Here is a 53,078-nt window from a genome sequence, read left to right as displayed (position 1 = left end):
CCGAACACGGCAGTTAAGCTCTTTTGCGTCGATGGTAGTTGGGGGTTTCCCCCTGTGAGAGTAGAACGTCGCCTGGTAACGAAAAACATCAGCTAATAGGCTGGTGTTTTTTTTGTATTTACAAACATAAATAAATTTAATGAATCAAAGTGAAATGATGTGAAACTTGATCAATGTATTTAAGCAAAGCTAATTTCACGGATACTTCACTTAAAGGTATTTGTTTAAGTAGCAGTTCTTTCGTGGCACGGAGTTTACCTTATATGGTAATGGGCACCGCATAGGAAGGCTGGCGAAGTAACGAAGAAAATAAGCGTTTGGTGACTAGTCTAAGACTACAAACGAATTGTAGTTCTTTTATAGTAGTTGAAAGGAACAAAAATTAGGTCAAAGTAGGAAAGTGGTATCATGTTAGAAAAAAATATTTAAAGCATAGAGCACAAAATTAGAACTATTTTCATATATTACAAAAAAAAAGGCCCTAATTTGTATAAAAAGTTTTTAATTTGCAAAACTATATAATAAACAAAATTGTTTAATCAATCGTAAATTGCACTCAGAAAAACACTTAGAGGAGGAATAAAGGTGAATGGTTTATCAAAATGTATAGTTTGTGAAGAGAAAAAGGAACATGGCATTCATATTATTGAAGCATTCGTTTGTGAAGAGTGTGAAAAGAAAATCGTAAAAACTGAAACAGACGCACCTCTATACAATTCCTTTGTAGAGAAGTTAAGATGTATTAGTACGGTGAAAGAAGAAATTGCGAATTAGAGATTAGCACGAGCGTAATAGACTAATAGTAGTAGTCTAATAAGTTTTTGTAAGTTAAAATAAGATATAAAGTGAAGGACCGATTCTATATACAGGTACCTCTGCCATAATTTATTACTGTTTGGTCACCCCTTTAGTGACTAGGCCTTTAAGTAATGGAGAGAACTTGTAAATATAATCGGTTTTTATATTGTCTATAAAATATTGGTTTTCGAATTAGGTAGTTGTATTAAAATGTCGAAAAGTATGTTTGGAATGTTTAAATTAAAACCCAATAAAAATATTCTAATATAACAATACATACAAATAAATTGCATAAATTAAAGGAAGCGTTATTGATGAATAAAATACCATTACTGAATGCACTGAAACAGTTTGTAAATAAAGAAACAATATCTCTACATGTTCCAGGTCATAAAAATGGAAAGCACACTTTTATAAATGAATTAGGATTACCCAATATATTAAATTATGATGCTACGGAATTAAATGGCTTAGATGATTTACATTACCCTTCAGAAGTAATCAGTGAGGCTCAAAAAATGTTAGCGAAAGCATACAATGCAGAAGAAAGTTTCTTTTTAGTAAATGGATCAACTGTGGGTAACCTAGCTGCAATTTTAGCGTTATGTGGCGAAAATGACGAAGTATTGGTACAACGCAATTGTCATAAGTCAATTTTTCATGGTCTTTTACTTGCTGGAGCTAAGCCTATATTCTTGCCATTAGATATTGATGAAGAGTTAGGACAGCCACTTGGGGTAAACAGTGAGCAATCGATGAATGTAATAAAAAATTATCCAAAAGCAAAAGCAATCATTTTAACCAATCCTAATTACTATGGAATGTCTCAAAATTTAAAAAATATAATTGAGTTGGCTCATAGTATGGAGATCCCAACGATCGTGGATGAGGCGCATGGAACACATTTTATAATTGGGGAACCTTTTCCAAATGATGCGCTCTCTATGGGTGCCGATATTGTCATACAATCAGCGCATAAAACTTTGCCTGCAATGACAATGGGTTCCTATTTACATATAAAATCAAAACTTGTTTGCAAAGATAAAGTAAGAGAAATGCTGAGAATGCTACAAAGTAGCAGTCCTTCTTATCCAATCATGGCTTCCTTAGATTACGCAAGGAGTTTTGTCGAAACATTTTCTCGTGATAAGGTGAAAATACTTCAAAAGAAAATTGCCGAATTTATAAAAGAAGTTAATGATTTATCTAGTATCCAAATTGTTACATCAAGTCGTATAAACTATACACAAGATTTACTAAAAGTAATCGTAAAAAGTAAAAAAGGACAGACGGGTAAGCAATTACAGGAAATATTTGAGAATGAGGGAATCTATTCTGAGCTATCAGATTGGGGACATGTTCTGTTCATCCTTCCGCTAGATGAAAGAATGGATTTTAATGACCTTATTAATCGAATAAAAAAAGCAATTGAATCGATGGCTTATATTGAAAATAAACAACCTAAGCTTAATATACCTAATTTTGTGAGTACAGTTTTACATAGTTACGCTGATTTAAAGAAAAAAAGGAAGTTGGTAAAAGATTTGGCAGATTCGGTAGGAGAAATCTCTGCAGAAAATATTGTTCCTTATCCACCAGGAATTCCAATTTTACTAAAAGGTGAACTAGTTACTACTAAGCATGTTGATTATATTCATGATGTATATCAATATGGAATGACGATTCAAAATTTGATTGAAGATAAAAATTTACAAATTGAAGTATTGGTTTAGGAGGAAACACACTTGAAATCTTTATTTATTACATTTGAAGGACCAGAGGGTGCAGGGAAAACAACAATTATAAATATGATATCGGAAGAACTTCGTAAAAAAAGTGTAAATTTTATATCCACTCGTGAACCAGGTGGTATACGGATCGCTGAAAATATAAGAAATATTATATTAGACACAGAGAATATTGAAATGGACAAGCGTACGGAGGCACTACTTTATGCTGCTGCAAGGAGACAGCATTTAGCCGAGAAAGTAATCCCTGCATTGGCAGAAGGAAAAATCGTGTTGTGTGATCGATTTGTAGATAGCTCGCTTGCATATCAAGGTGTCGGTAGAGGAATCGGAATAGATGAAATTTATAATATCAATCAATTTGCAATCGATGGTTTAATGCCTGATTTAACAATTTACTTTGATTTAGACCCTAAAGTTGGGCTAAATAGAGTTCACCAAGCAGATGAGAGAGAAATCAATCGACTGGATTTAGAAGAACTAGATTTTCATTTGAAAGTTCAAAGTGGATATGCTGAAATCATGAAGAGAGAGCCTTGGCGCTTTAAACGAATTGATGCATCAAATCAGGTCGATCAAGTATTTAATGATACTTTGAATGTCATTTTAGAAAAAATAGAAGAAATTTAATTATTTACAAAAATTGATTACATGAACAATAACGTGACGGAACTGGTATAATAGAATAAGAAGAATACTTTCGGAACTTAACTGGGAATTACTTGCATCAATAGAGAATTTAGGCCAAAAGTTAGGCTTAATCTATTGGTAAAACGATTTAAAAAAAACGATACAATTTAAAAATATCATTGATTAATTTATAGATATAAGTAGGTGTAAACATGAAAACATCTTGGGAGAAACTAAGCGAGCGTCAGCCAGTTGCCACAAAAATGTTAAAAAATGCAGTAATTAAGAACAGGGTAGCTCATGCTTACTTATTTGAAGGCCCAAGAGGAACTGGTAAACGCGAACTTGCATTATACTACACAAAAGTATTACTATGTGAGAATGTGAGTGGCGCTACACCTTGTGGAACTTGTCGTAATTGTAAGCGTGTGGATTCTGGTAATCACCCAAATGTTTATGTAATTGAGCCCGAAGAAGCCTCAATAAAGAAACATCAAATTCAACAATTACAAGAAGAATTCTCTAAAACAGCTGTTGAATCAAATCGGAAAATTTATATAATAGACCATGCTGATCGAATGACGACAAATGCAGCTAATTCTTTATTGAAATTTTTGGAAGAGCCGGTCTCAATTACAACTGCATTCTTATTAACTGAACAAGTACAACAAATTTTGCCAACGATACAATCTCGCTGTCAATCTATCCATTTTAATCCATTACCAACAAAATATTTTGAAGAACATTTAGTTAATATAGAGCTTCAATCAAACATAGTACCATTATTAGCAAGATTAACAAATAGTGAGGCAGTCGCACTTCAAATTGCTGAAGAAGAATGGTTTGCACAAGCTAGAGATTTAGTGATAGAATTATATGAAGCATTATTAACGACAAAAAAAGATAGTCTTCTAGTCATACAACAAAATGTTTCTCGTCATTTTGATACGAAGGAACAGTTGCAAATGATGCTTGATATGCTTGTATTAGCCTTTAAAGATATGCTATATATATATGCTGAGCAAGATCAAAATGTTGTTTTTAAAAATGAAGAACCATTAATGAGACAAGCATCAAATCGTATTTCATTAGAGAAAATAACCACTTGTTTAGAAATCATCCTTTTTGCTAAAAAGCGATTAACATCTAACGCAAATATGTTAATGGTTTTAGAGCAAATGATTATAGAGCTACAGGAGGGATTGTAGATTGTGTACGAAGTAGTCGGAGTACGTTTTAAAAAAGCTGGTAAAATCTATTATTTCGACCCAAATGGATTAGCAATCCCTAAAGATACTTTTGTCATCGTTGAGACGGTGAGAGGGATTGAATTTGGAAAAGTAGTTGTGCCAAATAAAAAGGTCGGAGAAAATGACGTAGTCCTTCCGTTAAAAAAAGTTATGCGATTAGCTGATGAGCATGATCGTTTGATTGTTGAAGAGAATAAACAATCAGCTAAAGAAGCTTATGAAGTTTGTTCTAGTAAAGTTATGCAACATGAACTAGACATGAAATTAGTTGATGTCGAATATACATTTGACCGAAATAAAGTCATCTTTTATTTTACAGCAGATGGTAGAATAGACTTTAGGGAATTAGTAAAGGATTTAGCTGCAGTATTCCGTACTCGCATTGAATTAAGACAAATAGGAGTACGTGATGAAGCTAAAATGCTCGGTGGGATTGGGCCTTGCGGTAGAATGTTGTGTTGTTCAACATTCTTAGGTGATTTTGAACCAGTATCCATTAAAATGGCTAAAGATCAAAACCTTTCTCTTAACCCGGCGAAGATTTCAGGACTTTGTGGCCGATTAATGTGCTGCTTAAAGTATGAAAATGACGAGTATGAGGCTGCAAAAGAACAACTTCCAGACTTAGAGGATATCATCAAGACAGCAGAAGGTCCTGGAAGAGTAGTAGGATTGAACATCTTAGAAAGAGTTATTCAGGTAGAATTGATCAAAAAAGAACGCGTTGTGGAGTTTACCCTAGATGATTTAATTCACGAGGGAGTCGTGTCAATACAAACCACAGATTAAGAGGTGGTAAGATTGGACAAGAAGAATATATTCTTATCTCTTTCCAATATGGAAGAACAAATTCAAGATTTATCAACACAGCTTAGTGATTTAAAACAATATATTGCTGAGCTACTAGAAGAAAATCACTATACGAAAATTGAGAATGATCACTTACGAGAAAGATTAGGTCTAAATAAACGTATAGAAGAAAAAGAACAAATAAAAGACTTAAAGAAGAAAAAGGTACAAAAGGATAAGGATCTTGGGGAAGGCTATGATAATTTAGCAAGATTGTACCAAGAAGGTTTCCATATTTGTAATCTACATTATGGAAGCGTACGTCATGGTGAGGACTGTCTGTTTTGTTTATCCTTCTTTGATAAAAAGTAATGGTAGGCTATTCCGGAAGAAGCGAGCGATTACCTTTTTAGAAAACAGTTATGAAATAAGCTGTTTAAAAAGGGAAAGTGCGCTGGTTCCAAATGGAATAGCTTCTTTTTATGCATTGCTAGTTAATTGTTATCTAATTAGGCAATGCTAAAAGTTAATATTGGTATGAATTTGAAAGGAACTAATTATGCTTAAAGGTGACGAACGCTTAGATTACTTATTAACCGATGATATGAGGATTATTCAAAGTCCATCTGTTTTTTCATTTTCATTAGATGCAGTTCTTTTGTCGAATTTTACATATGTCCCGATCCAAAAAGGTACAATTGTTGATTTATGCTCTGGAAATGGTGTTATTCCATTAATGTTACACCGAAGATCTAAAGCAAATATAATAGGTGTAGAAATACAAGAGCGACTATATGATATGGCTAAAAGAAGCATTGAATATAACAAGTTAGATGAAAAAATATCAATGATTCATGACGATTTAAAAAATGCACCAGATAAAATAGGTAGAGAATTTGTAGATGTTGTTACATGTAATCCACCTTACTTTCAAGATATTCCGACTTCTGAACAGAATATGAATGAGCATTATGCAATAGCGAGACATGAGATTAAAACGAATTTAGAAGAAGTAATCAATGCAAGTAAACAACTTTTGAAGCATGGTGGAAAATTAGCGATGGTTCATCGTCCAGGACGTATGTTGGATATTGTTACAACAATGCGTAAACATGGTATTGAGCCGAAAAGAATTCAGTTTGTCTATCCGAAAATGGGAAAGGAAGCTAATACACTTCTAATTGAAGGTATTAAAGGTGGTAAGGCTGACCTTAAAATTTTGCCTCCGATTTACGTATATGAGGAAAATAACGAGTATACGGATCAGTTAAAGGAAATTCTATATGGAAGATCATAAACACTATTTATACGTGCTAGAATGTTCAGATACAACTTTCTATGCAGGGTATACAACAAATATTGAGCGTAGAGTAAAACAGCACAATGATGGAAAAGGTGCAAAGTATACAAGGGGTAGGACACCTGTAAATTGTATATTTTTTGAGGAGTACCCAACTAAAAGAGAAGCGATGCAAGCGGAATACGCTTTTAAGCAATTATCAAGAGAAAACAAAGAACGATATATGAGAGGAGGTACGAGTAATGATTAAAAGTCAAAAGAGCTTCTTAAATGAAGAATTAGGCTGTCTTTATTTAATACCAACCCCTATTGGTAACTTAGAAGATATGACGTTTAGAGCGGTACGAATACTAAAAGAAGTGGATTATATTGCAGCGGAGGATACTCGTAACACGAAAAAGCTTTGTAATCACTTCGAAATACCAACGCCATTAGTGAGTTATCATGAGCATAATAAAGAAAAAGCAGGGTTAAAGCTTGTAGAAGACTTGAAACGAGGATTAAAAGTTGGATTAGTAAGTGATGCAGGAATGCCATGTATAAATGACCCAGGTTATGAGCTTGTAAAACTTTGTTTAGAAGAAGGTATTTCAGTCATTCCTTTACCTGGTGCAAATGCTGCTTTAACATCTTTAATATCATCTGGACTACCTACTGATTCGTTTTTATACATAGGATTCTTGTCACGTCAAAAGAAAGATAAGAAGAAGCAATTGGAACCATTAAAGGGACAACGTAGTACAGTCATTTTATACGAGTCTCCACACCGTTTAAAAGAAACGTTACACGTTATTCTTGAAGTATTAGGTGACAGAAAAATTGTACTTTGTAGAGAATTAACAAAGAAGTTCGAAGAGTTTTTACGTGGGACAGTTAGTGATGCAATAGACTGGGCAACGAATGAAGAAGTACGTGGAGAGTTTGTTGTTGTTTTAGAAGGGGCATCTGAAGAAGATGTGAAAAACAATGAGGAGTGTTGGTGGCAGGAACTAACCATTAACCAGCATGTCGATTGGTACATAAATGAAAAAAATGAAAAAAGTAAAGATGCAATAAAACTTGTTGCGAAGGATCGTTCATTAAATAAAAGGGATGTCTACGCGGAATATCACGAGATTTAATAAGGTTTAAAAATGAAGTTAGGCTGTCTTATTTATTTGTAATTCTCTACTCATTTTTACTAGCTTTTAGAGAATGCAATTAAAATAGGCAGCCTCTTCAATTTAATTATTATCAGCTATAAATTGTTCAATCTCGAATTTTAGAAGTTCTGCGCCTTTTTTACTTAAAACAATTTTGCCATCAGCAACCTCAAGATTATTTTGAGAAATTTCTCCCGTCATCATACAAGTCATATTTGGTTCATACTTTTTTAGGATAATTCGATCATCCTGAACAAATATTTCAAGTGTGTCTCTTTCAGTGATATTTAGTGTTCTTCTAAGTTCAATTGGAATGACTACACGGCCAAGCTCGTCTACCTTACGGACAATTCCTGTAGATTTCATAATTAATCCTCCTATATAAAGTTTTTATGAAAATAAATGTACTATGTAGTCCAAAAGACAGAGCTACATAATGCTTCTATGCCAAAATGGGTTAATTAAAGAGAAAATGTATGTATATTTATGAGAAATAATAGAAATAGATGTTACTATTGTGTAAAATTTAACTTGTAAAATAAGTATGAAGTTGTAATAGTAGATGGGGATATGCAGATAACTCATTTTTCATTTTATAATGAAATGCAAAATCATGCGAATAATTTAGTGTCAATATTTAGAAATTTTTGAAGGAGGAGTTTTGGTCAATGAGTAATAAAACTTTTTATATTACAACCCCAATATATTATCCGAGCGGAAAATTACATATAGGTCATGCTTATACGACTGTTGCTGGGGATGCAATGGCTAGATATAAAAGACTTCAAGGCTTTGATGTTTTTTATTTAACGGGTACAGATGAGCATGGTCAAAAAATTCAACGTAAAGCTGAGGAATTAAATATCTCGCCTCAAAAATACTTAGATGATATCGTTGTTGGAATTAAGGACCTATGGACAAAATTAGATATTTCTTATGATGACTTTATCCGTACGACGGAAAGCAGACATAAAGAAATTGTTGAGAAGATTTTCAAGCAATTACTTGATCAAGGTGATATTTATTTGGACGAGTATGAGGGTTGGTATTCTGTACCGGATGAAACATATTATACTGAAACACAAATTGTTGATCCACTATATAATGAAGAAGGAAAAATTATTGGTGGTAAGAGTCCGGACAGCGGTCATCCAGTAGAGCTAGTTAAAGAAGAGTCATATTTCTTTAAAATGAGTAAATATGCTGACCGATTACTGAAGTATTATGAAGAAAACCCAGAATTTATTCAACCTGAATCAAGAAAAAATGAAATGATTAACAATTTCATTAAACCAGGTTTAGAAGATTTAGCTGTCTCACGTACTTCATTCGACTGGGGTGTAAAAGTACCTGGTAATGCTAAACACGTAATTTATGTTTGGATTGACGCTTTATCTAACTATATTACAGCTTTAGGATATGGTTCAGATAATGAAGAAAACTATAAAAAGTATTGGCCTGCGAATGTTCATTTAGTTGGTAAAGAAATTGTACGTTTCCATACGATTTATTGGCCGATTATGTTAATGGCATTAGACTTACCATTACCTAAAAAGGTCTTTGCTCACGGATGGTTATTAATGAAAGACGGCAAGATGAGTAAATCAAAAGGAAATGTTGTAGATCCAGTAGTATTAATCGACCGATATGGCTTAGATGCTCTAAGATATTATTTATTACGTGAAGTTCCTTTTGGATCAGATGGTATTTTTACACCAGAAGGATTCGTTGACCGTATTAATTTTGATTTAGCAAATGATTTAGGTAATTTATTAAATCGAACAATTGCAATGATCCAAAAATATTTTGAGGGTAATATTCCTGCAGTTAATGGAACAGTAACTGATTTTGATGAAAACCTTCAACAAGTGGCAAAGAACACGAAGGAAACTGTGGAAGCAGCAATGGAAAATATGGAGTTTTCAGTTGCATTAACAAATATTTGGCAGTTCGTTAGTCGTACAAACAAATATATTGATGAGACACAGCCGTGGGTACTTGCTAAAGACGAAAGCCGTGTAAATGAACTAGCTTCGGTAATGGCACATTTAGCTGAGTCTTTACGTCAAGTTGGGATTTTATTAAAACCTTTCTTAACTCAGACTCCTGCGAAAATTTTCACTCAGTTAGGACTAGTTGATGAAAAGATTCTTTCATGGGACAGCCTGAATGAGTTTGGAGCAATTCAGGAGGATACGAGAGTACAAAAGGGTGAACCAATTTTCCCACGTTTAGAGACAGAGGTTGAAGTTGCATATATTAAAGAACAAATGCAAGGTACTGTAAAGCCAGTGGTAGAAGAGAAAGTGGAAGAAACTGTTCCTGAAATTACAATTGATGAGTTCTTTAAAGTTCAACTAAAGGTTGCTGAAGTAAAAGAAGCTGGTGCAGTAAAAGGAGCAAAAAAACTTCTAAAACTTCAATTAGATTTAGGAAATGAATTAAGACAAGTTGTATCAGGTATAGCGGAATACTATAAACCAGAAGACTTAATTGGTAGAAAAGTGATCTGCGTAACGAATTTAAAACCTGTAAAGCTAAGAGGGGAACTATCCGAAGGGATGATCCTTGCAGGAAGTATTGAAGGTAAGCTATCACTTGCAACAATTGATCAATCATTACCAAACGGTACTATTATTAAATAATGTTACTAGGAAAAGTATTTCGTGTAAAAACTAACATGAAATACTTTTCTTTTTTTGTTTTGTTTTACTGAAATAATTGTTGTATTCTGCAGAAAATTGTAAAAATATCATAAGAATCACAAATATGATAATATTTTGTTGATTTATGGCAGATGTTAACAAGTTATTGTTAAAAAATGTCACTATATGAAGAAAATATTACAGGTTGATTACAATAGTAAACTAAAAAAATTATCAGAATTTTGTTTCAAAAAGTAAGAAAGTCTTGATATAACATGGTATTAATTTAAAACATCTTTAAAAATTTATTAGAAATTGCTTAATATTGACTGTTTCTTTTTGTAACGGAATTGTTAACTGTGCGTTAGGTAAGAAATTTTACGGTATGCTAGACTAAATCTCAGATGAGCAAAGGGGAAGTAAAAATGCTTTTTGATACACATGTACATTTAAATGCAGATCAATACAAAGAAGACCTTGAAGAAGTAATTAGTAGAGCTCTGGAAGCAGGAGTTGTTCATCAAGTGGTTGTTGGCTTTGATCGACCAACAATTACGAAAGCTATGGAATTAATTGAGAAGTATGATTTTCTTTATGCAGCTATTGGCTGGCATCCAGTTGATGCAATTGACGCAACTGAAGAAGATTTTGAATGGATTAAGGAATTATCAAAACATCCTAAAGTAGTAGCAATTGGTGAAACTGGATTAGATTACTACTGGGATAAATCTCCAAAAGAAATCCAAAAAGAAGTATTTCGCAAACAAATTCAATTAGCAAAAGAATGCGGACTACCGATTGTCATTCACAATCGAGACGCAACAGAAGACATTGTAACCATTTTAAAAGAAGAAAATGCATCAGAAGTAGGTGGCATCATGCACTGCTTCGGCGGAAGTGTGGAAACTGCAAAAGAATGTATTAAAATGAACTTCTATATTTCATTAGGAGGACCTGTTACATTTAAGAATGCAAAAAAACCAAAAGAAGTTGCGACAGAGATTCCGTTAGAAAATCTATTAATCGAAACGGATTGTCCATACTTAACACCACATCCGTATAGAGGAAAAAGAAACGAACCTAGCTATGTATCACTTGTTGCTGATGAAATTGCACGTTTAAAAAACATATCAGTTGAAGAAGTTCAAAAACGAACTTTCGAAAATGCGTGTAATATCTTTCAGATTAACAAATGATCTCATGAACTAGTACGAATACATAATATTCGTCACAGTTCACGTATGAAGAGTTGAAGAATTTGTCGAAAGAAAACTCTTCTACTTCTAAATCTAGTAAACATACATTCAGTAGAGTAGAAGCACTAGTTAATAGGTTTGGAGCTAGTCAATCTTTTTTCTCAGGCGAAAAGGAGGAGTAAAATCGTGATAGACGCGAATAGGTTACTTTCTAGACTTGGGAGTAGTAAAAAACTAGCAGTACAACTTGCAGGAGCTTTAGTTTTCACTGGATCAGTAGGTACAGGAGCATATGAGGGACTTAAAGAACAAGTAACTCTTGAGGTAGACGGGAAGGAACAGGTTATTCAAACACATGCAAATACTGTGGCTGAATTATTAAAAGAACAAAATATTAATATTACGAATGCAGATGAAATATATCCGTCAGCCAAAACGAAAATATCAGACGATATGGATATTACAGTTCATTTAGCAAAACCTGTTAAACTTACGATCGATGGGCAAGAAAAAGTCATTAACACAACTGCTCAAACGGTAAAGGAATTATTAAAGGAACAAAATATTAAGATCAATCCTGATGATGTTATAATGCCTGCACTGTCAACACCGTTAGAGGAAAATGGTAAGGTATCTTACGAAAAAGCATTCCCTATGGTATTAAATGACGGAGGAGTTTCTAAAAAAGTATTTGCAACTTCGACTTCTGTCGCTGACTTTTTAGAAAAGCAGAACATTACACTAAACGAATTTGACCGAGTTGAACCAGGTGCCGGCGAAATGATCAAACAAAATGATACAGTTCGAGTTATCCGTGTCGAAAAAGTCAACGATGTGGTGGAAGAGCCTGTAGATTTTAAAGAAAAAGAGCAAAAAGATTCTTCTATGTATAAGGATGAATCTTCGGTCATTTCAGAAGGTGTAAAAGGACTTGTTAAACGTAACTTTGAACTGATTAAAGAAAATGGTAAGGTAGTTTCTAAAACGCTAGTTGATGAAACTATTTTAAAAGAACCAGTTGATCGAGTAGTTGCTGTTGGAACAAAGTCTGTACCAACATCAAGTGCATTAGTAAAATCTAGTGCACCAAAATCAAGTAGTAAGGTAAAAGAAATGTATGTTGAAGCAACTGCATATTCTCCTTACGATGCTGGGATGTCTGGTGTAACAGCTTTAGGTATTAATGTTCGTAAAAATCCTAACACAAAACTGATTGCAGTTGATCCAAAAGTGATTCCTTTAGGATCTAAGGTTTGGGTTGAAGGATATGGTGTTGCTATTGCTGGTGATACTGGTGGAGCAATTAAAGGTAGAAGAATCGATATTTTAATGCCTACAAAAGACGATTGTTTTGATTTTGGTCGTCGTACTGTAAAAATTCGTATTATTAGCTAATATTTTTAAAATAGATCGTTGATTGAATGAAAGTAGAAGGATAAGTCCTTCTGCTTTTTTTTATACTACTTTTAAGAGAGTATGAAGTTTTATTATCCTTATGGTATGATTACATATACTTGTATTGGTTGGAGGAACAAATGAAAATTAAAGAAATCATTGTTGTTGAAGGTAAAGATGATACGGCGGCAATTAAAAGAGCTGTGGATGCAGATACAATTGAAACAAGTGGTTCTGCTATAAATAAGGATACTTTAAAATTAATAAAGCATGCTCAGGAGACTCGAGGAGTTATCGTATTTACAGATCCTGATTATCCTGGTCAACGTATACGCTCGATTATTAAGGAGCATGTACCAGGATGTAAGCATGCATTTTTGCCAAAGGAAGAAGCTGTTCGTTCAGGTAAAAAAGGATTAGGAATCGAACATGCTACTAGAGAATCTATTCGAAATGCTTTAATTCATGTTAAGCAGGAATTTATCGAAGTTGAATCTGAAATTACAAAAGAAGATTTAATAGATGCCGGATTAATTGGACATCCCTCTTCAAGTGAAAGAAGAGATAAGCTTGGTAAAATTCTTAATATAGGTTATACAAACGGTAAGCAACTAGAGAAAAGACTGCAAATGTTTCAAATCTCAAAAGATGAATTTGGGCAAGCAGTAAAAAAAGTTTTAATGGAGGAAAAATAATGAAGGATATCGCGACACCTAGTCGAACGAAAGAAATATTAGCCAAGTACGATTTCTTCTTTAAAAAAAGCTATGGTCAAAATTTCTTAATTGATACAAATATACTAGAAAACATTGTAAGTTATGCAGATTTAACTGAAGAAAGTTGTGCAATTGAAATTGGCCCGGGAATTGGGGCATTAACTGAGCAAATTGCTAAGCGTGCTAAGAAAGTATTAGCTTTTGAAATTGATAATAGACTAATCCCAATCTTAGAGGATACACTTTCACCATATGACAATATACAAATCGTTAATGAAGACGTACTAAAGGCAGATGTTGAAAAAGCGATTAATGAGTATTTGCCAAATGAGGTAGATATAATGGTAGTCGCAAACTTGCCTTATTATGTAACGACACCAATTATCATGAAGCTATTAACAGAAGGATTACCAATCAGAGGAATTGTTTGTATGTTGCAAAAAGAAGTAGCTGACCGTATAGCTGCTAAGCCGGGAACAAAGGATTATGGTTCACTCTCAATAGCTATACAGTTTTATACACATGCTTCAACTGTTATGACTGTACCTAGAACAGTCTTCATGCCACAGCCAAACGTTGATTCTGCTGTTATAAAGCTAATAAAACGTGAAGCACCAGCAGCTGAGGTAATTGATGAATCATTCTTTTTTGAAGTAGTTAGAGCAAGCTTTGCTCAAAGACGAAAAACATTAAATAATAATTTATTAAATAACTTTTCACATCTAAAAAAGGATAAAGCAATACTTGAAGCTTGTCTTCTAGAGGCCGGTATTGAAGGAACAAGAAGAGGAGAAACTTTATCAATTCAAGAATTTGCAACATTAAGTAATAGTCTATATAAACAAGTAAAATAAAAAATAGATGATTATAAGCTAATTTACCAACTAGTTTGTAATCATCTTTTTTATTTGCTCCCTTATTTTAGTTCTGGTGCCCTACAAAAGTTAAATAAACCTTCTTTTCACCCTTTTTTTTGTCCATACATAATCTAAAAAAAGAGAGCGAACTCGTAGTGTACTTAAGCAATTTTGGAGGGGAAGGCATGTGAATATTAATGTAGGGGATATAGTAGAAAGAGCATCTTATAAATATGACCTAGTTTTTCGAGTAGTGGAGGTAAAACAAATCGGGGATGAAGTCATTGCTGTTCTATATGGTGACGATTTTCGTTTAATTGCTGATGCGCCTTTATCTGACCTGCGAGTAATCATTGAATCAGAGTATCGAGAAAAAGGTAAAAGATCATCTGTTCAAATTGAGGAAAACTACAAACTATTTAAAAGAGAAGCCTTGGAGCAAAAAGAAAAAAGAAGATTTCAAGCAACAAATGGATATAGAACAGAAGTAAATCTTTTTCAAATACCAGGTCGGGTTCTTCACATCGATGGAGATCCAATATATTTAAAAAAATGTCTTGAAATGTATAATAAGATGGGTGTTCCCGTTGAGGGAATCTATTGTAAGGAAACAGAATTACCAACAAAAATTGGTTATTACTTAGATCATTATCGTCCCGATATACTAGTTATAACTGGTCATGATGCATACACAAAGGCAAAAGGGGTCGTTACTGATATAGAAGCTTACAGACATTCAAGATATTTTGTCGATGCTGTAAAAGAAGCGCGAAAAAAGGTTCCATCTTTAGACCATCTTGTAATTTTTGCTGGGGCATGTCAATCTCACTTTGAAGCGATTATACGTGCAGGAGCAAACTTTGCAAGCTCACCGACTAGGGTAAACATACATGCATTAGATCCTGTTTATGTCGTTGGGAAGATAAGCTTCACATCATTTATGGATCGAGTAAATGTTTATGAAGTGGTTCGTAATACAATTACAGGTGAAAAGGGACTAGGCGGAGTAGAAACAAAAGGAATTTTAAGAACAGGGCTACCTTTCCAATCGATGGAAGAGGAGTAAGGAAAAGATTTTCTACATTAACGAGAAAACTCGTATGTAGAAAATCTTTTTTTTATTTTCATACATAAATTTTCTGATTTTCACAAATAATAATCGGGTGTTTTTAAAAAAATATTGACAGGTAACCAGTATCGTTGGTATAATTTTATCTTTTTTGACTTAGTTTACATAAGATGGTATACTTGTCATAGTGAGGTGGTATGAAATGGCAAAAAAATTATCTGAAATAAAGGATACTTTAGATAGTCATGTTGGACAACGACTTACATTGAAAGCAAACAGCGGACGTAGAAAGACTGTGGAACGTTCCGGTGTATTAGCAGAAACATATCCATCCATATTCGTAGTACAATTAGATCAAGAAGAGAACACATTTGAACGCTTATCTTTTAGTTATGCAGATATTTTAACAGAAACAGTTGAATTGTTTTTCTGTGATGACCATACAAGTGGACTGATGGCGAATGGGCAGTAGAATTTTCTACTGTCCCTTTTCTTTTTTTTATTCATGAAATTAAACAGATTTACACATACTAACAATGTCGAAGTGGAAAAAGGGGGTTGCTTTTTTTGGGTAGAAGAAAAAGAGGTATAATGTCACAGAGTTTTAAAGAGGAACTTGCAAAAGATCTTGGTTTCTATGACGTCGTTCAAAAAGAAGGCTGGGGAGGCATTCGAGCGAAGGATGCCGGCAACATGGTTAAAAGAGCAATCGAATTAGCTGAGTTACAATTATCTAATAAGCAACAATAAACAATCTTCACTTCGACAAGCGATTTTGTCTACACATCAAACCGAAGCTAAATGCTTCGGTTTTTGTGAATCTTCCCAAAGAAAATTTAATGTTCTAGCTCACTTTCATTGGGGTACATTTTTCTTATGAGTTAATTATGATACAATAGCAAAAAAGTAAGTGTTCATAAGAAGGTGAGAAAAGTGAAATTAATGGTGAAGGCTCCTGCGAAAATAAATCTTTCATTAGACGTAGTAGGGAAAAGAGGCGATGGTTATCATGATGTAAAAATGATCATGACAACGATCGATTTAGCTGATCGAATCGAATTAGAGCTTATTCAAGAAGATAAGATTGTCGTTACATCACACAATCGTTACGTGCCAGATGATCAACGCAATTTAGCTTATCAAGCTGCGATGCTACTCAAAGAAATGTTCGGAGTTAAATTAGGAGCGCATATTTTTATTACTAAAAATATACCAGTTGCTGCTGGTTTAGCCGGAGGTAGTTCAGATGCTGCGGCGGTACTAAGAGGTCTAAATAAGCTTTGGAATTTAAATTGTTCGTTAGATGAATTAGCGGTAATTGGTTCTAAAATCGGGTCGGACGTATCATTTTGTGTTTACGGAGGAACAGCTATAGCTACAGGTCGTGGCGAAAAAATCGAACATATCGATACACCACCGCCTTGTTGGGTTATTCTAGCAAAACCAACACAGGGTGTTTCAACAGCAACTGTTTATCAAAAGCTTAAATTAGATAATATTCAACATCCTGATGTAGATCGTATGGTTAATGCCATTTCGAATAAAAATTACGACGATATTTGTCTGTCATTAGGAAATGTATTAGAAACAGTTACACTGCAATTACACCCTGAGGTTGCAATGATTAAGGATCAAATGAAACGTTTTGGTGCAGATGCTGTTTTAATGAGCGGAAGTGGTCCTACAGTATTCGGATTAGTTCGCCATGATTCTAGGATGAATCGTGTTTATAATGGATTAAAAGGTTTCTGCGATCAAGTATACGCCGTTCGGATGTTAGGTGAAAGGGAAAAACTTGATTAAAAACGAATATTATTATAAAATTTTTATAAAATATTCGTGATTTGAGGTGCTGCATGAAAATTAGAAGAAGCTCTCGTCTTGTAGGTATGACACACTATTTGTTGCATCATCCACAACAATTAGTATCTTTAACATTTTTTGCTGATTTATATGCGTCTGCTAAATCATCAGTAAGTGAAGATTTAGGTATTATTAAGCAGACGTTCGAACAGCAAGGAATTGGGACACTACTGACTGTGCCAGGAGCAGCTGGTGGTGTAAAGTATATTCCTAGTATTAGTAACCAAGAAGTAAATGCAGTAATTGAAGAATTATGTGAACTACTTCAAAAACCAGACCGAGTGTTGCCCGGTGGATACTTATACATGACTGATATATTAAGCAATCCTAACTATGTTAATAGTGTAGGCCGTATGTTTGCATCTATATTCAGTAATCAAAAAATAGATATCGTTATGACAATCGCAACAAAAGGAATCCCTTTAGCATATGCAGTTGCAAACTTTTTAAATGTACCAGTTGTAATTGTTCGTCAAGATAACAAGGTTACGGAAGGATCAACAGTAAGTATTAATTATGTATCTGGTTCTTCAAAACGTATACAAACTATGTCATTGGCAAAAAGAAGCATCGAGGCAGGTTCAAATGTTTTAATTATCGATGATTTCATGAAAGCTGGTGGAACGGTTACTGGTATGAAAAATTTGCTTAAAGAATTCCAGGCAAATGTTGCAGGAATTGGTGTATTAGTTGAGGCAGTAAATATCGAAGAAAGATTAGTTGAAGATTATATTTCACTTGTAAAGTTATCTGAGGTAAATGAAAGAGAACAGCTTATTCGAGTTGAAAGAGGCAATTTCCAAGAAGAATCATTTATTAAAACTGAAAGCTTATAGTCATTAAATAGATAAGCTAATTGTATATAATGAAGAAGGGGAAGATACATAATGCAATTAATTCATACTGATCATGCACCAAAAGCAATTGGACCATATTCTCAAGCAATAATCGCTAATGGATTATTATATACTTCTGGACAAATTCCTTTAACTGTAGAAGGTAATATTGTAGAAGGTGGAATTGAGGAACAAACAAAGCAAGTGTTTGCCAACCTTAAGGCTGTTCTAGAAGAAGCTGGAACAGATTTATCAAAAGTTATTAAAACAACGGTATTTTTAAAAGATTTAACAACTTTTGTTGATTTTAATGCAATTTATGAAGAGTTTTTCAATGGACACAAACCTTCAAGAAGCTGTGTCGAAGTTGCAAAACTACCTAAAGACGTACTAGTAGAGATCGAATGTATCGCATTAGTATAAGACAAAAACCTGAAATTTTTTTCAGGTTTTTTTTATTGTGTGGAAGTATTATTTAGTCAATATTCAAAATAGAAAATAAATGAAATTAACTAGTTGTGAATTTCGTTGGTATTATGTTGAGCATTTATTAATCCAACTTCTTCATTTTTTTATGATTTGAGCGGTTTTATAATATCAAACTGTAGTTGTTGTTTATTCTTGAGAAGTTAAAAATATTTAAGAGCTAATTTTTAGAAAAACAAGTTCAATGATAGTTTATTAAAATGTTCGATATTGATTGACCCATAAACTGATTAATAAACAACTGTTAGATTACTCTAAGTAAAGGCTATTTGATTAGTTTTTTATTGTAGACTTTTTTGATGAATAAGTTAATTGGAGCGGATGTTGATCGACTCCTATGGGATAAGCGGGAATCCTGAGACCCCGCAGGCTCGCCGAGGAGACGAAAGAATCTCGCCCCATGGAAAGCGAACATCCTGTAGTGGAAATCAACCACACCCGACTCCTTTTACGAAAATTTGATATTTAATTGACAAGATTGTTTTTTAACAGCATGAAAAAAACTGAAATTTCTTCAGGTTTTTTTTATTTTCATTAAAATTCAATTAAAATCTTCCGATAAATAAGTTAAGGACATTACTTTAGTAAACTTTTGTAAAAATTAAATAATTTAAATAAAAATTTTCCAAAAAGAAGGAAATTATTGATAATTGTTGAAACTTACTAATTATGGTTTAAGTTGATAAAGGTGGTGAACAAGATGGAAGTGACAGACGTAAGACTACGCCGCGTAAACACGGAGGGTCGAATGAGAGCTATCGCATCAATTACATTAGATCATGAATTTGTTGTTCATGATATTCGCGTAATCGATGGTAATAACGGTTTATTTGTAGCAATGCCAAGTAAACGTACTCCGGATGGAGAGTTCCGTGATATCGCTCATCCGATTAACTCTTCAACTCGTAGCAAAATACAGGATTCTGTATTAGCTGAATATCACCGTGTAGGTGAGTTGGAAGAAGACTTTGAAGAAGCAGGTGCTTCTTAAAAATATGACCAAAAAGAACCCATTAATGTATAATGGGTTCTTTTTTTATGGTATAATAAAATGGATTTATTTTGTGGAAAAATATTAAAATTAGCATTTTGAGCTACCAGGTATAGGTATTTAGATTGATGGAGGATGACTATGTCAAATAAATATGCGATTGTTCTAGCTGCGGGAAAAGGTACTAGAATGAAATCAAAATTATATAAAGTACTTCACCCTGTTTGTGGGAAACCTATGGTTCAACATGTTGTAGACCACGTAATGTCAGTTGGTGTACAAAATATTGTAACTGTTGTAGGTCACGGAGCGGAATTAGTTAAAACACAAATAGGTGATCATAGCGAATATGCTCTACAAGCTGAGCAATTAGGTACTGCACATGCTGTTATTCAAGCGGCGCCAATGTTAAAGGATAAAGAAGGAACTACTTTAGTAATCTGTGGTGACACACCATTAATTTCACCTGAAACAATTCAATCTTTATTCGATGAGCATGAAAGATTACAGGCAAAAGCTACAATTTTAACAGCCCACCTTGAGGATTCAACTGGTTATGGTAGAATAATTAGGGGCGAAAATGGGTCTGTATTAAAAATTGTTGAGCATAAGGATGCAAGTCCAGAAGAGCTAACAGTTCAAGAAATCAATACAGGTACATATTGCTTTGATAATAAAGCATTATTTGAAGCATTAAATGAAGTAAACAATAATAACGCTCAAGGTGAGTACTACTTACCAGATGTTATTGAGATACTAAAAGCAAAAGGCGAAATAGTAGCTGCTTATAAAACAGCAAATTTCGATGAAACATTAGGCGTAAATGATCGATATGCATTATCTATTGCAGAATCAATCATGCGCAAAACTATAAACAAAAAGCATATGTTGAACGGTGTTACAATTATCGACTCAGCTAGCACGTATATCTCTGCAGATGCAAAAATTGGTTCGGATACAATGATTTACCCTGGTACAATGGTCTATGGAAATAGTATAATTGGGACGGGTAGTACAATTGGCCCGAATACTGAAATTATCGATAGTGAAATTGGTAATGATACAGTTATTAAACAATCAGTTGTACATGAAAGTAAAATCGGTCATTCAACTACGGTTGGACCGTTTGCTCACATTCGTCCGGCGTCAACATTAGGTGATGAAGTTCGAATTGGAAATTTTGTTGAAACTAAGAAAGTTACTTTTGGCAACGGAAGTAAAGCATCACATTTAAGCTATATTGGTGACGCGGAAATTGGTCAAGGTGTTAATCTTGGTTGTGGCTCAATCACTGTGAACTATGACGGTAAAAACAAATTTAAAACAACGATCGAAGACAATGTCTTTGTTGGTTGTAATTCAAATTTAATTGCACCTGTAACTGTGAAAAAAGGTTCATACATTGCAGCTGGTTCAACGATTACTGATGAAGTTCCAGAAGATTCACTAGCAATTGCAAGAGCAAGACAAGTGAACAAAGAAGGTTACTATAAAAATTAATTATAGATAAAAAGAAAAGAAAAAAAGCGGAGGGTACACGAAACATGCCTAATCATTATCCAGACAAGCATTTAAAAGTATTTACTCTAAACTCTAATCCTAAATTAGCTGAAGAAATTGCAAAACACATTGGAGTAGAGCTTGGTAAATGTTCGGTTTCTCGTTTTAGCGATGGAGAAGTGCAAATTAACATTGAGGAAAGTATCCGTGGTTGTGATGTATTTATCATTCAATCAACTAGTTTCCCTGTAAATGAAAGTATTATGGAATTATTAATTATGATTGATGCTTTAAAACGTGCATCAGCAAAAACAATTAACATTGTAATTCCTTACTACGGTTACGCTCGTCAAGATCGAAAAGCTCGTTCACGTGAGCCAATCACATCAAAGTTAGTTGCAAATCTACTTGAAACTGCGGGATCAACTCGAGTGATTACACTTGATTTACATGCTCCACAAATTCAAGGATTCTTTGATATTCCGATTGATCACTTAATAGGTGTACCTATCCTTTCAGATTACTTTAGAAAAAAACAGCTTGAAGATATCGTAATTGTTTCTCCTGACCACGGTGGAGTAACAAGAGCTCGTAAAATGGCAGATCGTCTAAAAGCTCCGATTGCTATCATTGATAAACGTCGTCCAAAACCAAATGTTGCTGAAGTTATGAACATCATCGGTAATATTGATGGTAAAACGGCTATCTTAATTGATGATATTATTGATACAGCGGGTACAATTACACTTGCTGCTAATGCATTAGTAGAGCATGGTGCAAAAGAAGTATATGCATGTTGTACACACCCTGTATTGTCTGGACCGGCAATTGATCGTATCGAAAACTCTTGTATTAAAGAATTAGTTGTAACAAATTCAATTTGTCTTACTGAAGATAAAAAGACTGATAAACTTGTTGAATTATCAGTTGCTGGCTTATTAGGTGAAGCGATTATCCGTGTATATGAAGAGCAATCAGTAAGTACTTTATTTGATTAATATAAAAACTACATCTTTGTTTTGAAACTTATAAGAGGACGTAACCAGAAGTGGTTACGTCTTTTCGTAATATAACCAAGTGAATTAGAATGGAGGATACTAAAATGAAGTTGTTTGTAGGACTCGGCAACCCAGGTAGAGAGTATGAAAGAACGCGACATAATATTGGGTTCATTGCGATCGATGAATTAGCTCACCGTTGGGGCTTTTCATTAACCCAACAAAAATTTAATGGTATTTATACTTCAGGAATTGTGAACGGAGAAAAAGTTTTCTTGTTAAAACCTTTAACATATATGAACTTGTCAGGTGAATGTGTAAGACCATTTATGGATTATTTTAATATTGACATTGAAGATCTTGTCGTTCTATATGATGAAATGGATATTCCAACTGGAAAGCTACGTCTACGTACAAAAGGAAGTGCTGGAGGTCATAATGGTATAAAGTCATTAATTCAGCATTTAGGAACACAAGAGTTCCAACGTGTTCGAATTGGAGTAGATCGTCCATCAAATGGAATGAGTGTTGTAAATCATGTATTATCAAACTTTTTTGAAGAAGAAATAGCTGAAGTAGTTGATGGTGTAAAAAGAGCTGCAGATGCATGTGAATATTTTTTAAAGCATCCTTTCGTGGATGTAATGAATCAATATAATAAAAAATAAAAAACAGGAATTTAAGCTTTCACATTGAATAAGTATAGTTAGTACAATCCATACTGTATATATGAATTTATGTAGTATGGAGGAAATAATGGAATTATTAGATTGTCAGTGTCGGTATTGTAGTAAACAAATGGGGAGTATTGAAAAACAACAGTTGTTACAAGTTTCATCTTCGTATTGTCATTCTTTCGATGAAGAATTAAGCGATTTTGTAAACTTTATTCAATCTCCTAATCAAGTAATTTATATAGTGTGCGAGGATTGCGAAATGACTCTATCTGAGTTTCCACATTACCATGAATATAAGAATTTCATAAATTAAATTGCCTTTGGTTTATAACTGAGGCGTTTTTTCTGTTTTTTCTAGACTCTGTTAAGATGAAGTGTGTGTATCTATCCAAATGACACTTAAAATGGAGCAAATTAAAAAAAAAATAAATATAAACTTCAACTAAGATTATTGTGACTTAGATTGACTGTTAGGGGAGATTGACTTCGTGATTGGTTTAATTGAACAATTTAACCAGTATAAAGATATTAAGAAAGTAATAAATGGCCTAAAAAATGGTCTAAGAGAACAATTGGTTACAAACTTAACGGGGTCTGCGAAGACATTGCTTGCTGGAGCTGTTTTTAAAGAAACTGGACAAACGCAGTTAATCGTAACAAATAATCTTCTCCAAGCTCAAAAAGTATCGGAAGACCTAAAATCAGTAGTTGGGGAAGATAAAGTATTTTTATATCCTGCAAACGAATTGATTGCTTCAGAGATTGCAGTATCAAGCCCAGAGCTTAGATCGCAAAGACTAATCGCGTTAAACAGTTTGATGTCAAAAAACCCGTCGGTAGTAGTTACACCTGTGTCAGGATTAATTGGCTATTTGCCATCTCCAGAATTATGGTCTAACTATCAGATTAATTTTGAAATTGGTGAAGAAATCGACTTAACGAGTTTGATTTCAAGGTTTGTTCAAATGGGCTATGAACGTGTTGGGATGGTTGAAAGTAAAGGAGAGTTTAGCGTACGCGGAGGAATTCTTGATATTTATCCGCTTACGTATGAAGATCCTATCCGAATTGAACTCTTTGATACAGAAATCGATTCAATCCGTTCGTTTTCTCCTGATTCTCAAAGATCTATTACAAAATATGAGAGTGTCCATATTGGTCCAGCGACGGAAAGGATCATTTCCAAGACTGATTTGCAATTAGGAGTTCAACGAATTGAACAAGCATTTAAAACAACTCTATCAAAAATAAGAGATCAACAAGTAAAAGAGTTATTGGTTGAAAAGGTAACCTATGACATTGAACAACTAAAGCAAGGGCAATTGATTGATCAAATATACAAATACTTTGGTCTAATCTATGAAAACCAATTTAGTTTACTAGATTACGTTCCTAAGGAAACTGTTGTTGTTATTGATGAAATTTCAAGGGTTCACGAAATCGTAGAGCAGCTTAAAAAAGATGAAGCAGAGTGGTATACGTCTTTACTAGCTGAAGGAAATGCATTACATGGAGTAAGTTTTTCACATGACTTTTTTGAATTACTACATTCGAGAAAGCGTCAACAAATTCATACGAGTCTTTTCCCTAGAAGAGTACCTCATACGCATCCTGAACAAGTAGTTTCGATTCAATGTAAATCGATGCAAGAGTTTCATGGACAGATGAATCTGTTGAAAAATGAATTAGATCGTTGGAAGAAAAATAACTATACAATCGTTATGCTCGGCGAAAGTGACGAAAGAACAAATAAAATTGAAAATATATTAGAAGATTACAACATTGAAGGTAGAATTGTCTCTTCTTTAGAGCAAATAAAAAATGGTGAAGTATACATCATGAAAGGGGATCTTCGTTCTGGATTCGAACTTCCTTTAGAAAAATTTGTTCTAATAACAGAGCGTGAGTTATTCACGAAAAAAGCTAAGAAGAAAAAAAGAATCAATACAAAATTATCAAATGCAGAACGAATAAAAAATTACTCAGAATTAAAAGTTGGAGATTATGTTGTTCATGTAAATCATGGTATTGGTAAGTTTTTGGGAATTGAAACATTAGAGATTAATGGTATTCATAAAGATTATTTACATATTCGATATCATGGCGACGACAAATTATTCGTACCAATTGAACAAATTGATCAAGTACAAAAGTATGTTGGATCTGAAGGTAAGGAACCAAAGATTTATAAACTTGGTGGTACTGATTGGAAAAAGGTTAAGAAGAAGGTTGAAGGCTCCGTTCAGGATATAGCTGATGATTTAATTAAGCTTTATGCAGAACGCGAAGCATCTAAAGGCTATGCTTTTTCACCTGATGGACTCGAACAACAAGAATTTGAATCTTCATTTCCTTATCAGGAAACTGACGATCAACTTAGATCAATTCATGAAATTAAAAAGGATATGGAAAGAGAACGTCCGATGGATCGACTGCTTTGTGGTGACGTAGGATACGGAAAAACTGAAGTAGCTATTCGAGCGGCTTTTAAAGCAATTGTTGAAGGTAAGCAAGTTGCTATTCTAGTTCCTACTACAATTTTGGCACAGCAGCATTTCGAAACTTTAAGAGAAAGGTTCCAAGATCATCCAATTAATATTGGTTTGTTAAATCGTTTCCGATCTCGCAAACAGCAGCTTGAAACGATGAAAGGCTTAAAAGAGGGCTCTGTCGATATAGTAGTTGGAACACATCGCCTATTATCGAAGGATATTCTATATAAAGATTTAGGACTTTTAGTTATTGATGAAGAGCAAAGATTCGGTGTATCTCATAAAGAAAAAATAAAACAACTAAAAGCAAATATAGATGTTTTAACGTTAACAGCAACTCCGATCCCTCGTACATTGCATATGTCGATGTTAGGAGTAAGAGATTTATCAGTTATTGAAACACCACCAGAAAATCGTTTTCCAGTTCAAACATATGTAGTTGAATATAATGCTGCATTAGTGAGAGAAGCGATTGAAAGAGAGCTTGCTCGAGATGGACAAATATATTTCTTATATAATCGAGTTGAAGATATTGAACGTATGGCTGAACAGATTTCGATGCTTGTACCAGATGCAAAAGTAGCTGTAGCACATGGTCGAATGAATGAAGGGGAACTAGAGTCAGTTATGTATGCCTTTTTAGATGGCCAATATGACGTATTAGTCAGTACGACGATTATCGAAACAGGCGTGGATATTCCAAATGTTAATACATTGATTGTATATGATGCAGATCGAATGGGTCTATCAACGCTTTATCAATTAAGAGGGCGCGTAGGACGTTCGAATAGAGTGGCATATGCTTACTTCACATATAAACAGGATAAAGTATTGACTGAGGTTGCCGAGAAGCGTCTACAAGCAATTAAAGAATTTACAGAACTAGGTTCAGGTTTCAAAATCGCTATGCGTGACTTATCAATACGAGGTGCAGGAAATTTACTTGGAGCTCAACAACATGGATTTATTGATTCGGTTGGTTTCGATTTATATTCTCAAATGTTAAAAGATGCAATCGAACAACGTAGAGGGGTTAAGAAAGAAGATATCATTTCAATTGAAATTGACATTGAAGTAGATGCATATTTACCTGATACGTATATTCAAGATAGTAAGCAAAAAATTGAGATGTACAAGCAATTTAGACGTGTTGAAACGTTTGAAGAGTTAAATGATTTACAAGAGGAATTAATGGACCGTTTTGGCGATTTCCCGTTAGAAGTAGGTTACCTATGTCAGGTTGCTCATATTAAACTTTTAGCTATTGCCGAGAAGATTGAACTGATTAAACAAGTTAAATCAGAAGTAAGTGTTTATTTCTCTGAGAAGGCAAGTGCTAATATTGATGGTGGGAAGTTATTCCAATTATGCAATTCATTCGGTAGAGGCATTGGTTTAGGCATGGATGGATCGAAATTAAAAGTAACGCTAGACGTAAAAGGAAAAAATCCAGCTGACTGGCTTACTACGCTAGAAGGTTTAATTAATGGATTAAAGAATGTGAAAAAAGAGAGTGTAAATGCTTAGGGAATGGTTGCTTTAATTAGGCGATATAGTAATTAAAAGTTACCAAAAAGTGCTTACAGTACTATATTTTTAGTAAAGGTGTTAAAAAATCTCACTTATTTTGTATAGAACTTTCGTTGTGTAGGATACTATCATTAATTAAGGGTGACCTTACCTCATTGTCACTCGGATATCTTTCATCATCGTAGACATGCAAGTAAGTGAGGAGGCGCTTTACAAGTATGAAAGCAACAGGTATAGTTCGTCGAATTGACGATTTAGGTCGAGTAGTAATACCAAAAGAAATTAGGAGAACTTTACGGATTCGTGAAGGTGATCCATTAGAAATATTTGTGGACCGAGATGGAGAAGTCATTTTAAAGAAATATTCACCAATTAGTGAATTAAGTGATTTTGCGAAGGAGTACGCTGATGCACTTTACGACACACTTGGACATACTGTCATTATAAGTGACCGAGATTCAGTTGTAGCAGTTGCAGGAGTTTCCAAAAAAGAATACTTAAACAAAAACATTGGTGATATTATCGAAAAAACGATGACAGAGCGTAACTCAAAAGTAGTTAGCGAGCCTGGGGAAGCTTCATTTATCGAAAGTGTAATTGAAAAATACCAATCCTATGCAGTAGGAGCAGTCATCGCAAGTGGGGATCCAATTGGAGCTGTTGTAATCTTTTCAAAAGATAAAACAATTTCTGAAGTTGAAAAGAAAGCAATCGATACTGCTACTAACTTCTTAGCTAGACAAATGGAGCAATAATAATATATGAAGTAAACATGGGCCAGTAAAGGAATATTACCTTAACTGGTCTTTGTTTTTCCCCTTTAATATAAACCTCCCAGAGTAACACTTAAAGAAACCCATTACTTGCTAAAATTGGAAAAGAGAGGTTTTTTCTTTTGGCAACTCTTTACATAAGCCCTATTAATGTAATACATTAAAGGGTGAACCGTCTAACAAAGGAGTTGTTATCCTTTTGCAAAAAGCTAAGCAAAAAGCAGCCCTACAAGGGGCTTTGTTCATAACAATAGCATCATTATTATCGAAAGTACTAAGTGCGTTTTATAAAATTCCTTATCAAAATATTGCCGGCGATTTAGGTTACTATATTTACCAACAGGTATATCCTGTCTACGCAATTGCTCTAGCTTTTTCTACATATGGCTTTCCTTTAGTTTTATCATCTTATGTTGCTGAAAGATTGGCGAAAAAAGATGACAAAGGGGCTAAAGATTTGGTATATGCAACATTTATGATGTTGTTAGTCATTGGTATATTGTGTTTCTTTACTTTATACATAGGAAGTAATAGTATAGCGAAGTTTATGCGTGATGATCATCTAGCGATGTTAATTCGTGTTGTTAGTGTTGGCTTTTTATTTGTCCCAATCACTTCAGCATTTCGAGGATATTATCAAGGTTTAGGGGATATGGGGCCTACCTCAGTCAGTCAGGTCATTGAGCAATTAATTCGAGTTATTACGATTTTAGTGCTGTCACTTTATTTAATGCAAACGACCGACAATCTTTATATTGTAGGTGCAGGGGCTGTTTCGGGTTCAATACTTGGTAGTATAGCAGCGATACTGTACTTCTTTTATTGGGTTTCTTTTCGTGGATCTGGTTTGACCGTACCATCATTTGGTTTACTTAAAACCTATCGTTTAGAATTAAAAACAATTTTATATCAAGGTATCCTACTAAGCTTAAGTAGTTTAGTACTTGTATTCATTCAATTTATCGATTCACTCTCTTTTTATCCGTTATTAGTACAATATGGGTATCATGTTGAAGGCGCTAAGCTAGTAAAGGGTATTTATGATCGTGGATTTCCGCTAATTCAATTAGGTTCTGTCATTGCTTCATCGTTTTCACTGGCCCTAATTCCGTACTTATCAAGTGAATTAGTTCGAAAAGAACATCATTCTATTAATAATCGAATCTCAGGTGCCATTAGAGTAAGTATTGTAGTAGGAGCAGCTGCAACAATTGGTTTAATTTCAATTATCCATCCGACCAATATCATGCTTTATCGAAATGATTTAGGAACGGATGTCCTAACTGTTTTATGTATATCGATCTTCTTTGCTGGGGTATCGATTACGACATCTTCAATTGCACAAGGATTAGGTAAAAGTTTAATTCCAGCTTTAAATGTTATTGCTGGAGGTTGTGTTAAATTTATTGGAAATGTTATTTTAATGGAGCAAATCGGATCTAAAGGAGCAGCTTATTCAACTGTATCTGCTTTAATTATTGTTACTATTTTAAACTTAGCTTATATATATAAATTGTCAAAAGTAGCATTTTGTGACTTTAAGTTTATTGTGAAATTACTAGTATCTGTAGCCGTTATGTATGGTTGTGTATATGGTTATGAATATGTTTTTGAAAAATATGCGATGTTTATTAACCCACTTCGTTTAAGAATGTTAGTTGAGGCACTATCTTCAGCGGTTGTAGGTGCAATCGTATTCGCGATTGTATTAATAAAAATTAAGTTATTTACAGTAGAAGAGCTAAGTTCAATCGTTAAAAGTGAAAAATTACAGAAATGGCTTTCTTAAAAGAACAGGAGGATCAAAATGAACAAGATTACAGTTTTAGGTTTAGGAGCAGGTGACCTTAATCAGCTTCCATTTGGTATCTTTAAAGAGTTACAAAAAACTGACAATCTTTATTTACGTACAAAAGACCACCCTGTTATAAGTGAATTAGAAACAGAAGGATTAACGTTCCAATCATTCGATGAAATTTATGAAAAACATGATCGTTTTGAAGAGGTATATCAAGAAATTGTTCAAATACTGGTGAAAGCTTCTGAAGAAGGTGCAATTACATATGCTGTACCAGGCCATCCTCTTGTAGCGGAAAAAACTGTTCAGCTATTAATAGAGCTTGCAGATAAAGGAAATATCCAGCTAGACATCAAAGGTGGACAAAGCTTCTTAGATGCAATGTTTACAAGTTTGAAAATTGATCCAATCGAAGGCTTCCAGTTTGTTGATGCAACGGATTTAGAGGCGGAGTCGATTACGTTTAGACAGCATTTGATCATCTGCCAGGTTTACGATCAAATGACTGCCTCACATGCGAAATTAAAGCTAATGGAGCAGCTTCCTGATGATTATGAAGTCGTAATCGTTACGGCAGCAGGTAGTTCAGATGAGCAAATAAGAAGAGTACCACTATATGAGTTGGATCGTGATACATCAATTAATAATTTGACAAGTGTTTATGTACCTCCAGTTATAAACGAAGAGGAGCTATATCATCAATTTGAAACACTTCGTTCTGTCATTGCTACTTTAAGAGGCCCTAATGGATGTCCGTGGGATCAAAAGCAAACCCATGAGTCATTAAAGAAGTACTTATTAGAAGAGGCTTATGAGCTACTTGAAGCAATCGATGAAGAAGATGACGATCATATTATTGAAGAACTTGGAGATGTATTACTTCAAGTCATGTTACACGCCCAAATTGGAGAAGATGAAGGTTACTTCTCAATCCAAGATGTAATTCAAAGATTAGTAAGCAAACTTATCTATCGTCACCCGCATGTATTTTCAACAGTTCATGTGAATGATGAGGAAGACGTATTAAAAAATTGGCAAGAATTAAAACAAGCTGAAAAAGGACATGTCATTGAATCTATTCTTTCAGGCATACCAAAGGAACTTTCAGGAATATTAAAAGCAGAGAAACTTCAAAGTAAGGCAGCGAAAGTTGGGTTTGATTGGAAGGAACTACCGCCAGTGGTAGATAAGGTTAACGAAGAGTTAGCTGAAGTTCTCGATGCCATCAAATTGAATGATCAGTCTAAAGTTGAAGCGGAACTTGGTGATCTGTTATTTAGTATTGTTAATTTAGCACGTTTTATTGATGTAAATCCTGAAGAAGCGATTTTAAAAACAAATATGAAATTTACAAAACGTTTTCAATATATTGAATCAAGACTTCGTGAAATAAATAAGACATTTTCTGATGTATCTCTTGAAGAAATGGATGAGATATGGAATGAAGCTAAAAAATATGAATAATGTCTACTTGAATGAGAATTGAGGAGAATAAATTATGAGACTTGATAAATTTTTAAAAGTATCGAGAATTATTAAGCGTCGTACACTTGCGAAAGAAGTAGCTGATCAAGGAAGAATAACGATCAATGGAACAGTAGCAAAAGCGTCTACAGAAGTCAAAGTAAATGATGAATTAAAAATTCGATTCGGACAAAAAATTGTTACAGCAAAAATTAATTTACTTAAAGAGACCGTTCGAAAAGAAGAAGCAGATGCAATGTATACAATCATTAGCGAGGAAAAACTGTCAGATAGCTTGTTCTAAAAAAGTTGTCCCTTCATATACTTGTACAAATAACACTGTATTAGGAATCGATTTACAAGCGGTACAGTTTATGTAAATGGAGGGACTAGTATGAATAATCCGTATGAGTTAAATGCGAAAAATACAAGCCAAATAATCGAGCAGGATTTATCGTTAAAAAGTAGAAGATATCTAGAGATTACTGGAGTAAAACAGGTTGAGAGCTTTGATAGTGAAGAGTTCCTATTAGAAACAGCATTAGGCTTTTTGCATATTAAAGGTCATAATTTACAAATGAAAAACCTCGATGTAGAAAAAGGTCATGTAGCAATCAAAGGAAAGATTAATGAACTTTGTTATATTGACGAATACAACTCGGGGAAAGCTAAAGGAATCTTTAGCAAGCTATTTAAATGAGCTTAAACGTTCAGTTCTACTCAATGATAGCGATGGTCGGTATGGGTGCTTATCTTGGTATGGCACTAGATACATACCATCGTTTTTTATTTCGAGGTACTCGTAATCGATTGATTGTATTTGCAACTGATATTTTATTTTGGGTTTTTCAAGCACTACTAGTTTTTTATGTATTATACTTAGTTAATGAAGGTGCACTTAGGTTTTATTTACTGCTAGCTTTACTATGTGGTTATGCGGCATATCAAAGTCTTTTTCGAACTATTTATAAAAAAATATTAGAACTTGTTATTCAGCTGGTTATTAGCATTTATCGCATTATAGTAAAGTTAATCGTAATATTTATTGTAAAACCTATAAAGTGGATTATTCAGGTAATAATCGTCATTCTTTTGTTTATTTATGGACTCCTTATTCGACTAATCCGTTTAGTTTACAACGTTGTACTATCAATTCTTTTGTTTTTCGGCAGAGTATGTTGGTTTTTTGTGCCAAAACGAGTCAAAAACTATTTAATCCAATTTAAAGGAGTTTTCGGAAAATTCAAGAATATCTTCCTTACTACTATTAAAAAAGTAAAGGACCTTTTAGATAGGAGGAAGAAATAAGTGGAACATGCGAGAAAATTGGATTTAACTAGACAAGTTGAAGATAAACAAAATATTACTTTAGTTGAGGAACATGGTGTTAAGCCTAGGAGAAGGAGTTTTAAAAAGTTTTTAGTGCGAATTTCATTATTCTGCTTATTAACTGTCCCCCTATTCTTTTTATTACAATCTCATTATGTAACACAACAACATGTGTATTCATCTAAAGTAAAGCAATTAAAACTAGCAAAGGTTGATTTAAAGAAAACAAAGAGTACGGTAGAGGATTCAAAGCGCATGATTGACCAATTGAACGATGATCAATATATTATTGAGCTAGCTAGAAAAAACTTATTTTTTTCTAAAAAGGGAGAAATAATTTTTCCTAATATCAAGTAATTATCGTTTCATTGACACTTGTTTTTATAATTTTATATAATATAGTAAATCCAGTTAAACATTTTTAAGGAGGAGCATTTTTTTTATGTCAATTGAGGTAGGCAGCAAAGTTAGTGGGAAAGTTACAGGGATTACAAATTTTGGTGCTTTTGTAGAGTTACCAGAAGGAGTAACTGGGCTTGTTCACATTAGTGAAGTAGCTGACAACTATGTTAAAGATATTAACGAACATTTAAAAGTTGGCGATGAAGTAGAAGTAAAAGTAATCAATGTTGAAAAAGACGGTAAAATCGGTCTTTCAATCAAAAAAGCGAAAGAACGTCCACCAGTTAAAGAGGGAGAGCGTGAGCAAAGACCTCGTCAAAGCAGACCTTCATATGGAGGCGGCGGTGGTGGTAACCGTGGCAAAAATCAAAACCGTTCAGATCAACGTCCGGTTAAAGAAACATTTGATCAAAAAATGAGTAAATTTTTAAAAGACAGTGAAGACCGTCTAGCTTCATTAAAACGCAACACAGAATCTAAACGTGGTGGCCGTGGAGCTCGTCGAGGCTAATTTCCTACCTTGTCAGGACATAAATAGGTATATAGAACACGCACTCTTTAATGGGTGCGTTTTTGTATGAAAAAAATAATAAAATAACTTTTGCAAAAACTGTTGACGGGTAATTAGTACCATGATAATATAAATCTTGTCGTTTAAAGATAATGGCGGTGTAGCTCAGCTGGCTAGAGCGTACGGTTCATACCCGTGAGGTCGTGGGTTCGACTCCCTCCGCCGCTACCATTCCCTTTAACGGCCCGTTGGTCAAGCGGTTAAGACACCGCCCTTTCACGGCGGTAACACGGGTTCGAATCCCGTACGGGTCATACAACAACAAAAACGTTTGGTTTCTATAAGAGAGGCTAGGCGTTTTTTTCTTTTTCAGGAACATGCGTCTCCGTCTCTTAATCCCATTCTTCATTCCATACTTTCTCTCTTTATTCTGAATTTCGATTGACATAAAATTTAATAATTGCGTTTCTTTTACCCTATTAGAGAAATTATGCTGCAAGCTTTTCTCATATTTTGTAAAACAGTTGTACGTAAAAGCTTTTTCCGTCGAAGAAAACTTTTATTTGCCTTTGTCATTTTGACATATTCCTTCAATTGGACAAGTTAAAATATGTTCAATAAACCAATTCGGATGAGGTGGAAATATGACGAAACTGCAAAGAGGGTCATCTAATTCTTCAGCAAGCTTGGTCCCTACTAATGGATTTCAATCAGTATTTCGGCAATCTTCTAAATCAATTAAATCCAAATTAGAGAGAGCATTCTTTGACTTTGGGTTACTAATCTTTTTAACGGGATTTTTATTAGGACGAGCGTTAATACTATCACATATTCTCCCGTTTGTATTACCGTTTTTTGCCTCAGTTTATATGATGAAACGTGAGCGTACAGGAATAGCTTTTGTTGCTCTTATGATCGGTTCATTAACTGTATCAATTGAAACGGTTAGTTATGCATTTGCCACAATTATCCTATTTTTTATCCTTAATATTTTCTTCGCTAGAGTTAAACGACATTATATAGGTTTAGTACCTTTTCAAGTTTTTTTATCAGTATTTATTAGTCATCTATTAATTACTTATGCTTTTCAACAAGAAGTTTTGATGTATGATGTTTTGATGGCATCAGTTGAAGCGGGATTAAGTTTTATTTTAACGATGATCTTTTTCCAAAGTGTACCTCTACTTGCTATTCCTAAAAGAAAACAGCTTTTAGGTGTTGAAGAAATCGTCTGTTTAGTTATTCTTTTAGCTTCAGTTGTGACGGGGACAACTGATTGGTATATTCAAGATTTATCTATTCAGCATATTGTAACTAGATATATTGTCTTACTATTTGCTTTCGTAGCTGGAGGAACGGTCGGTTGTACAGTAGGGGTTGTAACGGGCCTTATACTAAGTTTAGCGAGTGTTTCGAGTCTATATCAAATGAGCTTATTAGCTTTCTCTGGATTACTTGGTGGACTCCTTAAAGAGGGGAAAAGATTAGGTGCGGCAGCTGGTCTATTAATTGGGACATGCCTCATTAGCTTTTATGCTGAGAAACAATCAGATATTATTTTTTCAATCATTGAATCAGTAATAGCGATTGTCTTATTCTTAATAACACCATCTTTCCTACTTAAACAATTAGCTAAACTAGTACCAGGAACAGAAGAACATTCTACAGATCAACAACAATACTTGCGTAAAATAAGAGATTTGACGGCCAATCGGATTACTCAATTTTCAAACGTGTTTGAAGCATTATCTGCAAGTTTTTCACAGCCTAGCCAGTTTGCACATATTGAGGACGAACTAACTGATGAAGAACTGTTTATTTGTAGTATTTCAAATAAGTGCTGTAATAGTTGTATGAAAAAGGACCATTGCTGGTCAAACAATGGTGACCGAACATATCAATACATGGAAAATATGATGCATTTAGTTGAAAAGGATCAGCTCATTAAGAATGGCCAATTTATGAGAGAGTGGGAGAAGTATTGCCAACGTTCTTCAAAAATGGCAGATTTAATGAAGCAAGAGGTTTTCTACTTCCGTGCAAATCAAAGACTTAAAAAACAAGTTCAAGAAAGTAGAAGATTAGTGGCAGAGCAATTGCGTGGGGTTTCAAAAGTAATGGTCGATTTTGCAAAAGAGATTCAACGAGAAAAAGAAAACCATCAATTACAGGAAGACCAAATCCTACAAGCTTTATTAAACTTTGGAATTGACGTTAGCCAAGTAGAAATTTATAACTTAGAGCAAGGTAATATTGATATAGATATATTAATTCCGTTTGAAAACGAGTACGGTGAATGCCAAAAATTAATTGCGCCAATTCTATCAGATATTTTAAAAGAGACGATTGTTGTATTAAAAGAAGAGTCAGCGACAATACCAAATGGAGGTAATTACTTAGTCACATTTGGATCAGATAAGGCATTTGTTATTGAAACCGGGGTTGCGACTGCAGCTAAAGGTGGAGGCTTTATATCGGGTGATGCGTTTAAAATAATGGATGTTGGAGCAGGAAAGCACGCTATTGCGATTAGTGATGGCATGGGAAATGGTGAGCGAGCTCATATTGAAAGTAATGAAACACTAAAACTACTTCAAAAAATATTAAATTCTGGTATTGAAGAAACCGTTGCTATTAAATCGATTAATTCGATTCTATCTTTACGTACTACTGAAGAGGTCTTTGCTACACTAGATTTAGCGATGGTCGATTTACATGATGCTTCAGCAAAATTCTTAAAAATTGGTTCATCGCCAAGCTTTGTGAAACGAGGCAAACAAGTAATCAAAATTGAAGGTAGTAATTTACCAATTGGGATCATTGATGAATTTGATGTAGAAGTCGTAAGTGAGCAGCTAAAAGCTGGAGACTTATTAATTATGATGAGTGATGGTATTTTTGAAGGTCCTAAACATGTTGAAAATTACGAAATGTGGATGAAACGTAAAATAAGTGAATTTGAAACGGATGATCCACAATCAGTAGCAGAATTGTTACTCGAGGAAGTTATTCGTTCGAATACAGGTGATATTAATGATGATATGACAGTTGTGGTTGCTGTAGTTAAACGAAACTTGCCAGAGTGGTCATCTATCTCATCATATAGTGCGATGGCTTAGTAAAATAAAATAAATAAAGGTTTATCCCCTCCCGTAATTGGACAAAATGGTAACAACTTTTACGCGGAGGGGATTTTGTATGTATAAGGGAAAGTTAAAACAAATTCTATTAATAACTGATGGTTATTCAAACCATGGTGAAGATCCGTTAGCTGTTTCAAGCCTAGCACAAGAATACGGTATTACAGTAAATGTAATTGGAATTTTAGATGAAAATGTACAAAGTGGTGACGGTTTAAAAGAAATAGAGGAAATTGCTAAAGCTGGTGGAGGGATTAGTCAAGTCGTTTACACAAAGCAACTTTCTCAAACTGTCCAAATGGTTACTAGAAAAGCGATGACACAAACAATTCAAGGATTTGTTAATAAAGAATTAAAGCAAATATTAGGCGATAGCAATTCGATAGAATCACTGCCTCCTTCAAAGCGAGAAGAGGTATATGAGGTTGTAGAGGATATCGGTGAAACTGTAGGTTTAGAAGTTATTATTTTAGTAGATACGAGTGCTAGTATGAAAGACAAACTAGAAACTGTTAAGGAATCATTATTTGATTTACAAATTAGTTTAAACTCAAGAACAGGAGAAAATGCCTACTCGTTATTTATATTCCCCGGGAAACATGACGATGTAGATAAATTACTAGATTGGACACCTAAGTTAGAAAAACTAAACACAATTTTTCCTAAGTTAACGATGGGTGGTATGACGCCAACCGGACCTGCTCTACGTGAGGCTTTAAACTATTTTAACGAACAAAACTACGATAGAGGTAATAATGGTGATGATGAACAATCAATTGAATGGGCAGATTAATTTAGCGCCTGGGACTCTCATTACTGGAAAGTGGAATAAAAACAAATACGAAATTAAGAGTTTACTTGGAAATGGAGCAAATGGAACAGTTTACCTAGCTTCTGGAAAAACTGGAGATGTTGCTATTAAGCTGAGTAAAGATTCTACTAATATCACGAACGAAGTAAATGTTTTTAAAAAAATCACACAGGTCCAGGATTCAATCCTTGGGCCTTCTTTTATCGATGTAGATGACCATATAAATCCTGGAACAAATGAATGCTGCTATTACTATGTGATGGAATACGTTAATGGTGTAAGTTTACCAAGATTTATTGAAAGAAATGGAATGGAATGGAGTAGTATTTTTATCATACAAGTTTTGTCATTGTTAGATAAATTGCACCATAAAGGCTTTATTTTTGGGGATTTAAAAACAGATAATCTACTAGTTACGAAAGAACCAAATAAAATCCAGTGGATTGATTTTGGAGGAGTTACTCAAATTGGACGTGCAGTTAAAGAGTTTACGGAGTTCTTTGATCGTGGTTACTGGGGCTTAGGTTCTAGAAAAGCAGAAGTTTCCTATGACTTATTTGCTGTTACGATGATTTTTATCCACTTGCATTGTAAAAAGCAGTTTTTAAAAAACGGGTTAGGAATAGATCAAATTGAACAAGTAATAACGCAAACACAAACCCTTAATCCATATAAAGAATTTCTAATGAAGGGATTAAAAGGTGAGTATATTAATGCAAGTGCTATGAAACAAGCTCTATTAATGTATGAACAAAAGATAAATGCTACAAAAAAGAAGAAGAGTAAAAAGGATCAAGCTACTACAGCACAAACGATGAATCAAACAAGGCAATCGAAAAAGCAAAATCAGACTACAAATCAATCAACACAATCAAAAAAAAATAGCCAGTCTACAAATCAACCTAGAAATTCAACTAGTCAGAATCAAAAACCTAACCAATCAACACACACAAGAGCAGGGAACAATGTTCAAGTGAAGCAAAAGAAAAAAAGAATTCACTGGTTCGAAACGTCGACCATTCTCCTGCTAATGGGCTTGGCTTATGCATTATATTTTTATTATCAGCTGTAATTTATAGTACTCCAAGTGTGTGAATGGTAACATATAGATATGAATTTTACTTTCATTAGGAGTATAGGTAAATGGTAATTAATCAATTAAAGGAATTTATAAAACAAAACAATATTAACAGAAGTAGTGTAATTGTGATTGGTGTTTCTGGAGGTCCAGACTCAATGGCGTTAGCCCATTCTTTTTTATCAATTAGAGAAGAATATGAGTTCTCGATTATTATCGCACATGTAGATCATATGTTTAGAGGACAAGAATCTTTAGATGATTTAGAATATGTTAAAAACTGGTGCCTCCAAAATAACGTTCAATATGAAGGTAAGAGCATAAATGTGAATCAGTATATCGAGGAAACGGGTTTAAGTAGTCAATTGGCGGCAAGGGAATGTCGATATCATTTTTTTGACGAAACGATGAAGAAATATGAAGCAAATTATTTAGCCTTAGGTCATCATGGAGAGGACCAAGTTGAGACAATTTTGATGCGGTTAGTAAGAGGTAGCTCGCAGGTCGGTTACGCTGGCATTAGGGAAAAGAGATCTTTTAGTACAGGCGAAATTATTCGTCCATTTTTAGATTTAAGAAAACAAGCATTAACTACATATTGTCACGAACAAAGTATTATCCCTCGAAAAGATCCAAGTAATGATAAAGATGTTTACACGAGAAATCGATTTAGACATCATATTTTACCTTTTATTTTTGAAGAAAATCCAACTGCACATAAAAGATTCCAACAGTTTAGTAGACAGCAATTGGAAGATGATTTATATTTAATGGAATTAACTGAAGACGCATTGAATACAGTTATAAAAAATAAAGAAAAGCAAGCAGTCACTATTGACGTTAAACAGTTTTTAAATGTGCCTATATCTTTACAAAGAAGATGTATTCAACTAATATTAGATTATGTCTACCTATCTATCCCTAAAGGCTTGACACAAGGGCATCTTAATTCAATTCTGACTTTATTACGAAATGAAAAATCCACGTGGGAGCAGCATTTACCTGGAGGACTTTTTGTCACACGCTCATATAATGAATGCATCTTTACATTCGTACAAATGAATGTGAAGGATTATACTATTTCTATTAATGAGCCTGGCGAGTACGAACTACCAAATGGTTTTTCAATTAAAGTTGAATTAAACAATCAATATTTTGAACAAAAAAATGACATGTTTATTTGTTCTGTCAAGGATGTTTCTTTTCCACTCATTGTTCGGAATCGAAAGAATGGTGATCGAATGTCATTAAAGGGTATGAATGGGTCAAAAAAGTTAAAAGATATATTTATTGATGAAAAAATGAAACAATCATTACGTGATGAATGGCCAATAATTACGGATAGTCAAAATAATATATTATGGGTACCTTTCGTAAAGAAATCTGCATTTGAAAGAAATTTTTCGACAGATGAGTCACTCATTGCAATACAGGTGGTTTCTAAGAGTTTCTAGGAGGAAAAAATGAAACAAGACATTCAACAAGTATTAGTAAGTGAAGAGGCAATTCAACAAAAAGTAGTAGAATTAGGTGCAGTACTAACAGAAGAGTACAAAGACCGCTTTCCACTAGTAGTGGGTGTTTTAAAAGGAGCTCTTCCGTTCATGTCTGATCTTATCAAGCATATTGATACATATATCGAAATTGATTTTATGGACGTTTCTAGTTATGGACATAGTACAGTTTCTTCTGGTGAAGTAAAAATTGTAAAAGATTTAAATACTTCTGTTGAAGGAAGAGATGTAATCATTCTAGAAGATATTATTGATAGTGGTCTAACTTTAAATTATTTAGTTGAACTATTTAAACACCGCAAAGCTAATACAGTTAAAATCGTTACTTTATTAGATAAGCCAAGCGGACGTAAAGCAAATATTGAGGCTGATTTAGTTGGCTTCGAAGTACCAGATGCTTTCGTAGTAGGATATGGTTTAGATTATATTGAACGTTATCGAAATCTGCCATATGTTGGCGTTTTAAAGCCTGAAGTTTACACGAAATAAGTCAAGTTTTATTCGTTTGTTTACATGGTATAACTATGCTACTATATAAAGTAATTAAATTGAAAGAGAGGAGGTTTGGAATTGAATCGAATTTTCCGTAATACAGTCTTTTACATATTAATCTTCTTAGTTGTGATTGGTGTTGTTACATATTTCAATGGGCCAGAATCTCAAGTTAAGAAAGTAAGTTACGATACATTTTATACTAAGTTACAAAAAGGAGATGTTAGCAGTTTAACATCTATCCAACCTAAAAATGGAGTGTACATAGTAAGAGGTCATTTTACAGATGTAAAAAAAGGCGAATCTTTCCAAACTCAAGTACCAATTAGTGACGAAACGACAAAAATAGTTAACAAAGCAGTTGCTGACTATAAAATAAAGGCTAATTGGAATCCAGCTGAAACAACAAGTGCGTGGGTGCAAATCTTCACTTCACTCATTCCATTTGTAATTATTTTCGTTCTTTTCTTCTTCCTAATGAATAATGCACAAGGTGGCGGAAGCCGTGTTATGAACTTTGGGAAGAGCAAAGCTCGTCTTTATAATGACGAGAAAAAGAAAGTACGATTTAAAGATGTTGCAGGTGCAGATGAAGAGAAGCAAGAGCTTGTTGAGGTAGTAGAGTTCTTGAAAGATCCTCGTAAATTTTCTGAATTAGGTGCAAGAATTCCTAAAGGGGTACTATTAGTAGGACCTCCCGGAACAGGTAAAACATTATTAGCAAGAGCTGTTGCAGGAGAAGCTGGAGTTCCATTCTTCTCAATCAGTGGTTCTGATTTCGTTGAAATGTTTGTAGGGGTCGGTGCTTCTCGTGTTCGTGATTTATTTGAAAATGCGAAGAAAAACGCTCCTTGTATCATATTTATTGATGAGATCGATGCTGTAGGTCGTCAACGTGGTGCTGGATTAGGCGGAGGTCACGATGAGCGTGAACAAACATTAAACCAGTTACTTGTTGAAATGGATGGTTTCGGTGCTAACGAAGGTATTATTATCATTGCTGCAACAAACCGTGCAGATGTTTTAGACCCAGCGTTATTACGTCCAGGTCGATTTGATAGACAGATTACGGTAGATCGTCCAGATGTAATAGGACGTGAAGCGGTATTAAAAGTACATTCAAGAAATAAACCATTGGCTCCAGATGTAGACTTAAAAGCTATTGCTCAAAGAACTCCTGGATTCTCTGGTGCAGATTTAGAGAATTTATTAAACGAAGCGGCATTAGTTGCGGCTCGTCGTGATAAAAAGAAAATCGATATGCTTGATATTGACGAAGCAACTGACCGTGTAATTGCGGGACCTGCTAAGAAAAATAAAGTTATATCTGAAAAAGAGCGAAAAATTGTTGCGTTCCACGAAGCTGGGCATACGGTTATTGGCCAAGTGTTAGATGAAGCTGAAATGGTTCATAAAGTAACAATTGTACCTCGTGGTCAAGCTGGTGGTTATGCAGTAATGCTTCCAAAAGAAGATCGTTACTTTATGACAAAACCAGAATTACTTGATAAAATTACAGGTCTACTTGGTGGACGTGTTGCTGAAGAAGTGGTATTTGGTGAAGTAAGTACAGGCGCTCATAATGACTTCCAACGTGCAACAGGTATTGCTCGTCGTATGGTTACTGAGTTCGGTATGAGCGATAAGCTAGGGCCATTACAATTTGGTCAATCTCAAGGAGGAAGTGTATTCCTTGGTAGAGACTTTAATAATGAACAAAATTATAGTGATAAAATTGCTTATGAAATCGACGTAGAGATTCAAACAATCATTAAAGACTGTTATGCAAAAGCAACTGATATTATTAAGACGCATCGCGAAAAATTAGACTTGCTTGCTAACACATTATTAGAAGTGGAAACTTTAGATGCAAAAGCAATTAAGAGTCTTTGGGAACAAGGCACGCTTCCTACATCTCCAACTTCAAATGATGAGATTAAAGTCAACATTTCTAAAAAGAATGATGAACCAACTGAGCCTAAAATCACTGAATAAAAAATTAAGAGTGTCTTTCTAGACACTCTTTCTTTTGTTTATTGGTGAAAAGTCAAGTAAGCCAAGAACATGGGAAATTAGGTTCATTTAAGCGTTTTAATAAACCAATACGATCCATGTCCACAGCAGAAAGCATCTATTTTTAAACTACTATCAACTTGTGTTATCATTATTTTTATAATGATTAAAAAATGTACTTGAAACTAAAAATATAAAATAAAAGTTTTATTTTTGAAATGGAGAGACGGTGGATTATATGTTATTTGTAATCGATGTAGGAAATACAAATACTGTTTTAGGTGTTTACCAAGAAGACGAGTTAATACATCATTGGAGAATTGAGACGAATCGTTATAAAACAGAAGATGAGTACGGTATGGTCATTGGTTCATTACTTGAATATGCAGGTATTGGTTTTGATGAGTTTCATGCAGTTATTATTTCATCAGTAGTCCCACCGATTATGTTCTCACTGGAAAGAATGGCAACAAAATACTTTAAACAAAAGCCACTAATCGTTGGTCCTGGTATAAAAACAGGTTTAAACATAAAATATGATAATCCGAAAGAAGTTGGCGCAGACCGAATTGTTAATGCGGTTGCTGGAATTGCACAATACGGAAGTCCGCTGATTATTGTTGATTTCGGAACAGCTACTACATATTGTTATATAGATGAAAATAAAAATTATATCGGTGGAGCAATTGCACCAGGGATCAATATTTCAACAGAAGCACTCTATACAAAGGCTTCAAAACTGCCTCGTATAGAGCTTTCTAGACCTTCTAATATTGTCGGTCGTACAACTGTAGAAGCAATGCAGGTTGGAATCCTATACGGTTATGTAGGTCAAGTTGAAGGTATTGTAAAACGAATGAAAGCTCAAGCAAAGGTAGAACCTACTGTTATAGCAACAGGCGGACTTGCATCATTAATATCTAAGGAATCGGATATCATTGATGTCATGGATCCATATTTAACATTAAAAGGTCTACATTTAATTTATAAACGAAATTCATAAAAAGGGGTAAAACATGAAAGATTATTTAGTAAAAGTATTAGCTTTTAACGGTGAAGTCCGTGCATATAGCGTTAGATCAACAAATATTGTAAAAGAAGCTCAAGAACGTCATGACACTTGGTCAAACGCTTCTGCTGCATTAGGTCGTACACTAACAGCTGCAACAATGATGGGTGCTATGTTAAAAGGCGATGAAAAGTTAACTTTAAAGGTTGAAGGTAATGGCCCAATTGGCCATATTTTAGTCGATAGTAATGCAAAAGGTGAAGTACGAGGATATGTACAGAATCCGCATGTACAAACTGAACTTAACAAACATGGAAAAATAGATGTAGCTAAAGCAGTTGGTACTGTAGGCACAATCTCGGTTGTTAAAGATATTGGTATGAGAGAACCTTTCACAGGCTCGGTACCTATTGTATCAGGTGAACTTGGTGAAGACTTTACTTACTATTTTGCTGTATCTGAACAAACACCTTCATCTGTAGGTGTCGGAGTATTAGTAAACCCAGATCATTCGATTTTAGCAAGTGGAGGATTTATTATTCAAATCTTACCTGGTGCAAGTGAAGAATGTATCACGCAAATTGAAAATCGTTTAAAAACAATTAAACCAGTTTCTAAACTAATTGAAGAAGGCCTGACTCCAGAAGAAATTTTATATGAAGTGTTAGGAAAAGAAGAAGTTAAAGTTTTAGAAACGATGGATGTAAAATTCCAATGTCAATGCTCAAGAGAGCGAATTGAGGGTGCTCTTTTAAGTGTTGGTAAACAAGAATTAGAATTAATTTTAGAAGAGGATGGAGAAGCAGAAGTAACATGTCATTTCTGTAATCAACCTTATCATTATTCTGGTGAACAATTAAAAGAATTAATTAACAAATTGTAGTTGAAAATTAAAGGAATTTGTCGAGCTTTCTTTTCATAATTTATTATGAATTTCATACAAGTTATGTATAGGAGAAAGTAATTGACAGATTCTTTTGTTTTTTACATAATGTATATTAAACAGGTCAATATACTAGGAATTAGGAGTGGATGGAATGAAAGTTGCAAATTCAGTTTACGAATTAATCGGTAGAACTCCAATTGTAAAACTTAACAGATTAGTAGACGAGGACAGCGCGGAAATATACTTAAAACTAGAGTTTATGAATCCTGGTAGCAGTGTTAAAGATCGTATTGCTCTTGCTATGATTGAGGATTCTGAGAAAAAAGGTTTAATAAAACCAGGTGATACAATTATTGAACCAACTAGTGGAAATACTGGTATCGGATTAGCAATGGTAGCAGCTGCTAAAGGCTATAAATCAATTCTAGTAATGCCAGAAACAATGAGTATTGAGAGACGAAACTTATTACGTGCATATGGCGCAGAATTAGTTCTAACTCCAGGCCCTGAAGGAATGGGAGGAGCAATTCGTAAAGCTGATGAATTAGCAAAAGAAAATGGATATTTCGTTCCACAACAGTTTAATAATATTGCAAATCCTGAAGTCCACCGTTTAACAACTGGTCCTGAAATTGTTGAGCAAATGGGAGACCAACTTGATGCATTTATTTCAGGAGTAGGTACTGGAGGAACAATCTCCGGTGTAGGAGCTGTTTTAAAAGAAGCTTACCCTGGAATTAATATCGTCGCTGTTGAACCTGAAGACTCTCCAGTTTTATCAGGTGGTAAACCAGGTCCGCATAAAATTCAAGGTATTGGAGCAGGTTTTATCCCTGAAACATTGAACACGGATATTTATGATGAAATCGTTCAAATCAAAAATGACGATGCAATGGAGACGGCTAGAAAAGTAGCAAAAGAAGAAGGTATACTTGTAGGTATTTCTTCTGGTGCTGCAATTAGTGCTGCGTTACAAGTTGCAAAAAAACTTGGAAAAGGTAAAAAAGTACTTGCGATCATTCCAAGTAATGGAGAGCGTTATTTAAGTACAGCATTATTCCAATTTGAGTAATTTTTTGATGGATTAAATAATAAATTTAAAATCCCTTTGCAAGTGAGCAAAGGGGTTTTTTGTTTTTCCATAAAATGCTTTGATGTATACTTCTTACTTTTTGTGTAAAATGAAAAAAGAAGCGCTATCAGAGGGGGATATTCACATGAATTATGAAATCTTTTCAAAAGTTATCAATTATACTACACCTTTCTTTAAATACTTTGTAGAAACGGTAAAAGAGAAAAAGAATGCCGTACTTCTTGAGAGTGGTCGTGACGGACGATATTCAATTATGGCATCTAATCCTGTTGCGAAGTTATATGGAAAGGATAATAAATTAACGGCCGAAATAGGGATTGAAGAGTGCTCTGAAAAAGTGGAGTATGAAGGAAATCCAATTGATTTAGCAAAGGAATATCTATCTAAATACACAGTGGAAAAAAGAGATGACCTACCACCATTTCAAGGTGGGGCAATCGGTTATTTCACATATGACTGTAACCATTATATCGAAGACCTACCAACAATGGCTGAGGATGTCTACAATATTCCAGATGTTTATTTATTAATCTTCCATGAAGTGGTTATTTATGACCATCAAGAAAATCAATTATATTTTATTGTTATAGATGAAATGAATAATGCTGTTAAGGCACAAGAACGAATTGACTCTTTAGAAGAATTCTTCATTAGTGAAATAGAGCAAATTGATTTATCTAGAAGAATTTCTACCGAAGAGGTTGAAAAAACAATTTATATGTCTGAACAAAAATTTACGGATGCTGTTGGAAACGTTAAAGAATATATCAGTGCGGGGGATGTATTCCAGGTGAATTTATCCGTGCTACAATCTGAGACGCTTGTAACAGATCCACTATATATATATGAGCAGCTTAGAGAAATAAATCCTTCACCATATATGTCCTATTTAGATTTTGATGAGTTTCAAATTGTTAGTTGCTCACCAGAGCTATTAGTAGCAAAGCGTGATCAAGAAGTTTGGACAAGACCAATAGCAGGTACAAGGTCTCGTGGTAAAACAGTTGAAGAAGAACAACAACTGATGGAAGAACTACGTTCAAATGAAAAAGAACAAGCTGAGCATATTATGCTAGTTGATCTAGAGCGCAATGATTTAGGAAGAGTATGTGAATATGGAACTGTTGAAGTAGACGAACTATTAGTAATCGAAAAGTATTCGCATGTAATGCACCTTGTTTCAAATGTTAGAGGTGAGCTACAAAAGGATAAAGATTCATTTGATTTATTAAAAGCAGTATTTCCCGGGGGAACAATAACAGGAGCTCCAAAAATCCGTACGATGGAAATTATTGAAGAACTAGAACCAACCAAGCGTGGCATTTATACAGGTTCTGTTGGATGGATTAGCTTCACAGGAGATATGGAGTTAAATATTACGATTCGAACAATGGTTACAAAAGATCAGCAAGCATTTGTACAAGCTGGTGCTGGCATTGTTATTGATTCTAATCCAAAACATGAATATTTAGAAAGTCTTAAGAAAGCTCAAGCTTTATGGACAGCTAAGAAAGTAAGCGAAGAAAAAGCAAAGTTGGGTGGGAATGTAAAATGATATTAATGATTGATAATTATGATTCATTTACCTATAATCTAGTTCAATATTTAGGCGAATTAGGTGAAGAGTTAATTGTAAAACGAAATGATGAAATTACTTTAGAAGAAATCGAAGCATTAGCCCCGACTTATTTGATGATTTCACCAGGACCTTGTACACCGAACGAAGCTGGAATCAGTTTAAAAGCAATTGAACACTTTGCTGGGAAGATCCCAATTTTAGGCGTATGCTTAGGTCACCAATCAATCGCTCAAGTGTTTGGAGGAGACGTAGTACGTGCAGAACGCTTAATGCACGGAAAAACATCGGCAATTACACATGAAGGTTTAGGAGTATTTAATGATTTACCATCACCAATTGATGTTACACGATATCACTCTTTAATTGTAAAAAAAGAAACGTTCCCTGAGGAGCTTGAAATAACAGCTTGGACGAATGAGGGAGAAATCATGGCTTTAAAACATAAGACATTACCGATTGAAGGAGTACAATTTCACCCGGAATCAATTATGTCACAATTCGGTAAAGAAATGCTTAGAAACTTTTTACAAGCATATAAACCGTCTAGGAGTGCAGTATGAAACTATATTTTAATGGAGAATACTTGAACGATCATGAAGTGAAAATATCTCCATTTGATCATGGCTTTTTATATGGATTAGGAGTATTTGAAACATTTCGGATCTATAATGGGCATCCATTTTTATTATTTGATCATTTAAAGCGTTTGAGAAAGTCGTTATTGAACCTGAATATCGAGTGGAATTTGCTAGATGAGGAAATTCAATTGATTTTAAATAGGTTAATTGAATTAAATGGATTACAAGATGCGTATATACGTCTGAATGTTTCAGCAGGTGAAGGTGAAATAGGTTTATACACTGGTAAATATTCAAATCCAAATACCATCATTTTTATTAAACCTATGCATGAAAGTAATATCTTAGAGAAAGAAGGGGTAATACTAAATACCCCTCGAAACTCTCCTGAAGGAAAAGAACGATTAAAGTCTCATCATTATTTAAATAATATTATCGGGAAAAAAGAGATTGGTAACTCACCAAATATAGAAGGAGTCTTTTTAAACAAAGATGGGTTTCTTTCAGAAGGTATCGTTTCAAATCTCTTCTTTATTAACCAAGATCGATTATATACACCACACGTTGATACGGGAATTTTGAATGGGATAACGAGACAGTTCGTGATTCATTGGGCTAAATTAAAAGGGATTACAGTTGAAGAGGGCTTCTACACGGAGCAAGAGCTGTTAAAAGCGGATGAAATATTTATTTCAAACTCAATCCAAGAAATTATTCCCGTTACAGTAATTGGCGAGCGGCTCTTTAATGTTAGTGAAAGTAGCATAATAAAAGATTTGCAAAAGGACTATAGACTGCACCGAAAATCCTTATTAAGCATGAATGAAATGGAAAGAAGTGAACAAGCGTGAGAAGAACAACAAAACCCTTGATTTGTGGAAATTACTCATTACCAATTCAGAATGAAACTATTGTAATGGGGATTTTAAATGTAACCCCGGACTCGTTTTCTGATGGTGGTCGATACAACGAGATTGAATTAGCGATACAACATGCAAAGAAGTTAATTGCTGATGGAGCAAAAATCATAGATGTAGGTGGGGAATCGACAAGACCTGGAGCTGCCATAGTCGACGAAGACGAAGAGTTAAGAAGAGTTGTTCCGATTATTAAAGCATTAGCTAAAGAAATTGACGTCCCAATTTCCATTGATACTTATAAATCTGAAGTGGCAAAGCAAGCCGTTGAAGCTGGCGCAACAATCATTAATGATGTTTGGGGGGCAAAGAAAGACCCTAAAATTGCTGAAGTGGCTGCTGCGTACAATGTTCCAATTTGTTTAATGCACAATCGAACAGATGAAAACTATTATAGTTTAATGAGTGATCTTGTCTGTGATTTAGTTGAAAGTATTAATATAGCCAAACGCGCAGGCGTAAAGGATGAAATGATTATTTTGGATCCAGGTGTTGGTTTTGCGAAATCAGCTGAGCAGAATTTAGAAGTTTTAAACCAAATGGAGCAAATTAAAGCGCTAGATTATCCTGTGTTACTTGGTACTTCTAGAAAAAGGTTTATAGGGGAGATTCTTGGTACTGAAGTACATGAGCGAATGGAAGGTACAGGGGCTACGGTCTGTTTAGGAATTACGAAAGGCTGCGAAATTGTACGAGTACATGATGTATTAGCGATTTCCCGTATGGCTAAAATGATGGACGCTATGTTAAAGATTGGAGTAAAAAATGGATAAAATTTATGTAACAGGTATGAGGTTTTATGGATACCATGGTGTATTTAAAGAGGAGAAAACATTAGGGCAACGATTTAATGTGGACTTAATTGTCGAATTAGATACAAAAAAAGCAGGAGAAACAGATGATTTGGCGTATTCAGTAAGTTACGCAGACTTATTTAAAACCTGCGAAGAAGTAGTTCAAGGTCAGTCTTATGATTTAGTTGAATCAGTGGCTGAAGAAATTGCTAAACAAATATTAAATACATATGATTTAATTCAACAATGTACTGTAAAAGTCATAAAACCAGATCCACCAATACCAGGACATTATGATTTTGTAGCAGTTGAAATAACAAGAGGTCGCATATGAAAAATGAATCATATTTAAGTTTAGGAACAAATATAGGCGACCGAGAAGGTTTTCTTACAAAGGCTATTAGGGAATTAGTGAATCATCCCGACATTCAAGTAGAACAAATCTCTTCTATCTATGAAACAGACCCAGTTGGATACACAGACCAAGATCCATTTTTAAATCTCGTTATTAAAATTTCTACCAATTTGACACCACTTCAATTACTTGATGTTACGCAAGGAATCGAAAAAGGTCTTGGCAGAAAAAGGGAATTACGTTGGGGTCCAAGAACGATAGACCTTGACATTTTACTCTATAATCACGAAGATATAGAAGTTGAGCACCTAAGAATACCGCACCCGAGAATGTTTGAAAGAAGCTTTGTATTAATCCCCTTAAAAGAAATTAACCAATCAATTAAGGTTGAAACTAAATTTTTAGAGGATAAAGGAGTTCGATTATGGAAGCTGAAAAGTGGGGTAGACGGATTAGGGCTTTTAGAAAATTAAAAGGTTTTACCCAAGAAGGTTTTGCAAAAAACCTTGGAGTTTCTGTTTCTGTGTTAGGTGAAGTTGAGCGAGGGAATCGTATGCCGACTGAACAATTTTTGCATGATTGTGCAAAACAATTAAAAGTAAGTGTAGAGGAATTATCAATATAGAGTTTTATTGTAATAGAAGGAGGATGGGATGTGCTGAAAATTGGTGACATCGAGATGAAAAATCCCGTCGTATTAGCACCGATGGCCGGAGTTTGTAACTCAGCTTTCCGTTTAACCGTAAAAGAATTTGGTGCAGGTTTAGTTTGTGCAGAAATGGTAAGTGATAAAGCAATTCTTAACAATAATAAAAGAACATTAGATATGCTTTATATGGATGAACGTGAAAAGCCATTAAGCCTACAAATTTTTGGTGGTGAAAAATCAACATTAGTTGAAGCTGCTAAGTACGTTGACGAAAATACGAATGCAGATATTATTGATATTAATATGGGATGTCCTGTTCCTAAGATTACAAAAGTAGACGCAGGAGCTAAATGGCTTTTAGACCCAAACAAAATTCACGAAATGGTATATGCTGTAGCACAGAATGTAAGTAAACCAGTTACAGTTAAAATGCGTCTTGGATGGGATGACGATCATATTTATGTTGTAGATAATGCAAAAGCAGTTGAAGCAGCGGGTGGAAAAGCAGTTGCGGTCCATGGACGAACTCGTTATCAAATGTATGAAGGGAAATCTGATTGGAGCTGGATTAAAGAAGTTAAAAATCAGGTTTCGATTCCTGTAATCGGTAATGGTGATGTGGAGACTCCTCAAGATGCCAAGCGTATGTTAGATGAAACAGGCTGTGATGGTGTAATGATTGGTCGTGCTGCATTAGGAAATCCATGGATGATTTATCGTACAGTTAAATACTTGGAATCTGGTGTATTAATGCCTGAACCAGAAGCACGTGAAAAAATTGATGTCTGTTTATTGCATTTAGACCGATTAATTGATTTGAAAAATGAACATGTAGCTGTAATGGAAATGAGAAAACATGCAGCATGGTATTTAAAAGGTTTGAAAGGCACTGCATTAGTTCGAAACCAAATTAACGAGGTTAGTACTCGTACCCAAATGGTTGAAGTATTAACAACATACGTTAATGAAGTGGAAGGAAAAATGAAAGCTACTCAAGCTTTGTAAGTTTGACAGGTTTCGCTTGACAAAATATAATAAGTTATAGTAAACAAAACTGCCAGATCGAAATACTGGCAGTTTTTCTATTAAAATCATATTGTATTTAAATATTTAATGAATAATTACGTGGAGTTGAGAAAATGAGTCACGAAGAATTAAATGATCAAGCCCTTATACGTAGGGAGAAATTAAAAACACTTGAAGGAAAAGGTATCGATCCATTCGGTAAAAAGTTTGTGCGCACACATTCTTCAAATGATTTATTAGCACAATTTGACCAGTTTTCCAAGGAAGAATTAGAAGAAAAAGCGATTGTTGTTTCATTAGCAGGTCGAGTAATGACTAAACGTGGTAAAGGTAAAGCCGGATTTGCACATGTTCAAGATTTAAATGGACAAGTTCAAATCTATGTTCGTAAAGATGCTGTAGGCGAAGAACAATATGATATCTTTGATATTACTGATTTAGGTGACATTGTAGGTGTTACTGGTGTGGTATTTAAAACGAATGTAGGGGAATTATCTATTAAAGTTAAAGAATACACATTCCTTTCAAAAGCGTTATTACCACTTCCTGATAAATTCCATGGTTTACAAGATGTTGAACAACGTTACCGTCAAAGATATTTAGATCTAATGAATATGGATAGCCGACAAACATTTATTGCTCGCAGTAAAATTATCCAATCTATGAGACGTTATTTAGATAGCCAAGGTTATTTAGAAGTTGAAACTCCTATGCTACATGCTATTGCAGGTGGAGCTTCTGCAAGACCGTTTATCACTCATCATAACGCGCTTGATATGGAATTATATATGCGTATTGCAATTGAGTTGCACTTAAAACGACTAATTGTAGGTGGACTTGAAAAAGTTTATGAAATTGGTCGTGTATTCCGTAATGAAGGTATTTCTACTCGTCATAACCCAGAGTTTACGATGATTGAATTATATGAAGCTTATGCTGATTATGCAGACATTATGGAACTTACTGAGAACCTAATTGCTCATATCGCTAAAGAAGTTTTAGGTACTACTACTATTCCTTACGGTGAGTACACAGTCAACCTAGAGCCAAAATGGACTAGACTTCATATGGTAGATGCGATTAAAGAAGCTTGTGGAGTAGATTTCTGGCCAGAGATGTCAGTTGAGCAAGCAAGACAATTTGCTAAAGAACATAATGTTGAAGTTAATGAGAATATGTCTGTTGGTCATATTATTAACGAATTCTTTGAACAAAAAGTTGAAGAAACATTAATTCAACCTACATTTATTTATGGTCACCCTGTAGAAATTTCACCGCTTGCGAAAAAGAATGCTGACGATCCACGTTTTACTGATCGTTTTGAGTTATTTATTGTGGCACGTGAACATGCTAACGCATTTACAGAGTTAAATGATCCAATTGACCAAAAAGAGCGTTTTGAAGCACAGCTTAAAGAACGTGAGCTTGGTAATGACGAAGCACATATGATGGATGATGATTATATCGAAGCATTAGAGCATGGTATGCCACCAACTGGTGGTCTTGGAATAGGTATTGATCGATTAGTTATGTTGTTAACTAATTCTCCTTCAATCCGTGACGTTCTATTGTTCCCATTAATGAGACATAAATAAGATTTAACGAACTGGCTAAAGGGATACTTTAGCCAGTTTTTTTATGATTGATGTATCTTTTTAATAGAATAAGGACATCATTTATTTATTGGAATCTGGTAGAAACTATCTGAATAAAAAGAATTTAAAATTAGGTATTGTATTTTGTTTTTATAGGTGTTATATTATTAAACGTTGTCACATTAATACGAAATGACAACGAAAAAAACTTTTAAAAAAACATTGACAACATTCAACAGAAAATGTTAAGATGTTTAAGTCGCCTCAGAGCGACAAAGTGAACTTTGAAAACTAAACAAAACATGAAGTAAACGTCAATTATTAGTTTTTTGAGCAATACAAGATTTAAACTTAACTTTTATGG

At 34.3% G+C, this 53,078-nt stretch carries 53 protein-coding genes, 2 tRNA genes and 1 rRNA gene; 55 read left to right on the top strand and 1 reads right to left on the bottom strand.

Annotated elements, in window-relative coordinates; translation table 11 throughout:
* The 10 genes from rrf to rsmI form a co-directional block, all read left to right on the top strand.
* Positions 1 to 77, top strand: a 5S ribosomal RNA gene (gene rrf, locus ACFVRR_RS24330); the annotation flags it as partial.
* A gap of 508 nt (positions 78 to 585) precedes the next feature.
* Positions 586 to 774: a sigma factor G inhibitor Gin gene (locus ACFVRR_RS22465; RefSeq protein WP_286133695.1), complete on the top strand. Its 189-nt coding sequence runs from the start codon at positions 586 to 588 to the stop codon at positions 772 to 774.
* A gap of 338 nt (positions 775 to 1,112) precedes the next feature.
* Positions 1,113 to 2,531 (top strand): aminotransferase class I/II-fold pyridoxal phosphate-dependent enzyme, encoded by a 1,419-nt coding sequence (locus tag ACFVRR_RS22460; protein WP_387332788.1) that lies wholly within the window; start codon positions 1,113 to 1,115, stop codon positions 2,529 to 2,531.
* Between the two features lie 12 nt (positions 2,532 to 2,543).
* On the top strand, positions 2,544 to 3,176 hold the full coding sequence (tmk, locus tag ACFVRR_RS22455; protein WP_387332786.1) for a dTMP kinase: 633 nt from the start codon (positions 2,544 to 2,546) through the stop codon (positions 3,174 to 3,176).
* 212 nt (positions 3,177 to 3,388) lie between these two features.
* The gene (gene holB / locus ACFVRR_RS22450; protein ID WP_387332784.1) at positions 3,389 to 4,384 is read left to right on the top strand and encodes a DNA polymerase III subunit delta'; all 996 of its coding nucleotides are present in this window, start codon (positions 3,389 to 3,391) and stop codon (positions 4,382 to 4,384) included.
* A 3-nt stretch (positions 4,385 to 4,387) separates the two neighbouring features.
* Positions 4,388 to 5,215 carry a PSP1 domain-containing protein gene (locus ACFVRR_RS22445; protein WP_387332782.1) on the top strand — a complete coding sequence of 276 codons (828 nt, stop codon included), beginning with the start codon at positions 4,388 to 4,390 and terminating at the stop codon, positions 5,213 to 5,215.
* 12 nt (positions 5,216 to 5,227) lie between these two features.
* A complete protein-coding gene (gene yabA, locus ACFVRR_RS22440; RefSeq protein WP_387332780.1) occupies positions 5,228 to 5,587 on the top strand; it encodes a DNA replication initiation control protein YabA in 360 nt (119 codons plus the stop codon).
* A gap of 184 nt (positions 5,588 to 5,771) precedes the next feature.
* Positions 5,772 to 6,512: a tRNA1(Val) (adenine(37)-N6)-methyltransferase gene (locus ACFVRR_RS22435; protein ID WP_387332794.1), complete on the top strand. Its 741-nt coding sequence runs from the start codon at positions 5,772 to 5,774 to the stop codon at positions 6,510 to 6,512.
* Complete coding sequence (locus ACFVRR_RS22430; RefSeq protein WP_098862334.1) at positions 6,499 to 6,765, top strand: GIY-YIG nuclease family protein; 267 nt, start codon at positions 6,499 to 6,501, stop codon at positions 6,763 to 6,765. Before ACFVRR_RS22435 ends, ACFVRR_RS22430 begins: the two co-directional genes overlap by 14 nt.
* Positions 6,761 to 7,636, top strand: coding sequence for a 16S rRNA (cytidine(1402)-2'-O)-methyltransferase (gene rsmI, locus ACFVRR_RS22425; RefSeq protein ID WP_335448932.1), 876 nt, complete (start codon positions 6,761 to 6,763; stop codon positions 7,634 to 7,636). Before ACFVRR_RS22430 ends, rsmI begins: the two co-directional genes overlap by 5 nt.
* Positions 7,637 to 7,738: 102 nt before the next feature.
* Here rsmI and ACFVRR_RS22420 read toward each other — a convergent pair whose 3' ends face one another.
* Entirely contained in the window at positions 7,739 to 8,023 is a 285-nt protein-coding gene (locus ACFVRR_RS22420) for a transition state genes transcriptional regulator AbrB (protein WP_069033946.1), read from the bottom strand.
* A gap of 302 nt (positions 8,024 to 8,325) precedes the next feature.
* On the opposite strand from ACFVRR_RS22420, the gene metG reads away from it, so the two are divergent.
* The 45 genes from metG (at position 8,326) to lysS (ending at position 52,714) form a co-directional block, all read left to right on the top strand.
* Positions 8,326 to 10,302 (top strand): methionine--tRNA ligase, encoded by a 1,977-nt coding sequence (gene metG, locus ACFVRR_RS22415; protein ID WP_387332777.1) that lies wholly within the window; start codon positions 8,326 to 8,328, stop codon positions 10,300 to 10,302.
* A gap of 425 nt (positions 10,303 to 10,727) precedes the next feature.
* Complete coding sequence (locus ACFVRR_RS22410) at positions 10,728 to 11,498, top strand: TatD family hydrolase (protein ID WP_097979274.1); 771 nt, start codon at positions 10,728 to 10,730, stop codon at positions 11,496 to 11,498.
* Between the two features lie 186 nt (positions 11,499 to 11,684).
* Positions 11,685 to 12,893, top strand: coding sequence for a resuscitation-promoting factor (locus ACFVRR_RS22405; protein ID WP_387332775.1), 1,209 nt, complete (start codon positions 11,685 to 11,687; stop codon positions 12,891 to 12,893).
* 140 nt (positions 12,894 to 13,033) lie between these two features.
* Positions 13,034 to 13,588 (top strand): ribonuclease M5, encoded by a 555-nt coding sequence (rnmV, locus tag ACFVRR_RS22400; protein ID WP_056474503.1) that lies wholly within the window; start codon positions 13,034 to 13,036, stop codon positions 13,586 to 13,588.
* Complete coding sequence (gene rsmA / locus ACFVRR_RS22395; protein WP_387332772.1) at positions 13,588 to 14,463, top strand: 16S rRNA (adenine(1518)-N(6)/adenine(1519)-N(6))-dimethyltransferase RsmA; 876 nt, start codon at positions 13,588 to 13,590, stop codon at positions 14,461 to 14,463. Before rnmV ends, rsmA begins: the two co-directional genes overlap by 1 nt.
* Before the next feature lie 190 nt (positions 14,464 to 14,653).
* Positions 14,654 to 15,532: a sporulation peptidase YabG gene (gene yabG / locus ACFVRR_RS22390; RefSeq protein WP_387332770.1), complete on the top strand. Its 879-nt coding sequence runs from the start codon at positions 14,654 to 14,656 to the stop codon at positions 15,530 to 15,532.
* 205 nt (positions 15,533 to 15,737) lie between these two features.
* Positions 15,738 to 16,007, top strand: a complete 270-nt coding sequence (gene veg, locus ACFVRR_RS22385; protein ID WP_097979271.1) for a biofilm formation stimulator Veg — start codon at positions 15,738 to 15,740, stop codon at positions 16,005 to 16,007.
* A gap of 119 nt (positions 16,008 to 16,126) precedes the next feature.
* On the top strand, positions 16,127 to 16,285 hold the full coding sequence (locus ACFVRR_RS22380) for a small, acid-soluble spore protein, alpha/beta type (RefSeq protein WP_069033981.1): 159 nt from the start codon (positions 16,127 to 16,129) through the stop codon (positions 16,283 to 16,285).
* A 183-nt stretch (positions 16,286 to 16,468) separates the two neighbouring features.
* Positions 16,469 to 17,338 (top strand): 4-(cytidine 5'-diphospho)-2-C-methyl-D-erythritol kinase, encoded by an 870-nt coding sequence (gene ispE / locus ACFVRR_RS22375; protein WP_097979270.1) that lies wholly within the window; start codon positions 16,469 to 16,471, stop codon positions 17,336 to 17,338.
* Between the two features lie 53 nt (positions 17,339 to 17,391).
* Positions 17,392 to 18,234, top strand: a complete 843-nt coding sequence (purR, locus tag ACFVRR_RS22370) for a pur operon repressor (protein ID WP_387332767.1) — start codon at positions 17,392 to 17,394, stop codon at positions 18,232 to 18,234.
* 51 nt (positions 18,235 to 18,285) lie between these two features.
* Positions 18,286 to 18,657 (top strand): RidA family protein, encoded by a 372-nt coding sequence (locus ACFVRR_RS22365; RefSeq protein WP_097979268.1) that lies wholly within the window; start codon positions 18,286 to 18,288, stop codon positions 18,655 to 18,657.
* Positions 18,658 to 19,420: 763 nt separating this feature from the next.
* The gene (spoVG, locus tag ACFVRR_RS22360; RefSeq protein WP_056474486.1) at positions 19,421 to 19,711 is read left to right on the top strand and encodes a septation regulator SpoVG; all 291 of its coding nucleotides are present in this window, start codon (positions 19,421 to 19,423) and stop codon (positions 19,709 to 19,711) included.
* Between the two features lie 141 nt (positions 19,712 to 19,852).
* The gene (gene glmU / locus ACFVRR_RS22355) at positions 19,853 to 21,211 is read left to right on the top strand and encodes a bifunctional UDP-N-acetylglucosamine diphosphorylase/glucosamine-1-phosphate N-acetyltransferase GlmU (RefSeq protein ID WP_387332764.1); all 1,359 of its coding nucleotides are present in this window, start codon (positions 19,853 to 19,855) and stop codon (positions 21,209 to 21,211) included.
* A gap of 44 nt (positions 21,212 to 21,255) precedes the next feature.
* Entirely contained in the window at positions 21,256 to 22,209 is a 954-nt protein-coding gene (locus ACFVRR_RS22350) for a ribose-phosphate diphosphokinase (RefSeq protein ID WP_387332762.1), read from the top strand.
* A gap of 104 nt (positions 22,210 to 22,313) precedes the next feature.
* Positions 22,314 to 22,877, top strand: coding sequence for an aminoacyl-tRNA hydrolase (gene pth, locus ACFVRR_RS22345; protein WP_387332760.1), 564 nt, complete (start codon positions 22,314 to 22,316; stop codon positions 22,875 to 22,877).
* A 61-nt stretch (positions 22,878 to 22,938) separates the two neighbouring features.
* Positions 22,939 to 23,199: an anti-sigma-F factor Fin gene (locus ACFVRR_RS22340; RefSeq protein ID WP_387332758.1), complete on the top strand. Its 261-nt coding sequence runs from the start codon at positions 22,939 to 22,941 to the stop codon at positions 23,197 to 23,199.
* A 175-nt stretch (positions 23,200 to 23,374) separates the two neighbouring features.
* Complete coding sequence (gene mfd, locus ACFVRR_RS22335; protein WP_387332756.1) at positions 23,375 to 26,905, top strand: transcription-repair coupling factor; 3,531 nt, start codon at positions 23,375 to 23,377, stop codon at positions 26,903 to 26,905.
* 221 nt (positions 26,906 to 27,126) lie between these two features.
* Positions 27,127 to 27,663, top strand: coding sequence for a stage V sporulation protein T (spoVT, locus tag ACFVRR_RS22330; RefSeq protein WP_335413025.1), 537 nt, complete (start codon positions 27,127 to 27,129; stop codon positions 27,661 to 27,663).
* Between the two features lie 217 nt (positions 27,664 to 27,880).
* The gene (locus ACFVRR_RS22325; protein ID WP_387332753.1) at positions 27,881 to 29,470 is read left to right on the top strand and encodes a putative polysaccharide biosynthesis protein; all 1,590 of its coding nucleotides are present in this window, start codon (positions 27,881 to 27,883) and stop codon (positions 29,468 to 29,470) included.
* Between the two features lie 18 nt (positions 29,471 to 29,488).
* Positions 29,489 to 30,943 (top strand): bifunctional methyltransferase/pyrophosphohydrolase YabN, encoded by a 1,455-nt coding sequence (gene yabN / locus ACFVRR_RS22320; RefSeq protein ID WP_387332751.1) that lies wholly within the window; start codon positions 29,489 to 29,491, stop codon positions 30,941 to 30,943.
* A gap of 34 nt (positions 30,944 to 30,977) precedes the next feature.
* Positions 30,978 to 31,247: an RNA-binding S4 domain-containing protein gene (locus ACFVRR_RS22315; RefSeq protein WP_056474461.1), complete on the top strand. Its 270-nt coding sequence runs from the start codon at positions 30,978 to 30,980 to the stop codon at positions 31,245 to 31,247.
* Positions 31,248 to 31,337: 90 nt separating this feature from the next.
* On the top strand, positions 31,338 to 31,643 hold the full coding sequence (gene yabP / locus ACFVRR_RS22310; RefSeq protein WP_056474457.1) for a sporulation protein YabP: 306 nt from the start codon (positions 31,338 to 31,340) through the stop codon (positions 31,641 to 31,643).
* Positions 31,640 to 32,251: a spore cortex biosynthesis protein YabQ gene (yabQ, locus tag ACFVRR_RS22305; RefSeq protein WP_387332748.1), complete on the top strand. Its 612-nt coding sequence runs from the start codon at positions 31,640 to 31,642 to the stop codon at positions 32,249 to 32,251. The genes yabP and yabQ overlap by 4 nt, the downstream gene beginning before the upstream one ends.
* Positions 32,252 to 32,629 carry an FtsB family cell division protein gene (locus ACFVRR_RS22300; protein WP_097979261.1) on the top strand — a complete coding sequence of 126 codons (378 nt, stop codon included), beginning with the start codon at positions 32,252 to 32,254 and terminating at the stop codon, positions 32,627 to 32,629.
* A gap of 85 nt (positions 32,630 to 32,714) precedes the next feature.
* On the top strand, positions 32,715 to 33,185 hold the full coding sequence (locus ACFVRR_RS22295; RefSeq protein ID WP_056474447.1) for a S1 domain-containing RNA-binding protein: 471 nt from the start codon (positions 32,715 to 32,717) through the stop codon (positions 33,183 to 33,185).
* 154 nt (positions 33,186 to 33,339) lie between these two features.
* A tRNA-Met gene (locus ACFVRR_RS22290) sits at positions 33,340 to 33,416 on the top strand.
* Positions 33,417 to 33,427: 11 nt separating this feature from the next.
* Positions 33,428 to 33,499, top strand: a tRNA-Glu gene (locus ACFVRR_RS22285).
* 330 nt (positions 33,500 to 33,829) lie between these two features.
* Entirely contained in the window at positions 33,830 to 36,304 is a 2,475-nt protein-coding gene (gene spoIIE, locus ACFVRR_RS22280; protein ID WP_387332745.1) for a stage II sporulation protein E, read from the top strand.
* A 79-nt stretch (positions 36,305 to 36,383) separates the two neighbouring features.
* Complete coding sequence (locus ACFVRR_RS22275) at positions 36,384 to 37,118, top strand: VWA domain-containing protein (RefSeq protein ID WP_387332743.1); 735 nt, start codon at positions 36,384 to 36,386, stop codon at positions 37,116 to 37,118.
* Positions 37,087 to 38,208, top strand: a complete 1,122-nt coding sequence (locus tag ACFVRR_RS22270) for a protein kinase domain-containing protein (RefSeq protein WP_387332741.1) — start codon at positions 37,087 to 37,089, stop codon at positions 38,206 to 38,208. Before ACFVRR_RS22275 ends, ACFVRR_RS22270 begins: the two co-directional genes overlap by 32 nt.
* Positions 38,209 to 38,279: 71 nt before the next feature.
* Positions 38,280 to 39,668 carry a tRNA lysidine(34) synthetase TilS gene (tilS, locus tag ACFVRR_RS22265; protein ID WP_387332739.1) on the top strand — a complete coding sequence of 463 codons (1,389 nt, stop codon included), beginning with the start codon at positions 38,280 to 38,282 and terminating at the stop codon, positions 39,666 to 39,668.
* A gap of 9 nt (positions 39,669 to 39,677) precedes the next feature.
* Positions 39,678 to 40,217 (top strand): hypoxanthine phosphoribosyltransferase, encoded by a 540-nt coding sequence (hpt, locus tag ACFVRR_RS22260; RefSeq protein ID WP_088014785.1) that lies wholly within the window; start codon positions 39,678 to 39,680, stop codon positions 40,215 to 40,217.
* Positions 40,218 to 40,298: 81 nt separating this feature from the next.
* Positions 40,299 to 42,215: an ATP-dependent zinc metalloprotease FtsH gene (ftsH, locus tag ACFVRR_RS22255; RefSeq protein ID WP_387332736.1), complete on the top strand. Its 1,917-nt coding sequence runs from the start codon at positions 40,299 to 40,301 to the stop codon at positions 42,213 to 42,215.
* Positions 42,216 to 42,471: 256 nt separating this feature from the next.
* Positions 42,472 to 43,236 (top strand): type III pantothenate kinase, encoded by a 765-nt coding sequence (locus ACFVRR_RS22250; protein ID WP_056474433.1) that lies wholly within the window; start codon positions 42,472 to 42,474, stop codon positions 43,234 to 43,236.
* 13 nt (positions 43,237 to 43,249) lie between these two features.
* A complete protein-coding gene (hslO, locus tag ACFVRR_RS22245; protein ID WP_387332734.1) occupies positions 43,250 to 44,125 on the top strand; it encodes an Hsp33 family molecular chaperone HslO in 876 nt (291 codons plus the stop codon).
* Between the two features lie 154 nt (positions 44,126 to 44,279).
* Complete coding sequence (gene cysK, locus ACFVRR_RS22240) at positions 44,280 to 45,200, top strand: cysteine synthase A (RefSeq protein WP_387332732.1); 921 nt, start codon at positions 44,280 to 44,282, stop codon at positions 45,198 to 45,200.
* A gap of 145 nt (positions 45,201 to 45,345) precedes the next feature.
* Positions 45,346 to 46,776: an anthranilate synthase component I family protein gene (locus ACFVRR_RS22235; protein ID WP_387332730.1), complete on the top strand. Its 1,431-nt coding sequence runs from the start codon at positions 45,346 to 45,348 to the stop codon at positions 46,774 to 46,776.
* Positions 46,773 to 47,360 (top strand): aminodeoxychorismate/anthranilate synthase component II, encoded by a 588-nt coding sequence (gene pabA / locus ACFVRR_RS22230; protein ID WP_387332728.1) that lies wholly within the window; start codon positions 46,773 to 46,775, stop codon positions 47,358 to 47,360. Before ACFVRR_RS22235 ends, pabA begins: the two co-directional genes overlap by 4 nt.
* Positions 47,357 to 48,229: an aminodeoxychorismate lyase gene (gene pabC / locus ACFVRR_RS22225; RefSeq protein WP_387332726.1), complete on the top strand. Its 873-nt coding sequence runs from the start codon at positions 47,357 to 47,359 to the stop codon at positions 48,227 to 48,229. Before pabA ends, pabC begins: the two co-directional genes overlap by 4 nt.
* A 65-nt stretch (positions 48,230 to 48,294) precedes the next feature.
* Positions 48,295 to 49,068, top strand: coding sequence for a dihydropteroate synthase (gene folP / locus ACFVRR_RS22220; protein ID WP_387332791.1), 774 nt, complete (start codon positions 48,295 to 48,297; stop codon positions 49,066 to 49,068).
* On the top strand, positions 49,061 to 49,423 hold the full coding sequence (gene folB, locus ACFVRR_RS22215) for a dihydroneopterin aldolase (protein WP_056474411.1): 363 nt from the start codon (positions 49,061 to 49,063) through the stop codon (positions 49,421 to 49,423). The genes folP and folB overlap by 8 nt, the downstream gene beginning before the upstream one ends.
* Entirely contained in the window at positions 49,420 to 49,917 is a 498-nt protein-coding gene (gene folK, locus ACFVRR_RS22210) for a 2-amino-4-hydroxy-6-hydroxymethyldihydropteridine diphosphokinase (RefSeq protein ID WP_387332723.1), read from the top strand. The genes folB and folK overlap by 4 nt, the downstream gene beginning before the upstream one ends.
* Positions 49,869 to 50,069 (top strand): helix-turn-helix domain-containing protein, encoded by a 201-nt coding sequence (locus tag ACFVRR_RS22205; protein ID WP_056474403.1) that lies wholly within the window; start codon positions 49,869 to 49,871, stop codon positions 50,067 to 50,069. The genes folK and ACFVRR_RS22205 overlap by 49 nt, the downstream gene beginning before the upstream one ends.
* Positions 50,070 to 50,099: 30 nt before the next feature.
* The gene (dusB, locus tag ACFVRR_RS22200) at positions 50,100 to 51,098 is read left to right on the top strand and encodes a tRNA dihydrouridine synthase DusB (RefSeq protein WP_387332721.1); all 999 of its coding nucleotides are present in this window, start codon (positions 50,100 to 50,102) and stop codon (positions 51,096 to 51,098) included.
* 134 nt (positions 51,099 to 51,232) lie between these two features.
* Positions 51,233 to 52,714 carry a lysine--tRNA ligase gene (gene lysS / locus ACFVRR_RS22195; RefSeq protein WP_387332719.1) on the top strand — a complete coding sequence of 494 codons (1,482 nt, stop codon included), beginning with the start codon at positions 51,233 to 51,235 and terminating at the stop codon, positions 52,712 to 52,714.
* Positions 52,715 to 53,078: the final 364 nt, after the last annotated feature.

The organism is Gottfriedia sp. NPDC057948, from assembly GCF_042887255.1.
In the GTDB taxonomy this organism is placed as follows: domain Bacteria; phylum Bacillota; class Bacilli; order Bacillales; family Bacillaceae_G; genus Gottfriedia.
Note: the sequence above shows the minus strand (reverse complement) of the source record. Positions and strands in the feature narration are given on the sequence as shown.

What these genes read in the sequence shown, in the direction of transcription:
- ACFVRR_RS22460 (WP_387332788.1), top strand. Translation starts at nt 1,113, where the DNA reads ATGAATAAAATACCATTACTGAATGCACTGAAACAGTTTGTAAATAAA.
- holB (WP_387332784.1), top strand. Translation starts at nt 3,389, where the DNA reads ATGAAAACATCTTGGGAGAAACTAAGCGAGCGTCAGCCAGTTGCCACA.
- ACFVRR_RS22430 (WP_098862334.1), top strand. Translation starts at nt 6,499, where the DNA reads ATGGAAGATCATAAACACTATTTATACGTGCTAGAATGTTCAGATACA.
- ACFVRR_RS22420 (WP_069033946.1), bottom strand. Translation starts at nt 8,023, where the DNA reads ATGAAATCTACAGGAATTGTCCGTAAGGTAGACGAGCTTGGCCGTGTA.
- metG (WP_387332777.1), top strand. Translation starts at nt 8,326, where the DNA reads ATGAGTAATAAAACTTTTTATATTACAACCCCAATATATTATCCGAGC.
- ACFVRR_RS22410 (WP_097979274.1), top strand. Translation starts at nt 10,728, where the DNA reads ATGCTTTTTGATACACATGTACATTTAAATGCAGATCAATACAAAGAA.
- rnmV (WP_056474503.1), top strand. Translation starts at nt 13,034, where the DNA reads ATGAAAATTAAAGAAATCATTGTTGTTGAAGGTAAAGATGATACGGCG.
- rsmA (WP_387332772.1), top strand. Translation starts at nt 13,588, where the DNA reads ATGAAGGATATCGCGACACCTAGTCGAACGAAAGAAATATTAGCCAAG.
- veg (WP_097979271.1), top strand. Translation starts at nt 15,738, where the DNA reads ATGGCAAAAAAATTATCTGAAATAAAGGATACTTTAGATAGTCATGTT.
- ACFVRR_RS22380 (WP_069033981.1), top strand. Translation starts at nt 16,127, where the DNA reads ATGTCACAGAGTTTTAAAGAGGAACTTGCAAAAGATCTTGGTTTCTAT.
- purR (WP_387332767.1), top strand. Translation starts at nt 17,392, where the DNA reads ATGAAAATTAGAAGAAGCTCTCGTCTTGTAGGTATGACACACTATTTG.
- ACFVRR_RS22365 (WP_097979268.1), top strand. Translation starts at nt 18,286, where the DNA reads ATGCAATTAATTCATACTGATCATGCACCAAAAGCAATTGGACCATAT.
- spoVG (WP_056474486.1), top strand. Translation starts at nt 19,421, where the DNA reads ATGGAAGTGACAGACGTAAGACTACGCCGCGTAAACACGGAGGGTCGA.
- glmU (WP_387332764.1), top strand. Translation starts at nt 19,853, where the DNA reads ATGTCAAATAAATATGCGATTGTTCTAGCTGCGGGAAAAGGTACTAGA.
- ACFVRR_RS22350 (WP_387332762.1), top strand. Translation starts at nt 21,256, where the DNA reads ATGCCTAATCATTATCCAGACAAGCATTTAAAAGTATTTACTCTAAAC.
- pth (WP_387332760.1), top strand. Translation starts at nt 22,314, where the DNA reads ATGAAGTTGTTTGTAGGACTCGGCAACCCAGGTAGAGAGTATGAAAGA.
- ACFVRR_RS22340 (WP_387332758.1), top strand. Translation starts at nt 22,939, where the DNA reads ATGAATTTATGTAGTATGGAGGAAATAATGGAATTATTAGATTGTCAG.
- spoVT (WP_335413025.1), top strand. Translation starts at nt 27,127, where the DNA reads ATGAAAGCAACAGGTATAGTTCGTCGAATTGACGATTTAGGTCGAGTA.
- yabN (WP_387332751.1), top strand. Translation starts at nt 29,489, where the DNA reads ATGAACAAGATTACAGTTTTAGGTTTAGGAGCAGGTGACCTTAATCAG.
- ACFVRR_RS22315 (WP_056474461.1), top strand. Translation starts at nt 30,978, where the DNA reads ATGAGACTTGATAAATTTTTAAAAGTATCGAGAATTATTAAGCGTCGT.
- yabP (WP_056474457.1), top strand. Translation starts at nt 31,338, where the DNA reads ATGAATAATCCGTATGAGTTAAATGCGAAAAATACAAGCCAAATAATC.
- yabQ (WP_387332748.1), top strand. Translation starts at nt 31,640, where the DNA reads ATGAGCTTAAACGTTCAGTTCTACTCAATGATAGCGATGGTCGGTATG.
- ACFVRR_RS22295 (WP_056474447.1), top strand. Translation starts at nt 32,715, where the DNA reads ATGTCAATTGAGGTAGGCAGCAAAGTTAGTGGGAAAGTTACAGGGATT.
- spoIIE (WP_387332745.1), top strand. Translation starts at nt 33,830, where the DNA reads ATGACGAAACTGCAAAGAGGGTCATCTAATTCTTCAGCAAGCTTGGTC.
- ACFVRR_RS22275 (WP_387332743.1), top strand. Translation starts at nt 36,384, where the DNA reads ATGTATAAGGGAAAGTTAAAACAAATTCTATTAATAACTGATGGTTAT.
- ACFVRR_RS22270 (WP_387332741.1), top strand. Translation starts at nt 37,087, where the DNA reads ATGATGAACAATCAATTGAATGGGCAGATTAATTTAGCGCCTGGGACT.
- tilS (WP_387332739.1), top strand. Translation starts at nt 38,280, where the DNA reads ATGGTAATTAATCAATTAAAGGAATTTATAAAACAAAACAATATTAAC.
- hpt (WP_088014785.1), top strand. Translation starts at nt 39,678, where the DNA reads ATGAAACAAGACATTCAACAAGTATTAGTAAGTGAAGAGGCAATTCAA.
- ACFVRR_RS22250 (WP_056474433.1), top strand. Translation starts at nt 42,472, where the DNA reads ATGTTATTTGTAATCGATGTAGGAAATACAAATACTGTTTTAGGTGTT.
- hslO (WP_387332734.1), top strand. Translation starts at nt 43,250, where the DNA reads ATGAAAGATTATTTAGTAAAAGTATTAGCTTTTAACGGTGAAGTCCGT.
- cysK (WP_387332732.1), top strand. Translation starts at nt 44,280, where the DNA reads ATGAAAGTTGCAAATTCAGTTTACGAATTAATCGGTAGAACTCCAATT.
- ACFVRR_RS22235 (WP_387332730.1), top strand. Translation starts at nt 45,346, where the DNA reads ATGAATTATGAAATCTTTTCAAAAGTTATCAATTATACTACACCTTTC.
- pabA (WP_387332728.1), top strand. Translation starts at nt 46,773, where the DNA reads ATGATATTAATGATTGATAATTATGATTCATTTACCTATAATCTAGTT.
- pabC (WP_387332726.1), top strand. Translation starts at nt 47,357, where the DNA reads ATGAAACTATATTTTAATGGAGAATACTTGAACGATCATGAAGTGAAA.
- folP (WP_387332791.1), top strand. Translation starts at nt 48,295, where the DNA reads ATGGGGATTTTAAATGTAACCCCGGACTCGTTTTCTGATGGTGGTCGA.
- folB (WP_056474411.1), top strand. Translation starts at nt 49,061, where the DNA reads ATGGATAAAATTTATGTAACAGGTATGAGGTTTTATGGATACCATGGT.
- folK (WP_387332723.1), top strand. Translation starts at nt 49,420, where the DNA reads ATGAAAAATGAATCATATTTAAGTTTAGGAACAAATATAGGCGACCGA.
- ACFVRR_RS22205 (WP_056474403.1), top strand. Translation starts at nt 49,869, where the DNA reads ATGGAAGCTGAAAAGTGGGGTAGACGGATTAGGGCTTTTAGAAAATTA.
- lysS (WP_387332719.1), top strand. Translation starts at nt 51,233, where the DNA reads ATGAGTCACGAAGAATTAAATGATCAAGCCCTTATACGTAGGGAGAAA.